The sequence below is a fragment of the Burkholderia sp. Se-20373 genome (assembly GCF_017104705.1).
Classification (GTDB): domain Bacteria; phylum Pseudomonadota; class Gammaproteobacteria; order Burkholderiales; family Burkholderiaceae; genus Burkholderia.
On record NZ_JAAGPH010000026.1, the window covers coordinates 1 to 57,671 of the forward strand.

Annotated in this window: 48 protein-coding genes (1 of these 48 running past the window's edge); 18 read left to right on the top strand and 30 right to left on the bottom strand. The window is 64.8% G+C overall.

Going from position 1 to position 57,671, the window contains the following annotated elements:
- Positions 1-125 precede the first annotated feature (125 nt).
- Positions 126-422 carry a DUF4148 domain-containing protein gene (locus G3N96_RS11720; RefSeq protein ID WP_089426868.1) on the top strand — a complete coding sequence of 99 codons (297 nt, stop codon included), beginning with the start codon at positions 126-128 and terminating at the stop codon, positions 420-422.
- Between the two features lie 199 nt (positions 423-621).
- Here the strand turns inward: G3N96_RS11720 and G3N96_RS11725 are convergent, their stop codons facing one another.
- From G3N96_RS11725 to G3N96_RS11750, 6 genes are all read right to left on the bottom strand, one after another.
- A complete protein-coding gene (locus tag G3N96_RS11725) occupies positions 622-1,818 on the bottom strand; it encodes a TauD/TfdA family dioxygenase (RefSeq protein ID WP_206137318.1) in 1,197 nt (398 codons plus the stop codon).
- 22 nt (positions 1,819-1,840) lie between these two features.
- Positions 1,841-2,797 (bottom strand): alpha/beta hydrolase, encoded by a 957-nt coding sequence (locus G3N96_RS11730; protein ID WP_206137319.1) that lies wholly within the window; start codon positions 2,795-2,797, stop codon positions 1,841-1,843.
- Between the two features lie 33 nt (positions 2,798-2,830).
- Positions 2,831-3,319, bottom strand: a complete 489-nt coding sequence (locus tag G3N96_RS11735; RefSeq protein ID WP_206137320.1) for a thioesterase family protein — start codon at positions 3,317-3,319, stop codon at positions 2,831-2,833.
- A 12-nt stretch (positions 3,320-3,331) separates the two neighbouring features.
- Positions 3,332-4,297 (bottom strand): L-carnitine dehydrogenase, encoded by a 966-nt coding sequence (locus tag G3N96_RS11740; protein ID WP_206137321.1) that lies wholly within the window; start codon positions 4,295-4,297, stop codon positions 3,332-3,334.
- Between the two features lie 87 nt (positions 4,298-4,384).
- Positions 4,385-5,314 carry a 3-keto-5-aminohexanoate cleavage protein gene (locus G3N96_RS11745; RefSeq protein ID WP_039366557.1) on the bottom strand — a complete coding sequence of 310 codons (930 nt, stop codon included), beginning with the start codon at positions 5,312-5,314 and terminating at the stop codon, positions 4,385-4,387.
- A gap of 83 nt (positions 5,315-5,397) precedes the next feature.
- Entirely contained in the window at positions 5,398-6,351 is a 954-nt protein-coding gene (locus tag G3N96_RS11750) for a choline ABC transporter substrate-binding protein (RefSeq protein ID WP_124578529.1), read from the bottom strand.
- Positions 6,352-7,157: 806 nt separating this feature from the next.
- Between G3N96_RS11750 and G3N96_RS11755 the strand changes: the two genes are divergently transcribed.
- The 7 genes from G3N96_RS11755 (at position 7,158) to G3N96_RS11785 (ending at position 18,699) form a co-directional block, all read left to right on the top strand.
- On the top strand, positions 7,158-9,956 hold the full coding sequence (locus tag G3N96_RS11755; RefSeq protein WP_206137322.1) for a PQQ-binding-like beta-propeller repeat protein: 2,799 nt from the start codon (positions 7,158-7,160) through the stop codon (positions 9,954-9,956).
- 99 nt (positions 9,957-10,055) lie between these two features.
- Positions 10,056-10,511: a hypothetical protein gene (locus G3N96_RS11760; protein WP_124578534.1), complete on the top strand. Its 456-nt coding sequence runs from the start codon at positions 10,056-10,058 to the stop codon at positions 10,509-10,511.
- Between the two features lie 165 nt (positions 10,512-10,676).
- Positions 10,677-11,630 carry a CPBP family intramembrane glutamic endopeptidase gene (locus tag G3N96_RS11765; RefSeq protein WP_124578536.1) on the top strand — a complete coding sequence of 318 codons (954 nt, stop codon included), beginning with the start codon at positions 10,677-10,679 and terminating at the stop codon, positions 11,628-11,630.
- Positions 11,631-11,654: 24 nt separating this feature from the next.
- Positions 11,655-12,980, top strand: a complete 1,326-nt coding sequence (locus G3N96_RS11770) for an HlyD family efflux transporter periplasmic adaptor subunit (RefSeq protein WP_124578538.1) — start codon at positions 11,655-11,657, stop codon at positions 12,978-12,980.
- A gap of 33 nt (positions 12,981-13,013) precedes the next feature.
- Complete coding sequence (locus G3N96_RS11775; RefSeq protein ID WP_124578540.1) at positions 13,014-15,107, top strand: peptidase domain-containing ABC transporter; 2,094 nt, start codon at positions 13,014-13,016, stop codon at positions 15,105-15,107.
- Positions 15,104-16,576 (top strand): TolC family protein, encoded by a 1,473-nt coding sequence (locus G3N96_RS11780; protein ID WP_206137323.1) that lies wholly within the window; start codon positions 15,104-15,106, stop codon positions 16,574-16,576. The genes G3N96_RS11775 and G3N96_RS11780 overlap by 4 nt, the downstream gene beginning before the upstream one ends.
- A 539-nt stretch (positions 16,577-17,115) precedes the next feature.
- Positions 17,116-18,699, top strand: coding sequence for an isocitrate lyase (locus tag G3N96_RS11785; protein WP_046548501.1), 1,584 nt, complete (start codon positions 17,116-17,118; stop codon positions 18,697-18,699).
- Between the two features lie 50 nt (positions 18,700-18,749).
- On the opposite strand, the gene G3N96_RS11790 is transcribed toward G3N96_RS11785, so the two are convergent.
- Positions 18,750-19,628 (bottom strand): LysR substrate-binding domain-containing protein, encoded by an 879-nt coding sequence (locus G3N96_RS11790; protein WP_206137324.1) that lies wholly within the window; start codon positions 19,626-19,628, stop codon positions 18,750-18,752.
- Positions 19,629-19,749: 121 nt separating this feature from the next.
- Between G3N96_RS11790 and G3N96_RS11795 the strand changes: the two genes are divergently transcribed.
- A complete protein-coding gene (locus tag G3N96_RS11795; protein WP_206137325.1) occupies positions 19,750-20,199 on the top strand; it encodes a DMT family transporter in 450 nt (149 codons plus the stop codon).
- A 64-nt stretch (positions 20,200-20,263) separates the two neighbouring features.
- Here the strand turns inward: G3N96_RS11795 and G3N96_RS11800 are convergent, their stop codons facing one another.
- Positions 20,264-20,704, bottom strand: a complete 441-nt coding sequence (locus G3N96_RS11800) for a cytochrome c (protein ID WP_241022602.1) — start codon at positions 20,702-20,704, stop codon at positions 20,264-20,266.
- A gap of 92 nt (positions 20,705-20,796) precedes the next feature.
- Entirely contained in the window at positions 20,797-21,288 is a 492-nt protein-coding gene (locus G3N96_RS11805; protein ID WP_206137326.1) for a cytochrome c, read from the bottom strand.
- Between the two features lie 86 nt (positions 21,289-21,374).
- Here G3N96_RS11805 and G3N96_RS11810 point away from each other — a divergent pair, with 86 nt between their 5' ends.
- On the top strand, positions 21,375-22,484 hold the full coding sequence (locus G3N96_RS11810) for a transposase (RefSeq protein WP_241022600.1): 1,110 nt from the start codon (positions 21,375-21,377) through the stop codon (positions 22,482-22,484).
- On the opposite strand, the gene G3N96_RS11815 is transcribed toward G3N96_RS11810, so the two are convergent.
- From G3N96_RS11815 to G3N96_RS11830, 4 genes are read right to left on the bottom strand one after another with little or no spacing between them, the layout of a single operon-like run.
- A complete protein-coding gene (locus G3N96_RS11815) occupies positions 22,439-22,984 on the bottom strand; it encodes a methylamine dehydrogenase light chain (RefSeq protein WP_206137327.1) in 546 nt (181 codons plus the stop codon). The genes G3N96_RS11810 and G3N96_RS11815 overlap by 46 nt on opposite strands.
- A 39-nt stretch (positions 22,985-23,023) precedes the next feature.
- Entirely contained in the window at positions 23,024-23,656 is a 633-nt protein-coding gene (gene mauD, locus G3N96_RS11820; protein ID WP_206137328.1) for a methylamine dehydrogenase accessory protein MauD, read from the bottom strand.
- The gene (locus G3N96_RS11825) at positions 23,653-24,207 is read right to left on the bottom strand and encodes a MauE/DoxX family redox-associated membrane protein (protein WP_206137329.1); all 555 of its coding nucleotides are present in this window, start codon (positions 24,205-24,207) and stop codon (positions 23,653-23,655) included. Before G3N96_RS11825 ends, mauD begins: the two co-directional genes overlap by 4 nt.
- 7 nt (positions 24,208-24,214) lie before the next feature.
- Complete coding sequence (locus G3N96_RS11830) at positions 24,215-25,372, bottom strand: amine dehydrogenase large subunit (protein WP_206137330.1); 1,158 nt, start codon at positions 25,370-25,372, stop codon at positions 24,215-24,217.
- Between the two features lie 244 nt (positions 25,373-25,616).
- Here G3N96_RS11830 and G3N96_RS11835 point away from each other — a divergent pair, with 244 nt between their 5' ends.
- The 5 genes from G3N96_RS11835 to G3N96_RS11855 all read left to right on the top strand — a co-directional run bounded on the left by G3N96_RS11835 (position 25,617) and on the right by G3N96_RS11855 (position 31,670).
- Entirely contained in the window at positions 25,617-26,579 is a 963-nt protein-coding gene (locus G3N96_RS11835) for a helix-turn-helix domain-containing protein (protein WP_206137331.1), read from the top strand.
- Positions 26,580-26,706: 127 nt separating this feature from the next.
- Positions 26,707-27,651, top strand: coding sequence for a GlxA family transcriptional regulator (locus G3N96_RS11840; protein ID WP_206137351.1), 945 nt, complete (start codon positions 26,707-26,709; stop codon positions 27,649-27,651).
- A 477-nt stretch (positions 27,652-28,128) separates the two neighbouring features.
- The gene (locus G3N96_RS11845; RefSeq protein WP_206137332.1) at positions 28,129-29,841 is read left to right on the top strand and encodes a M36 family metallopeptidase; all 1,713 of its coding nucleotides are present in this window, start codon (positions 28,129-28,131) and stop codon (positions 29,839-29,841) included.
- 79 nt (positions 29,842-29,920) lie between these two features.
- On the top strand, positions 29,921-31,174 hold the full coding sequence (locus G3N96_RS11850; RefSeq protein WP_206137333.1) for a M20/M25/M40 family metallo-hydrolase: 1,254 nt from the start codon (positions 29,921-29,923) through the stop codon (positions 31,172-31,174).
- 127 nt (positions 31,175-31,301) lie between these two features.
- Positions 31,302-31,670, top strand: a complete 369-nt coding sequence (locus G3N96_RS11855) for a YbjQ family protein (protein ID WP_069252350.1) — start codon at positions 31,302-31,304, stop codon at positions 31,668-31,670.
- 57 nt (positions 31,671-31,727) lie between these two features.
- Here the strand turns inward: G3N96_RS11855 and G3N96_RS11860 are convergent, their stop codons facing one another.
- From G3N96_RS11860 to betC, 5 genes are all read right to left on the bottom strand, one after another.
- Positions 31,728-32,978, bottom strand: a complete 1,251-nt coding sequence (locus tag G3N96_RS11860; protein WP_124578566.1) for an MFS transporter — start codon at positions 32,976-32,978, stop codon at positions 31,728-31,730.
- Between the two features lie 199 nt (positions 32,979-33,177).
- On the bottom strand, positions 33,178-34,590 hold the full coding sequence (cysS, locus tag G3N96_RS11865; RefSeq protein WP_206137334.1) for a cysteine--tRNA ligase: 1,413 nt from the start codon (positions 34,588-34,590) through the stop codon (positions 33,178-33,180).
- 373 nt (positions 34,591-34,963) lie between these two features.
- Complete coding sequence (locus G3N96_RS11870; protein WP_206137335.1) at positions 34,964-36,103, bottom strand: porin; 1,140 nt, start codon at positions 36,101-36,103, stop codon at positions 34,964-34,966.
- A gap of 258 nt (positions 36,104-36,361) precedes the next feature.
- Entirely contained in the window at positions 36,362-37,330 is a 969-nt protein-coding gene (choX, locus tag G3N96_RS11875) for a choline ABC transporter substrate-binding protein (protein ID WP_206137336.1), read from the bottom strand.
- 45 nt (positions 37,331-37,375) lie between these two features.
- Positions 37,376-38,911, bottom strand: a complete 1,536-nt coding sequence (gene betC, locus G3N96_RS11880) for a choline-sulfatase (RefSeq protein ID WP_124578574.1) — start codon at positions 38,909-38,911, stop codon at positions 37,376-37,378.
- A gap of 274 nt (positions 38,912-39,185) precedes the next feature.
- Between betC and G3N96_RS11885 the strand changes: the two genes are divergently transcribed.
- Positions 39,186-40,091 (top strand): LysR family transcriptional regulator, encoded by a 906-nt coding sequence (locus G3N96_RS11885; protein ID WP_174950624.1) that lies wholly within the window; start codon positions 39,186-39,188, stop codon positions 40,089-40,091.
- Positions 40,092-40,260: 169 nt separating this feature from the next.
- Positions 40,261-41,145, top strand: a complete 885-nt coding sequence (purU, locus tag G3N96_RS11890; protein ID WP_206137337.1) for a formyltetrahydrofolate deformylase — start codon at positions 40,261-40,263, stop codon at positions 41,143-41,145.
- Between the two features lie 151 nt (positions 41,146-41,296).
- On the opposite strand, the gene G3N96_RS11895 is transcribed toward purU, so the two are convergent.
- The 11 genes from G3N96_RS11895 to G3N96_RS11945 all read right to left on the bottom strand — a co-directional run bounded on the left by G3N96_RS11895 (position 41,297) and on the right by G3N96_RS11945 (position 55,584).
- Positions 41,297-42,952, bottom strand: a complete 1,656-nt coding sequence (locus G3N96_RS11895) for an APC family permease (RefSeq protein ID WP_206137338.1) — start codon at positions 42,950-42,952, stop codon at positions 41,297-41,299.
- Between the two features lie 179 nt (positions 42,953-43,131).
- Positions 43,132-43,995, bottom strand: coding sequence for a glycine betaine ABC transporter substrate-binding protein (locus G3N96_RS11900; RefSeq protein ID WP_206137339.1), 864 nt, complete (start codon positions 43,993-43,995; stop codon positions 43,132-43,134).
- A 134-nt stretch (positions 43,996-44,129) separates the two neighbouring features.
- Positions 44,130-45,284: a hybrid-cluster NAD(P)-dependent oxidoreductase gene (locus G3N96_RS11905; protein ID WP_206137340.1), complete on the bottom strand. Its 1,155-nt coding sequence runs from the start codon at positions 45,282-45,284 to the stop codon at positions 44,130-44,132.
- A 29-nt stretch (positions 45,285-45,313) separates the two neighbouring features.
- Entirely contained in the window at positions 45,314-46,555 is a 1,242-nt protein-coding gene (locus tag G3N96_RS11910; protein ID WP_089496350.1) for an aromatic ring-hydroxylating dioxygenase subunit alpha, read from the bottom strand.
- A 52-nt stretch (positions 46,556-46,607) separates the two neighbouring features.
- Complete coding sequence (locus G3N96_RS11915) at positions 46,608-47,393, bottom strand: electron transfer flavoprotein subunit beta/FixA family protein (RefSeq protein WP_206137341.1); 786 nt, start codon at positions 47,391-47,393, stop codon at positions 46,608-46,610.
- Positions 47,390-48,559 carry an electron transfer flavoprotein subunit alpha/FixB family protein gene (locus G3N96_RS11920; protein WP_206137342.1) on the bottom strand — a complete coding sequence of 390 codons (1,170 nt, stop codon included), beginning with the start codon at positions 48,557-48,559 and terminating at the stop codon, positions 47,390-47,392. Before G3N96_RS11920 ends, G3N96_RS11915 begins: the two co-directional genes overlap by 4 nt.
- Positions 48,560-48,563: 4 nt before the next feature.
- Positions 48,564-50,489: a (Fe-S)-binding protein gene (locus tag G3N96_RS11925; RefSeq protein WP_206137343.1), complete on the bottom strand. Its 1,926-nt coding sequence runs from the start codon at positions 50,487-50,489 to the stop codon at positions 48,564-48,566.
- A gap of 3 nt (positions 50,490-50,492) precedes the next feature.
- Positions 50,493-52,556 (bottom strand): NADH:flavin oxidoreductase, encoded by a 2,064-nt coding sequence (locus G3N96_RS11930; protein WP_021160633.1) that lies wholly within the window; start codon positions 52,554-52,556, stop codon positions 50,493-50,495.
- A 76-nt stretch (positions 52,557-52,632) separates the two neighbouring features.
- Positions 52,633-53,166 (bottom strand): DUF5943 domain-containing protein, encoded by a 534-nt coding sequence (locus G3N96_RS11935; RefSeq protein ID WP_124578593.1) that lies wholly within the window; start codon positions 53,164-53,166, stop codon positions 52,633-52,635.
- A 140-nt stretch (positions 53,167-53,306) separates the two neighbouring features.
- A complete protein-coding gene (locus tag G3N96_RS11940) occupies positions 53,307-54,278 on the bottom strand; it encodes a dipeptidase (RefSeq protein ID WP_042588480.1) in 972 nt (323 codons plus the stop codon).
- 31 nt (positions 54,279-54,309) lie between these two features.
- The gene (locus G3N96_RS11945) at positions 54,310-55,584 is read right to left on the bottom strand and encodes a serine hydroxymethyltransferase (RefSeq protein WP_124578595.1); all 1,275 of its coding nucleotides are present in this window, start codon (positions 55,582-55,584) and stop codon (positions 54,310-54,312) included.
- 447 nt (positions 55,585-56,031) lie between these two features.
- Here G3N96_RS11945 and G3N96_RS11950 point away from each other — a divergent pair, with 447 nt between their 5' ends.
- A complete protein-coding gene (locus G3N96_RS11950; protein ID WP_124578597.1) occupies positions 56,032-57,057 on the top strand; it encodes a GlxA family transcriptional regulator in 1,026 nt (341 codons plus the stop codon).
- A gap of 56 nt (positions 57,058-57,113) precedes the next feature.
- Here the strand turns inward: G3N96_RS11950 and G3N96_RS11955 are convergent, their stop codons facing one another.
- On the bottom strand, positions 57,114-57,671 hold the 3' end of the coding sequence (locus G3N96_RS11955; RefSeq protein WP_206137344.1) for a discoidin domain-containing protein. It continues 855 nt past the right edge of the window; the window shows 558 of its 1,413 coding nt (coding positions 856-1,413); its start codon lies off the right edge, out of view; the stop codon is at positions 57,114-57,116.

The window sequence follows — 57,671 nt, forward strand, 5'->3', positions numbered from 1 at the left end:
GCATGTCGTCCATCGAGTCCATGCCGGCCATGCCGGCGTGACCGGCATGCTGCGCCCACGCGGCGCGCGCGAACAGCGACGCGGCCGCGACACCGATGGCGCGCGACAGGAAGGTTCTCCGTATCATGAAATCGCTCGTTTCCGCAGTCGTTGCCGCTGCCGCCCTGTCCGCTTCGTTTGGCGCATTCGCTCAAAGCACCGTGACCCGCGCTCAAGTGCGCAACGAACTGGTCCAGCTCGAACAAGCCGGCTACAAGCCGGGCGTGGCAAGCCCGTACTACCCGAACGACATCCAGAGCGCCGAAGCGCGTGTTCATGGTGCCGACACCAGCGGCTACGGCGCACAACCGGCTCCGGCCGTCCACTCGGGCGCCCCGGCCGCATCGTCGAACGCTCGCGACTCGATCTTCTTCGGCCAGTAAGCCGATGCGCCCTCGGCGGGCGCCGCGCGTCGCGCGATGAAGAAATATCCGGACGAGCCCCCTTGCGGGGCTCGTCCGTTTTTATGAAACGCATACCTCCGCCGCCCGGCAACGGGTGGCTTCGCCCGGGCGCCTGGCGTCCGGGTGTTTTTTCATCTGCGAGGGATGCGTACGAGCAGGACGAAACCGCGCGCGCCCGTCAGCGCGGCGCAGCCGCAACCGGCACCGACCGCGACAGTACGCGCCACCGCGACAGCAGTTCGTCGCGATCGATGTAGCAGCCCTGCAAGTGCCGGCGTCCGGTAGACGGATCGAACTCCGTACGCGCGTGCATCACGCGGCGGTTGTCGAACGCCCACATGTCGCCCGCCCGCAGCCGGCGCTGCACGCGAAAGCGCGGCTCGCGCGCCAGCGCGAGAAACCGCCGGTACGCACGATAGACGGCGGCGACCGAGCCGGCCGGCGCATCGAGCGGCCCGCGCAGGAAGTTCGCGACGCGCACTTCCGTCACATTGCCGCGCGCGTCGAGCCCGATCACCGGCGCCGAGCAGCGGTAGTCGCTGTTCGCACTCTTGTTCCAGAACTCGAACGGCGTCGACGCGAGTTGGTCGAAATCCGCCGGATGCTCGCGCCGCAGCGCATCGGCCAGCGCGAAGCCGTCGAGGAACACGCTGTCGCCGCCAGTCGCGTCGTTCGCGAGGCAATGCAGGAACTGCACGCCCGGCTGCAGCTCGCGGGTCGGCAGGTCGGTGTGCGGCGGCAGGTTCAGCGACGTATACGCATTGCTGTCCGGACGCGGCTTTGATTCGACGTCGAACAGCACACCGAAATTGCTTTCGCGGATCAGGCCGATGCGGCGCGCGATCTCGTCGACGCGGCCGCGCTCGGCCGGCACGCCTTGGACGAGCGTCAGCCCCGTGCGCTGCAACGCGGCGAGCCACACGAGCAATGCGCGGTCGTCCTCCATCACGTCGCGCCACGCGAACACGCCGATGGCCGTCGCGTCGTCACCGGCCCACACGTGCCGCCCGTGCGCGGCCTGCCGCTCCGCGCGCGACGCGTCGTCGTAGGCATGCGCACGCAACCAGCCCGGCGACCACGCGCTGCGATGTCCGTCATTCCACTCGACATGCAGCGCGCCGTCGGTTTCGACGTGCACCGTGAGCGCGGAGAGATCCTCGCGCGCATCGGCGATCTCGAACACCTGTTCACGCGTGACGGCATGCACGCACGCGGAACACGCGCAGTTGTCGCGCAGCCAGTCGAAATGAAACGGCGATCGTCGTGTGTCGCTCCATTCGACGTCCACCGCGCCATCGCCAATCGTCGCCGCCGCAATGGCTGCGTCGCCCGAAAACGTCCGCCAGTCCTCGATACGGTGTTGCGCTGCCTGCATCGTTGCCTCCCGGAAACGCCCGCTACGCGTGTGGTGCGAGCAGAAACCCGCCGACCGTCCGGTGCAGCCGCGCCGCCTGCGGGCTCGTTCCGAGCGCCCGCCAGCAGCCGTGCACCAGCCCCTCTCCCATCCAGTAGTGCGCGGCACCGCCGGCCGCGCGAATCCGTTCGACGTACACGCGCGCGTCGTCGCGCAGCGGATCGTGTTCCGCGCCGATCGCGAGCACCGGCGGCAGGCCGTCGAAACGCGAAGCCGCGAGCGGCACCGATGCGCGCAGCAGCGGGTTGCCGTCTTCCAGCGCATCGAGCAAGCCGCCTTCCCAGTACAGCGCGCGATAGCGATGGACGTCGTCGAGCGTCAGCATCGGCGCGTGCGCTTCCGTTTCGCGCGCGGGCGCTTGCGGTTCGAACCCGAGCATCGGATAGACGAGCGCGATGCCGTCGACACCGCCTTCGCCCGCATCGCGCAACGCGGTGGCCACGCCCGCCGCGAGCATGCCGCCCGCGCTGTCGCCCGCGAGCGTCAGCGGATGCACGCACGGCCCGAATGGCCAGCGTGCGTCGCGCGCCGCACGCGTGACCGCCAGGCAATCTTCGAGCGCGGCCGGCGCGCGATGCTCGGGCGCGAGCCGGTAGTCGACCGCGATCACGTCGAGCCCCGTATCGGCCGCCAGTTGCGCGGTGATCAGCGCATGACTGTCGAGCGAGCCGACGACGAAGCCGCCGCCATGAAAGAACAGCACCGTGCCGCGCGGCGTGCCATGCGCGGACGTGTAACGCCGCAGCGCGATCGCGCGGCCGTCGGCGGCATGCCAGACGGCGTCCTGCTGCACGATGCCGGCCGGCAGCGCGGCCGGCGTCCATTCGGCCGCGAAGCGGTCGTACAGGCGGCGCTGTTCGGCGGGCGAGCGCGCCGCCGCGTCGGCCGGATACCACGCGTCGACGGCGGCAACGAACGTCGCGATTTCCGGTTCGAGCATCGTGTGCGCTCCGGGGTCGAAGGCTTGCGCCGGCTAGCGGCGCGGCGGCAGCCCGATCACGCGGCCCGCATACGCGGGCGCCGCGCCATCGCGCTGCAACGCATGCAGCTCGGCCACGCGTGCAGCCACGTCGTCGTCGAACGGCGCCGATTTCGCGCCGTCGCGCGTATCGACGTGCAGCAGCATCTGCTCGCTCGCCGATACCGCATCGTCGTGCCCGTCAGCGAACAGCTCGAGATACAGGTGCAGCCGCTTCGCGTCGTGCGCGAGCACGCGCGCGTCGACGCGCACCTGTGTGCCCTCCTTGATCTCGTGCAGGTAGTTCACATGTGCTTCGAGCGTGTAGACCGAGCGGCCCCGCTCGCGACGCGCGGCATCATCGAGGCCGATGCGATCCAGCAGCGCATCGGTCGCGAAGCTGAAGATCAGCAGGTAGAACGCATCGCGCAGGTGGCCGTTGTAGTCGACCCATTCGGGCCGCACCACGTCGCGGTAAATCGTCAGCGGGGTATCGCCGGTCATCGTCTGTCGTCCTCAGTCTTCGAATCGCATCCCGTGCCGCGCCTTCACCGCGGCGATCGACTTCAGCACCTCGGTGATGCACTCGTCGCGATAGCGCTCGAGTTCCTTGATGCTGCGCGTGCCCTGCTGTTCGGTCGTGCCTTCGACGACGCTGTCGATCAGCGCATCGGTCAACGTGGGCGCGACCAGCTTCGTCCAAGGCAATTCGAGCGCGGGGCCGAACTGCTGCATGAAGTGTCGCATGCCCGCATCGCCGCCCGCGAGCGTGTAGGTCAGGAACGTGCCCATGAACGACCAGCGGATGCCCGCGCCGAAGCGGATCGCGTCGTCGATCTCGCCGGTCGTCGCGACGCCTTCGTTGACGAGGTGCAGCGCCTCGCGCCACAACGCTTCGAGCAGCCGGTCGGCGATGAAGCCCGGCACTTCCTTGCGCACGTGCAGCGGCCGCATGCCGAGCTTGCGATAGATCGCCATCGCGCCTTCGACCGCCTCCGGCGACGTGCGCGCGCCGCCGAGCACCTCGACGAGCGGCAGCAGGTAGACGGGATTGAACGGATGGCCGACCACGCAGCGCTCCGGATGCGTCGCCCGCGCGTAGAAATCCGTCGGCAGCAGCCCCGACGTCGACGACGCGATGATCGCGTCGGGTTTCGCCGCGCGGCTGATCTGCTCGTGCAGCTCGAGCTTCAGCGCCTCGCGCTCGGGCGCGCTTTCCTGGATGAAATCCGCGTCGGCGACGCAGGCCTCGATCGTCGAGACGAAACGCAGCCGGGCAGGATCGGCGCCCGGCGCGAGGCCGACGCGTTCGAGCGCGGGCCACGCGTTCGCGACGTTCGCGCGCAGCCGCTCCTCCGCGCCCGGCGCCGGGTCCCACACGACCACGTCGAGACCGTGCGCGAGCGCGCGGGAAATCCATCCGCTGCCGATCACGCCGGTGCCGATGGCGGCGAACGTCTTGATGTCGGTCTTCACAGCCATGTCAACGCATCCTTCAAATCAGGGGAAATCGGTGGGCAGCCGCACTGGTGCGCGCCGCCGCGTCGTATCAATCAGTCAGGGAAACACTCACGCGAACTCGGCGATCGCACGGCGTTCGAGCGGACGCTCGCCGCGTGCGGGCAAGCCGAGCTTGCGGCGGCCTTCGGCCGGCGTCAGCACGCGGGCACCGAGGCGCTCGATGATCTCTCTCGCGCGCTCGACGAGCGTGCCGTTGGTCGCATGCACGCCGCGATCGAGCCAGATGTTGTCCTCAAGGCCGACGCGCACGTGGCCACCGAGCAGCATCGCCTGCGCGACCATCGGCATCTGCATGCGGCCGATCCCGAAGCCGGCCCAGTGCGCGCCCGGCGGCAGGTTGTCGACCATCGCCTTCATCGTGCCGGTATCGGCCGGTGCGCCCCACGGAATGCCGAGGCACAGCTGGAACAGCGGCGGATCGTCGAGCAGCCCTTCCTTCAGCAACTGCTTCGCGAACCACAGATGGCCCGTGTCGAAGATCTCCAGCTCAGGCTTCACGCCGAGCTCCTGGATGCGCTTCGCGCCGGCGCGTAGCTGCGCGGGCGTCGATACATAGATGTAGTCGCCGTCACCGAAATTCAGCGTGCCGCAGTCGAGCGTGCAGATCTCGGGCAGCAGATCCTCGACGTGCGCGAGGCGCGTGAGGCCGCCAACGAGATCGGTGCCCTTGCCGAAACGCATCGGGTCCTCGCCGGGGCCGATCTCGAGATCCCCGCCCATGCCGGCCGTCAGGTTGATGATCACGTCGACGTCGGCCGAGCGGATGCGATCGACCACTTCGCGGTACAGGTTCGGGTCGCGGCTGCCGCGCCCCGTCTGCGGATCACGCACGTGGCAGTGCGCCACCGTCGCGCCGGCCTTCGCGGCCTCGATCGCGGCCGCTGCGATCTCCTTCGGCGTGACCGGAATCGCCGGATGCTTGCCGACCGTATCGCCCGCGCCGGTGACGGCGCAGGTGATGATGACTTCGTGGTTCATGCTGGTTGCCTCGCTTGAATCGGGTTGTGTCGCAATGCGGATGTTTCGTCAGGGCGCGCCGCGCGCGGCGCGCGGGCCATCCATCACAGGCCGAGATACGCCTTCACGGCCGGCAGGCCATCCTTGCCGTCGAACGTCTTGACGCCCGCGAGCCACGGATCGAGCACCTGCGGGTTCTTCTTCAGGTACGCCTTCGCGGCGTCGGCCGGCTTCGTCTTGTTCATCACCGACTGCATCAGCTGGTTCTCGAGCTGCGTCGAGAAACGCAGGTTCGTGACGAGCTTGCCGGCGTTCGGGCAGCGGGAAATGAAGTCGGGGGCCGTGAGCGTGTATACGCGCGCTTCGCCGTAGTTCGGCCCGAACGACGCATCGCCGCCGGACAGATAGTTCATGCTGAGCTGGATGTTCATCGGGTGCGGTTCCCAGCCGAGGAACACGACCCACTTCTTCTCGCGGATCGCGCGCTCGACCGTCACCAGCATCCCGGCCTCGCTCGATTCGACGAGCTTGAAGCCGCCGAGCCCGTACTGGTTCGTGTCGATCATCTTCTGGATCGTCGCGTTCGCGCTGCTGCCCGGCTCGATCCCGTAGATCTTGCCGTCGAGTTCCGCGCGGTGCTTCGCGATGTCCTCGAAGGTCTTCAGGCCCGCCTGGTATTCGTAGCTCGGCACCGCGAGCGTCGCCTTCGCGCCCGACAGGTTCGGCGGCTCGACGACGTTGATCGACTTGCTGTCGAGGAACGGCTGGAGCTGCTTCTGCTGCACGGGCCACCAGTAGCCGAGCGATATGTCGAGCTGCTTGCTCTTCAGGCCGGCGAACGAGATCGGCACCGACGCGATCGTCGTGGTCGGCTTGTAGCCGAGCGCCTCGAACACGGTCGACGCGAGCGCCGTGGTCGACGTGATGTCGGTCCAGCCGATATCCGCGAAACGCACGGTGCGGCAGGTCGCGCCTTCGGTTTCGGCCAGCGCCGTATGCGTGAACGCGCCGGTCGCCAGCACGGCCGCGGCAAGCGCGGCGATCTTCGTCGACTTCATGGTTCGGTACCTCCCGGTTGGACTCGCGGCAGCCGGTGCGCGGGGTGTGCCCGGCCTGCATCGTGGGAGTAAAAGTAACGAGCCATATTGGCCGCGAGAAGACCGGCGGCGACCTGTTCTTGACTATTTGCGACTATGAGTGGAAACCACTAGATTTCATGAGAGGCTTGATAGGCGGGGCTTTCATACGTTTTTCCGATGGATTCTGCTTGTCCGCATGCGGCGCGATGCTGGTGGGGGAGGACTGGACAAAACCAAGGAAGGCTGCCCAGCAGCCTTTTCATCCCACGCAGATACAGCGCGAATCTCTCGAACCGGCTTTCCCGCCGGGTCTTTCATTTGGTGCCAGGTTGCCGATCGCGCCCCGTGCACCCGGCACTTTGTCGCTTTTACAAGACAGAGACGCGGGTGTTAGCGGCCCTGTCAGGCCGCTCAGTTTGCGAACACAGGGCGTACGCTCCAAAGTACCGACTCGGTCGATATCGGTTTCAGCGAGAATTTAATTTTGACGACAGCGATGTTTAGTATCGATAAATCGAATATTTCGCTTCTATCACGCCGGAGAAACCCACCTATGTCACCAATAAAAAATAAGCAATTATTTTCACCGTTAAAATATTTCAAAAAATATTTTCGCTTTGTTTCGTATGAGCAATGCAGAATTCGAGCGCCGCGCAATTGACTTTACGCACCAACTGGGGAATGCATTCGTAACCTTTCGTTATTATAAATGAAATTCTTGGCGATCATCAAATCCCACATAGTGGGCGTGGATTGATGCATTCCGCCTGCGCAGGCGAATCGCGATGGAGACACGTAAAGTAATCGACCGACTAAAAAACATGAATGATTTCAGCCTGGACAGGTGGACCGCGTTACGTTATCTAATTGAGTCGAAATGCATATTTCGCGCACCGAGACACAAGCTTGTATCGTCGAGCGGAAAGTCCCTTAAATGGCTGATCGACTTACGGCCAATCCTCCTTTCTACAGAAGGGCTCGATACACTTGCGGATTTATTCTGGAATCGTTATGCGGATCAGTTGCCGTTTCAGGTCGGCGGCATGGAAATGGCCGCCGTCCCGCTCGTGGCTGCGATTCTTATGGCCGGCGCACGAAAAGGGCACAACCTCGGCGGCTTCATCATTCATAAAGAGCGTAAGCGCTACGGCCGGATGAACGCGATCGAAGGCGAGGTTTCGGATGCGCCCATTCTGCTCGTGGATGATATTTTCAACAGCGGCGCGAGCATTGAACAATCACGCGTTGTATTAGCGGAAATTGGTCGCCCGATCTGGAAAGTATGGAGCGTGATCGACTACCAGTCCAATACGGGTGAGGATTGGCAAAAGCGACATGGCGTTACAGTAGAATCTGCATACGTTCTCGGTAATTTCGACCTGAAACTGTCAATTCCGAAGAGCCATTCGACGCAGCTTTCGTTCCTCGTGCGCTGGCTCAGTAAAGCGGCCTCTGCGAATCACCACTATGTCGTACCGAAATCCGCACCGCGCGCGCAAGGCGGCCTGATCTATTTCGGAACCGACAGCGGCGAAATGCGTTGCATCGATGGCGCAAGCGGCGAAACGCGCTGGAATTTCAAGATCGAGGCGGCGCGCTCGAAAGGGATCTGGTCTACGCCGTACGTGACGCCCGAGCGCGTCTTCTTCGGCGGCTACGACGGTAACCTGTACGCGTTGTGTGCCCAAAGCGGCCGGGAAATCTGGCGATACGTCGAACCCGATTGGATTGGCTCTTCACCGGCCTATGCATCCGACCTGAATCTGGTCTTTATCGGCGTTGAATACGCCAGTCCGACGCGAGCCGGCGGCATAGCCGCGATCGACGCTGAAACCGGTCACAAGGTCTGGGAATGCCCGGTCCGTTGCTACGTCCATGGCTCCCCGCTCTATGCCGCTGATGGTTCGCTGGTGCTCTGCGGCACGAACGACGGCGCCCTGCTGGCGCTCGACGCACGTACCGGCGCACTTCGTTGGCAGTTTCAGACGAACGGCGCGGTCAAGCATGCGCCCGCATTCGATCCCGATCGCCGGCAAGTCGTGTTCGGATCGTTCGACGGCGGCATTCGCGGCGTGTGCCTCGATAGCGGCGAACTGAAATTCTGCATCCAGACCGGCAACGCCGTCTACACAACACCGCTGATCGACGGTGCTCGCGCCTACTGCGGCTCTACGGACAAATACCTGTACGTGATCGATTTGGCGACCGGCGAAGGAATCGCCAAGATCGGCGCACACTCGAAGATTTTTTCGTCGCCTGCCCGCATCGGCCCATGGATTTGGTTCGGAAGCACGAACGGGCGCGTACGCGCAATCGATCCTCAAACGTTTGCGCTCGCAGGTGTATTCCAGCTTCCTGATGCCGTGACAACATCCGTCGAATACGACGCGGTCAATCAGATACTCACGGTTGCGACGACGGCTAATCGCCTATACGGCGTGTCTGTGACGCCGCCAGTCATGCGCGAACCAGCACAAGACGCGCGGTCGCCGGTTGACGTGACCGCATTACAGCTTGCACGGCTTGCTGTCGATGCAATTGCGAATCGCTCCGCTCTGCCTGATCCGCGTGGATACAAATTGACCGGAGCACGCCCGCAAGGTGGTGTCTTCGTGAGCCTGCGAAATCGCGCGACCTTGCAGCGCATCGGGCGCGGCGGTCAATGGACGTTCGACCCACGCGACCTATCACCGGAGTTGTCGGTCATCGTGGCGGTGACGAAGGCGTGCGCGAACCTGACCGTCGATTCGCTGCGCGATACCGCCGTTAGCGTGAGCCTGTTCGGACCGCTTGAGCAAGTCACAGTCGACCAGTTGGATCACGAAAAATTCGGAATACTCGTGCGCGCAACGGCAGGCGGCAAGCTCGGCGGGGGGCTGCCGAACTCCCCCGAATATAGCAACGAACACGGCCAATATCTGCACGCGCTGCGCAACGCCAAACTGACGCCCAGCGAAGGGCACACGCTTTACCGCCATACCGTTGAACGACAGACAGATGATATATCGTGGCCGGCCTATGGTGTTCCGCTTCCATACGACGCGACGGCGCTAACGCGCTTCGTGTCGCGGTTGCTCGATCCACGAAAGCAGGACGAGCTGGAAGATTCGTTCTCGGGCGTGGTAGATCGACTTTCTGCTCTGGCCGTCACTCGGTACGTGGATGCAGAGTTCACCACACAGCTTGTGCCGGCGCCCAAGTTGGCGAATTTTCCTGATCTGCAACAGTCACTGTCGGACCAATGTACCGGTGCGTCGCACGTGTTCCTGTCGCTGATATTCAAAGGCCGTCCTGTTGATAACACGCGCTATCGCGGTCACTTCCGTATGGATCGGGATGCGCTGATCTGCCGAAACGGAAATCAGGCCCAAGCTTTCTTGCCTGTATTGACATTGCATCAGTGGACGGACGAAGAGTCGTTCATCGCGGCGCTGCCGGATATTCCGGCCTCAACGTGGGAAGTCGCTCCTTGCCTGACCTGGGCGATAGCGGACAGCGCAAATCCCCTTCCAGTGCGCGGTGCATTCACCGAACAGACGCACACGCAACCGCCGTCGCAAGTGCTGCAACGCTCGGAATCCTGACGCACGACCTTTGTTTCGACAACCGATTGAGAATCAATGGCTGCGCGGGTGCCATTGTGGATGTATACGTCAAGCCCGCTTATTTCAGGAGTGGATCACATGCAAACGATTGATGATCTGGATTTGCTGCGCTACGTGGCCGGTGGTGATGGTGATGGCGGCGGTGACGGCGATGGTGATGGCGGCGGATACGGCGATGGTGATGGGGATGGTGACGGCGACGGTGATTCCGCCGCCGATTCGGCAGTAGGCAGCGACGCGACGTCGTTGGCCGACGCAGGCTTCAACTCCGATGCCAACGATTCCATCGGGCAGGCTGAAAACAACGGCCAACTCGCGGAAGCCACGAAGGGCTTGCAGGACGAATCGATGTCTACGTGGGGCGGCGCGGCCGTTGCCGGATATGACGCCGCGCAACAGGGTCTTTCGTTGGGTCAGGCTGAAACTGCCAACCTCACCTCCTTCCAATCTTCTCCGATCGGTTTCGCCGCAGGATACGCGGTTGGCGCTGCCGCACACGGGCTCGGCATCGGTGGTGGCGGTCACAACCACTAAGCACCGCCCTGATGTACAGGCTATGAACCCAGCCTGATCGATGAATGACAGCGCGCTACTGGTCCCGCGACTGGACGTCTGATCTTCATCGATATGGCACCACACAGCGCACCGCAATTGCGTTGCTAAAAGCAAGCAACCGTTGTTTCACTCGATCAGCATTCCATGAAAACTAAAGACGATATAACGCGTGCGTTTATTGATCTTGCCAAGCTGGGCCGGACTGATTGGCGAGCAACCGCATCGACGATCCTTCTTAGCGCGCTCGTGAGTATCATCGGCACGCTTGGGATCCTGATGTTTTCGGGCTGGACTCTGTATTTCAAGAATTTTGATGCCGCTCGCGCAGCTATCTCGCTGTACACCAATACAGCCAGCACCACGGGCATCATAGGCTTCTGGCTTGCATGCAAGATCGTCTTGCGACGCCCGTACCTCTCCCTGATTTCCGTCGACCTGCGTTTCAGACTTCGGCGTTGCCTGCTCGGCGCGGTTCTTTATCTGCCTGCCTTCGTGATATCGGCCGCAGTCATGTCCATCTATACGTCGATTCGAATTGGCACATGGACGCTTCCGTTCGGGCATCTTCAACCGCTGCAGGACATTCCAGGTTTCGGTCGGATTCTCGGGATGCTCGCCGCGTGGCTCGGCATTCTCGTTCTCGCGTTCGCCGAGGAATTGTTTTTCCGTGGGTGGTTAACGCAAACGCTCGGGCAATATGTGCGTTCCCCGCTCATTGTCGTCGCAATCGTTGCCGCCCTCTTCGCGATCTACCACACACAGTACGACTGGCCCATCAAAACGACATTGTTTTTTTGTTCGCTTGGGTTTTCTGCATTGAGCTTACGCGATCAACGACTGGAACTGTCGATTGGTGCACATACGATGATGAACATCTGCGCAATGATGCTGCCGATCCTGTTCGCCCACGCGCAGCCACATGCGCAAATTTCAACGGCCGGATTCTTAAACAATCGAGGCCTGATAGCTGATGCGGTTGTCTTTGCCATTCTCAAAGGTGTCCTGCCTTTCGCTTTGATGTATTGGCTTTTGAAGAAGACGAACGGCTGGTTTGTGTCTAAAGAAGCCGCAAGCGCCGTCGGTACTCAGCGCGTGTGATCATCCGCTGACCGCAAGATAAGCATGAGCGAGATATCGACCGCCCCCAGCGCAGATCAGCCGGAAGAGGAACAGCCACGGCAAAGTAAGCGTGCGTTGCTGTTCCGCCCCGCTGCGCTCGAATTTCGTCAGCACCAATGGCTCGGCGAGGTCGTGCTGACAGGTTCGGCACGCAGCCTCACGACTAGCATCGTGTTCTTCGCGATCGCGACCGCCGTGGTGTTGTTCCTGATCTTCGGCGAGTACACCCGCAAGGAAGAGGTACAAGGCAGGGTCATGATCGACAACGGCGCGGCAGAAATATTCGCGCCGACGGTCGGCACGGTTATCCGCGTGCTCGTCAACGAAGGGGACGTGGTCAATGTCGGCCAACCTTTGGTCGTCGTGTCCACAGAGCGCACTATCGCGGGCGGCAACTCGCGGCAGCAGATCGGCGTTGAACTGAATGCGCGGCGCTCCAGCCTGGAAAGCGACTCACGGCATATACAAAGCATCTTCGAACAGAACATTGCGATGCTCCGGGCGAAGGCCACCGAACTGAGTGCAGGTATTCAGCACCTGGATACGGAAATCACGACGCTAGAGGCGCGATCGAAGCTTGCCGAAATCGACAGCGCACGGTTCGCACAATTGCGGCGTGACGATGTGGTGTCCCAATCCGAATTCGAGCAACACGAGCAAAGCATGCTGACGAGTCGAGCGCAACTCGAAGACTTGCGAAAGCAACGCACGGCCTCTCACGCGGAACTCGCACAGGTAAAGGCCGATCTTCGAAATGCACCGCTTGATGAACAAAACCAACTAGGCACGATCCACCGGCAGATGCTACAGGTGGACGGTGAAATCGCCGACAACGAATCCAACCGCGAAATCACGATACCGGCGCAAATCGCAGGCACCGTTACGGCGCTGCTCACTCGTCCCGGCCAGTCGGTCAACGGATCAACGCCTTTGATGTCGCTGCTGCCGCAAGGTGGACGCCTCGACGTGAAACTGTTTGCGCCGAGCAAGGCAGTCGGTTTCGTCAAGATCGGCGCGCCCGTCGAATTGCGATACGAAGCGTTTCCGTATCAGAAATTCGGGGCCTACGCGGGCAAGGTCACGCAGATCGCTCGCACCGCCTTGAGCCCGTCGCAATTGCAGACCGCAACCGAAACGGGTGATGCCGACAGATCCGAGAACCTCTATCAGATCACGGTTGCGCTCGATTCACAGACCATCAACGCCTACGGCGAGTCGATTCCCTTGCAGGACGGGATGCGCGTCGACGCAGACGTAGTGCTCGATACGCGCAAGCTGTACGAATGGGTACTGGAACCGCTGTACACGCTCACCCGCCGCTCGCCCTGACCGCAGTTCACGCTTCACCTAACCAAAGCAACCATGACCCGCCAACTTCAATTCGGATTTCGGCGCAGTATTGACGTGCATTTGCAAACCGAAGCAACGGAATGTGGACTAGCCTGCATCAGCATGATCGCAACGTTTCATGGCTACGACACCGATCTGCCAACGTTGCGACGGCGCTTTTCGCCATCACTCAAGGGGCTTACGCTGCTCGATCTTGTCAAGATCGGCGCATCCCTCGATCTTGCCGGGCGCGCGGTTCGGCTGGAACCGGAAGAGCTTCACCTGCTGCGCCTGCCGTGCATTCTGCATTGGGATTTTCGGCATTTTGTCGTCCTCGAACGTGTTGGCCGCGATCATGTGATGTTGGTTGACCCCGCACTCGGCGCGCGGCGCATGTCGCTCAAGGAATTGTCGCTGCATTTCAGCGGCATGGCATTGGAACTCGTGCCGACGCCGGCCTTTCAGCCTCGCCGGGATAAGCAGGAAATCGGTCTGCGGTCCCTGATGGGGCGTGCAAGTGGTGTCGGGCGCGGGTTGCTCAGAGTCTTCTTGCTCGCCCTTGCGCTTGAAGTCTTCACCATTGTTGCGCCCTTCTATCCCGAGTGGGTCACGGACCAAGCCATTACAACTGGCGATCGACACTTGCTTCTGATTTTGGCGCTGGGTTTCGGGTTGGTGCTGGTGATCCATATCGCGACAGAGGCAATGCGATCGTGGGCTGTAACGACGTTCAGCACGGTCGTGAATGTGCAATGGTTGGCGAACGTGTTCCGCCATCTGCTGAATCTGCCGCTCGACTATTTCGGAAAACGCCACATTGGCGATATCGTTTCCCGCTTCGATAGCGTCAATACGATCCAGCAAGCGCTGACGGTCGGCTTCGTTGAATCCGTGCTCGATGGTCTCATGTCGATCGGCACCATCATTATCATGATCGTCTACAACGCCCGGCTATCGCTTATCAGCGTGGTTGCCGTCGTGCTCTACGCGATCTTGCGCGCCTGCATTTATGGTGCGCTGCGCATGTCGAATCAGAAGCAGATCGTTTTCGCAGCACGAGGCAAAAGTCTGCTCATGGAATCGGTCCGGGGCATTCAGAGCGTGCGCCTTTTCGGTAAGGCGGAGGACCGGCTGGCCCGCTGGCTGAACGTGATCGTAAGCGAGAAGAACGCCGACCTGCGAACGCGACGGCTTCAACTGATCGCGATCACAAGCAATCATTTCATATTCGGGCTCGAGGCGATTCTAGTGACCTACTTCGGCGCGCTTGCCGTCATCGACCGGTCGCTCTCGCTCGGGATGCTGTTTGCCTTCCTGTCTTATCGTGGGCAGTTCACCGCACGCTTTACTGCGCTGATCGACAAAGTGTACGAGCTGCGGATTCTCAAACTTCACGCGGCGCGGCTGGCGGATATCGTGCTCACGAAACGGGAGCCGGATGAAGTGATGCGAGCGCCGGACGTGGATGAATTTGTGCCGACGCTCGAAGTCAAGAAATTGTCATACAGCTATTCGAAGAACGGGCCGAGGATCATCGATAACCTGGATCTGCGTGTTGAGGCGGGCGAAGCCGTTGCAATTGTCGGGCCCTCCGGCCAAGGCAAAACCACGTTGCTGAAACTGCTCGCCGGCTTGTTGGCACCTCACTCGGGGGAAATTATCGCGGGCGGCATGCCGATTCGGCAAATGGGTCTTGCGAACTATCGCTCCCTGATCGGCGTCGTGATGCAGGAGGATCGACTATTCGCGGGATCGATTGCCGAGAACATCAGCTTCTTCGATCCAACGCCCGACTTCGCGTGGATCACGCAATGCGCGGAAACGGCTTCCGTCCATGCCGATATTCGTGCGATGCCGATGGGCTACTACACCTACATCGGCGACATGGGGTCTGCCCTGTCCGCAGGTCAGCGGCAACGCGTGATGCTCGCACGCGCCCTTTACCGCCGTCCGAAACTGCTCCTGCTCGATGAGGCGACGAGCCATCTTGACGTGAACAACGAACGCGCCGTGAACGCAGCGATGCGCAAGCTGAATATCACACGGATCATTGTCGCGCACCGTCCTGAAACCATCGCATCTGCTGATCGCGTCATCGAGCTTGGGCATGTGCGGGAAACGGCATGAGAAAGAAGAATGTCGCACTTCGAACGCTTTTATACCGTTGTGCGCTCGTTGTTGCCTGCCTTGCGGTCGCCGGGCTCGTCGTTCCGCTGACGCATGCGCAACTGGATCCATTTTCGACACGAAGAGGACTGGAAGACGTATCGCCCGATTTAAACCGGATGGCACGCACTACAGGCGCCTGTAGTGAGGCGAGCCTTCATTCGCCTGTTTCCCTGTATGACGCAGTCAGTCGCGCTCTGTGCAGCGATCCGACCGTGCGCGAAAGCTGGGCGAACATGGTCTTGAACGCGGCTCAGGTGGGTGTCGCAAAATCTGCGTGGTTGCCGACGCTAGACGCCAGTGGCACACGTTCGCGTACGGTTGAAACTGAAGCCTTATCTGGTCCGACCCTGCCTGAGGCGATGGGCCGCACATCGGATCGTTATGGTGAGTTACGGCTGTCGTGGGTGCTCTTCGATTTCGGAAGGCGTGACGCGAACCTGGCCTATTACAAGGGGCTTCTCGAGCTTTCCAAGGCGAGCCATACCGGAGCACTGCAATCTGTGTTCGAACAGGCTGCAGCAGCGTTCTATGCGGTCTGGACTGCACAAAGCACACTTGATGCGGCGAACAACGCCGAGGCGAATGCCGAACGAAGCTTTCAGATTGCCCGGCACAAACACTTTGCGGGCGCCGGTACATTGAACGATGAATTGCAGGCTAAGGCCGCATGGCAGGAGGCAATTTACACACGCGTAAGCGCGACGGGTGCGCTCAAGGCCGCGCAAGGCACCTTGTGTCTACGCATGGGAATTCCCGTCGATACTGCCATTGAAGTTGATGTGAGCGCGGGGGCTCAACCGGACGTGAATTTTACGTCTTCGATTACTGATCTGCTGGCGCTGGCAAAAGCTGTCAATCCGAAGTTGCTCGAGGCGCAAGCACTGATCGAAGCAGACGAAGCGAACGCGAAACTTGCGCGCAGGGAGGAGTTGCCCACGATTTCCTTGTCGGGCACGTTGAGCAACGACAAGTCATTAGGTGCATTTCCACGCGACACGCGCACGTACAGCAAATATGTAGGAATTCAGATCAGCATCCCCATCTTTTCGGGGTTTGGCCAGGAGTATCACCATCAGGCATCGCAGGCTCAGGTTGATATCGACCGCGCAAGCCTGCATAAAGCCGAGCTGGAAGTCGCGTCGGCAGTATGGCGCAGCTATCAGGACGTGATAACGAAAATGGCAAATCTACAGGTTGCCTCGTCGACACTGGAAAGCGCGCGGGAAGCGTACGACGTAGCGAGCAGACGCTACAGTGCCGGCGTCGGTCCCCTGCTCGATGTCCTGAACGCACAAACCACCCTCGCAACGGCGCAACGTCAGGTGGTGCAATCACAGGCTGATTGGCGTGTGTCGAGGCTCGTGCTGGCCTTTTCGATTGGGACGCTCGACGGTCAGCGTTGGACGCCGCACGCTGAAGCGCCGTGACGATATCTCAGCGCGAAGTGACGGTTTCGATACGCATCCGTTCGCGAGGCGCGGGGCTCACGGCCAGACGTGGACGGTCCCCCTCAATGCGTGCATGGCACGCCCATCGCGACGTGGTCGCGTTACTTGCACTATTCGTCCGTCGCAAAGCCTCGGCGCTATAGGGGTTCAGGGCTCATAAAGCAACAGCTGGTGCGGCTTCCGTTCAGCGCCGCTCGCACCGCCCCGACGAACGGGTGTCACGAGCACGTGTGAAGCTGGCCCGGCCTCCAGCAGCCGAAAGAGCGTTTCGTATTGCGGAATCCACGCCAATTTCCCGCGCCGGCACCTTTTCGTCGCTTGAAAACTTGTTTTGCATTGCAAAAACATCAACGCAATCCATTGAATATAAAGAAAAAATAATGTCTTATGTCTTATATAAGACATCGCCAAAAGCTCAATGGGCGGCGTTACTATTTATCCCATGCAGTCCGCTTCGACAGACGTAGCGGACACGCTCAACCAGTTACTCAAACGCGCTTTGCTCCCAGGAGATTGACATGGCCCAGTATCAAGACGACATCAAGGCAGTTGCCGGTTTGAAAGAAAACCACGGCAGCGCGTGGAATGCGATCAGCCCCGAGTACGCCGCCCGCATGCGCGCCCAGAACAAGTTCAAGACGGGCCTGGACATCGCCAAGTACACCGCGAAGATCATGCGCGCCGACATGGCCGCCTACGACGCCGACCCGGCCAAGTACACGCAGTCGCTGGGTTGCTGGCACGGCTTCATCGGCCAGCAGAAGATGATCTCCATCAAGAAGCACTTCAACAGCACCGAACGCCGCTACCTGTACCTGTCCGGCTGGATGGTCGCTGCGCTGCGTTCCGAGTTCGGCCCGCTGCCGGACCAGTCGATGCACGAGAAGACCTCGGTCAGCGCACTGATCCGCGAGCTGTACACGTTCCTGCGCCAGGCCGACGCCCGTGAGCTCGGCGGCCTGTTCCGCGAGCTCGACGCCGCCAAGGATGCCACCGCGAAGGCCGCAATCCAGGACAAGATCGACAACCACGTCACGCACGTCGTGCCGATCATTGCCGACATCGACGCCGGTTTCGGCAACGCTGAAGCCACGTACCTGCTGGCCAAGCAGTTCATCGAAGCAGGCGCATGCTGCATCCAGATCGAAAACCAGGTGTCCGACGAGAAGCAGTGCGGCCACCAGGACGGCAAGGTCACGGTGCCGCATGAAGACTTCCTCGCGAAGATCCGCGCGATCCGCTACGCGTTCCTGGAACTGGGCGTGGACGACGGCATCATCGTCGCCCGTACCGACTCGCTGGGCGCCGGCCTGACCAAGCAGATCGCCGTGACCAACACGCCGGGCGACCTGGGCGACCAGTACAACGCGTTCCTCGACTGCGAAGAACTGTCGGCCGACCAGCTGGGCAACGGTGACGTCGTCATCAAGCGCGACGGCAAGCTGCTGCGTCCGAAGCGCCTGCCGAGCAACCTGTTCCAGTTCCGCGCCGGCACGGGCGAAGCGCGCTGCGTGCTCGACTGCATCACGTCGCTGCAAAACGGCGCCGACCTGCTGTGGATCGAAACGGAAAAACCGCATATCGCGCAGATCGGCGGCATGGTCAGCGAAATCCGCAAGGTCATCCCGAACGCGAAGCTGGTGTACAACAACAGCCCGTCGTTCAACTGGACGCTGAACTTCCGTCAGCAGGCGTACGACGCGATGAAGGCCGAGGGCAAGGACGTGTCGGCCTACGACCGTGCGCAGCTGATGAGCGTGGAATACGACGAGACGGAACTGGCCAAGCTGGCCGACGAGAAGATCCGTACGTTCCAGGCCGACGCATCGCGTGAAGCCGGCATCTTCCATCACCTGATCACGCTGCCGACGTACCACACCGCCGCGCTGTCGACCGACAACCTGGCCAAGGAATACTTCGGCGACCAGGGCATGCTGGGCTACGTGGCCGGCGTGCAGCGCAAGGAAATCCGCCAGGGTATCGCCTGCGTGAAGCACCAGAACATGTCCGGCTCGGACATCGGTGACGATCACAAGGAATACTTCAGCGGCGAAGCAGCGCTGAAGGCAGCCGGCAAGGACAACACGATGAACCAGTTCTGATACCGGTCATCATCAGGCGAAACGCCAGCCCGTTACGGGCTGGCGTTTTTTTATGCCCCGATCACCCGCACGAACGTGTCCGCCAGCACCGTCGGCGCGACCGGCAACACCAGCGCGCACACCGACCTGGCGTCTTCATCGGAAATCGGCACGAAGACGACCCCGTCGATCCCCAGACTCGCCATCCGTTCCGGCACGATCGCGACGCCCAGCCCGGCCGCGACGAGATTCAGCATCGACGTCTTCGGCGACACGATCCGGGCGGTCGCCGGCACGAAGCCGCGCTTCAGGCAAAGATCGATCACGACGCGCGCGAGCCCGCCCCGCTCCCGATGCACGGCCGATACGAACGGCTCGTGCCGCAGCCGCGAGATCGCCATGCGCTTGCAGCCCGCCAGCGGATGATCGGCCGGCACCGCCGCGCACAAACGCTCGGCCGCGAGCTCGACGAAGCGCACGCGCGGATCGCGGCGCAGCACCGGCAGACGAACGATCCCGATATCGGCGTTGCCGTTCGCGATCTCCAGCACCTGATCCTCGGACGACGCGCGGTCGAGATCGATCCGCGCGCCCGGACACGCGCGCAGGAAGCGCTCGAGCACGGGCATCAGGCTGCCGACGGGAACGGTGCTCGAATGCAGGAGCCGCAAGACGCCCGCTTCGCCGCGCGACAACTGCGCGCCCTCGTCGGCCGCGGCGGTCAGGGTCGCCGGAATCGACGCCACACGTTCGCGATAGCGCGCGCCGGCCGGCGTGAGCCGCACACCGCGCGGCTCCCGGTCGAACAGCGGAAACCCCAGCTCGTCTTCCAGTTGACCGATCTGCCGGCTGAGCGCCGACTGCGCGACGTGGAGCGCGCTCGCGGCCGGCGTGAAGCCGCCGAGATCGGCCACGGTCAGGAAATACTGGATTTGCCTCAGGGATGGCATGCCGAAAAGAGATGGATAAGCGCCCGATTTGATATTTGCGTTATACCGTCGCGCTTTCCAGAATGGAAGCCTGCCGCGCCGGAACCACCGTCACGGCCACTTCGCCGGAGCCTGCCTCGTCGTGACTACTCTCCTGTCCTATCTGCTGGTCGTTGCCGCCGGCGTCAGCGTGGCGTTGCAACAGGTGCTCAACGCCAATCTCCGTGCGCAGCTCGGCTCGCCGTGGTGGGCCGGCTCGGTCAGCTACCTCGTCGGCCTGGCCGCGATGCTCGCCGTTGCGCTGCTGACCCCGCATCCGCGCTCGAGCGGCACCGGCCCCCTCACCGGCGCCGCGTCATGGTTCAGCTGGACCGGCGGGTTCTTCGGCGCGGTGTTCGTCGGCATCGCGATCCTGATGGTGCCGCGGCTGGGCGCCGCGACGACGCTCGCGCTGATCGTCGTCGGGCAGATGACCGGTGCGCTCGTGTTCGACCACTTCGGCGTGCTTGGCATCCAGCAGCATGCGGCCAGCCCGATCCGCCTGGCCGGCGCGGCGTGCCTCATTCTCGGGGTGGTGCTGGTTCGCGCGTGACGCCGTCTCGCGACGACGCCTCGTCACGCGCGGTTCGGCTTCCCCGATGTCCCGAACGGGTCGGTCAGTAGCGATCCGCAACGCCGTCGATCCCGCGTGCCTGCAATGCGCGAACGAGGCCGGCGCGCACGGTCGCGACGTCGGGAAAGGCTGGACGGCGGTGCGCGGCAACTTCGGCGGCTGTATATGGCTTGAAGTCGCGCGGCAGCGCGTCGCGGTTCATGGTCGTGAGTACCCAGTTGAGCACGTCGGCCAGATCCTGGTCCGACAGCGCCGAGTTCGATGCGCCGGGCACGCGCATCACGTATTCGCGCCCGGCCGGCAGATGCGTGAAATAGCCGAGCGAATTCGCAAGCGGCGGTACCTTGCCCGGGATACCGCCGCCCGTCGCCGTGTGGCAGCCCATGCAGTTGAGCACCCAGTGCTGCCGCGCGAGCGCTGCATCGGCGGCGCCGTCGGCATGCGCGGGTGCCGCGGCCAAACCGGCGGCCGCCCCGGCCAGCATCAGCAACGACGCCAGGCGATGCAACAGGCTACCGAGCCACGGCGACACCGCGCTCGACGCGATGTCGCCAACACGGGACGCGCGTGCGAGCGTCACAGGCCGAGCCCCTTGATCACGACTTCGCGTTGCGCATGAACGGCCGTGCCATCCATCGCCTTCGCCCGCGCCGCTCGGATATCGGCCGCCGTGAACGGCTTCGCGTCACCGTGCTGCGCGTTGAGATCGAACACGACGTAGTTGAGCACGTGCGCGATGTCATCGTCGCTCGCTCTCGCAAACGACGGCATCTTGAAGTTGTAATTCTTGTCGCGCACCTTGATCTCGCCGAACATCCCGTGCAGCAGCGTCGCGACCAGTTGTGCACGCCCCGGCTCGGCCGTCACATACTTGCCCGGATACTCGGTCAGCGGCGGCGCAAGGCCGTCCTGCCCCTTGCCGCCCGCCTGATGGCACACCGCGCACTGCGCGTCGAACAGGCTCTTGCCGGCCGGGTAACGCACGGTTTCCTGTGCGCCGGCGGCGGCGGACAGCGTGAAGGCCGTCATGCACGCAAAAACGATCTTTCCAGTTTGGCTTACTTTCATCAGTTACTCCGAGAGACCTCACAATCGGTGGCGCAGGGGAATAGCGTGTCGTTGACAAATGGCACTCAAACATTAGAGTGATCAGCATGATTCTTACCTACCGCTATCGCGCGAAGTCGCTCAACGGACTGCTGAACAAGCAGAGCCGTGCGGTGAACTACGTCTGGAACTTCTGCAACGACACACAGAAGCACGCGCTCAAGTGGCGCAAGAAATGGCCGACGGGTTTCGATCTGAACGTGCTGACGACCGGTAGCAGCAAGGAACTCGGCATCCATTCGGGCACGGTCAACGCAACGTGCGAGCAATACGCCAAGTCGCGCAGTCAGCGCCGACGGCCTTACCTCCGCTATCGCGGGAAAAAATCGCTTGGCTGGGTGCCGCTGAAAGGTCGTGATCTGAAGCGTGAAGGCGATGCATTTCGCTTTGCCGGTAACACCTTTCGTGTGTTCAGAAGCCGGCCACTTCCCGAAGGCAAGATCAAGGATGGAACCAATTTCGCTCAGGACGCGCGCGGCAACTGGTTTCTCAACATCGTGATCGAAGTACCCGATGTTCAGGCTCGCCCGATCCGTTCCGGTGTCGGCATCGATCTCGGCTTGAAAGATTTCGCCACACTTTCGACGGGCGAAAAGCTTCCCAACGACCGGTTTGGTCAGCGTGCGGCCGAAAAGCTGGCGAAAGCCCAACGCGCACGAAAACACAAACGGCATATTGCAAAGTTGCACACCAAGGTAGCGAATGCCCGTGCCGATTTCCAGCACAAGCTCGCGCTCGATCTGGTGCGACGCTTCGACTACATCGCGGTTGGCAACGTGTCGGCCGCAAAACTCGCCAGCACCTGGATGGCGAAGAGCGTCTATGACGCATCCTGGTCGTCCTTTCGAAATAAGCTCCGCTACAAGGCGATGGCGCACGGAGTCACCTTCGAAGAAGTGGATGAAAGCAGTTCCACCCAGTCCTGTTCGGCGTGCGGGTCGAAAGCTAGCACGACGCGGCCGAAAGGTATCGCAGGGCTGCGAATAAGAGAGTGGTCTTGCAGTGAATGTGGTGTCTTGCATGATCGAGATACCAATGCTGCTTTGAACATTCTCCGATGCGGACGTGCATCGCCAGAAGTGGGAATCCCCGCCTTCGGGCGGGGAGGACGTCAATGCTTTGCCGCTCCCAGCAGAACCGAAACCGAACAGTGGTAGTTCGAATTCCCGTTGGCCATGCACCAGTTGATGTCGTTGTTCAGCGACAGCTTGTACAGCGGCTTCTCGCGCTCGTTGCGGTTGCAGAAGCACTTGCCGCACGACGTCTTGCCGCAGCAATCGTTGTACGACACGATGTAGTCCGAACCGTCGTGCGGATTGCGGCAGGTGCCGATCCACGTGATCGGCGAAGGCGTCGTGCCCGGCGGGCAACTGCTCGACGTGCCGCCGCAGCAGCTGCACAGCCAGCCGTCGATCGCGCAGTATTTCCAGTAGTCGCAGCTCATCGGATCGTCGCTTGCCGCCGATGCGGCGCCGCCGGACGCAGCCGACGCGCCCGATGCCGCATCCGCCGCATACGCGGTGCGGTCGACGGGCAGCAGCGGCAGCATCGCCGACCCCACCAGCACCTTGCCGAGCTTCGCCATCGCGCTGCGCCGCGAACTGTGCTGCGCGACGCCGCGCGCCGACCGCTCGAACCATGAATCAAACAGGCCCATGTCGTTGTTCTCCCTTGACGTTGAAAGAGGGGCGCCCGGTCATGCGTGCTGCGCGTGCGCGTCGTGGTCGTGGCCGTGATCGCCGTGCACGAACTGCTGCAGCGATGCGACGCCGCGCTCCTTCGCTTCGAACAGGCTCTCAAGATGCTCACGCGTGTTGACTAGCCCCTTCGCGCGCACCGTGCCGGTTTCGTCGAGCAGCACCGCATACGGCAGCTTGCCGATCTGGTACGCGAGGCCAAGCTCCTGCGACAGCACGTACGGGAAACGCCCGAGGTCGTGCTTGCGCGCGAAGCGCGTGTGTTCGTCGGCATCGCCGTCGCTCGCCAGCACGATGTTCACCGGCGTCGCTTCGCTCGCCTGCAGCGACGGCAGCAGCGGCAGCAACTTCTTGCAGACGGGGCACGTCGGCGACAGGAAGAACAGCAGCGTCGCCTTGCCCGACGCATCGATGCCGCCGACCTTCACCTGCGCGCCGCGAATGTCGGTCAGTTCGAACGTCGGCGCGATCGCGCCGACCGCCGGCCCCTTGTCGATCATCAATGCGCCGGCCGGCATGATGCGTTCGTACAGGATGCCGATCTGGCGCACCAGCGCGAGACAGATCGCGCCGAGCGCGAGGACGGCCACCCACAGCAGGGCGGTGGAAACGGTGAGAGCGGTTTGCATCATGAATTCCTCAGGTGGGAAAGCCGCGGGTCGTTGGCGAGCAGCACGTCGACGGTGAGCAGCGCGCAGACGATCAGCAGCACGGAGAAGAACAGCGTCAGGTAGTCGAACCACACGACCGCGCGCGCGCCCGGCTCGACGAGCGCGGTCGCGGCCAGCGCGCCGAGCAGCAGCGCGCGTCCGACGTGCAGCCAGCCGATGCCGCGTGGCGCATCGGTGCGCGCCGCCGCGAAGCCGGAACAGCCGCAGTCGATGTCGGTGTGGCCGCGCAGGAGATTGATCGCGATCGCGGCGGCGAAAGCCAGCAGCAACGCGATCAGGCCGATCGCGCCGGCCGTGCGCGTATCGGGAAACAGCAGCGCCGCGGCGCCGATCGCTTCCGCGAGCGGAATCGCGAACGCGACGGGCGCGGTCAGCGCGTCGGGCAGCAGCCGATAACCGGCAAGCGCCTGGCTGAACGCGGCGGGCCGCCGCATCTTCGCGAACGCGCCGAGCAGCACGACGACGGCGGCGCCGGCCTGCGCGCTGGTGGCAAGTACGGGATCGAGCGTCATTGCGGCCTCACGGGTTGACGAGCAGCGACGACGTATTGCCGATCTGCTTCTCGACGTGCTGCAGCTTGCCGGTGCGCGCATCCATCACGACGAGGTCGGACGTCGCCGTCAGCCCGTAGAACAGCGGCTTGTCGTCCTCGCTGACCTGGATCGACACGAGCGGATCGATCTTCTGCTGCGCGAGATCCCAGCGCGCGACACGCTGCTTCGACTTCAGGTCAACCACCCACACTTGCGTGCCGGGATCCTTGTGCGAGCCGTCGCCGCCCTTGTGCATCAACACGTAGTAGCGGTTCTGCCTGGCCTGCACGGCCGTCTGCTGCATGCCGCCCGGGCGCCAGCCCTCGGCGCGCTCGGCATCCGTCAGCAGCGGCCATGGCTTGCCGAACGCGGGCTTGTCGCCGCTGAAATCCGCACTGAGTACGTTGCCGCCATACGTCGTGAACAGATAGTCGCCCTTGTAGCGCGACGCATTCACGAACGCCGGATCCTTGTCGACGTCGATGAACGCCTCCGACATCGTGCGCTTCGCTTCCTTGCCGTTCGCATCGAGCGTGACGGTCAGCGCCTTGCCGCTTTCGCACAGTGCGGTGAAGCGGTCGTTGCCCGACGGATAGGCGAGCACGCAAGCGGCCGTATCGATCTCCGACAGCACCTGCTTCGACACGGCATCGATCACCGTCACCGATGCGGCCGGCGTGATGTTCGCGACGTACAGCCGCTTGCCGTCCGCGCTGAACGCGGTGTTGTACGGCGACGGCACATGCTGCGCATGCTTCGCCGGAATCACGATCTCGCCCGCATGATCGAGCGTCGTGTTGTCGGTCATCTCGACGACGTCGGTGCGCGTGCCGTGCGAGCCGCGCGAGAAGTAGGTCGTCGCAACGAAGCTCGTCTTGTGGTCGGGCGAAATCGCGAAGCCGGGGCCGAAGCCGCCGTCGATCTGGCCGAGTAGCTTCTTCGCATCGGCGTCGTATACGTAGATACGCCCGTCGGTCATCGACGGCATCGAGATGTCGACGATATAGACCTCGTGCGGATGCCACGGCGGCATCTTCTGCACGACCAGTTCCTCCGGCTTTTCCGTCGCGTACGCGCTACCGACCCATGCCGCCGCGAACGCCAGCGTCGCCGCGAGCACCGCGGTTCGTCGCCTTGTCCTCATGTCGCCTCCAGTTGGGGAATCACGTGATGTGGGGCGACTGTAGTTCGACAATAAATCCGGTCAGCACCCGGACCGGCACCGCGTGCGTGCCGATTCGGGATATTGGAAAACCGCCTGAAAGCCGCGCCGGCCGGACGCTTCCGACCCCCTGACCCATGCGCTCGAAATAGCGCTCCCCCTTATTGCGCCGACCACGCGGTCGGTTTAATCTTGCGCGGTCCTGATCGATGCACCCGGAGGCGCCGTGTTCGTGTTTCACGAGAGGTTCGACAACGCGGACCGGCATGCCGAGGCGCTGCGCGGCTGGAACCAGCGCTACGACCAGATCGGCTCCGGCGTGTATCGCAGCGCGGTCAAGCATGCGGTGCTGGACGGCGTGCAGTTGTTCCAGGAAGCCGCCAACGTTCGCATCATCCAGCGTGGAAGACTGCCGCACGACCACACGGTGTTCGGCATGCCGCTCACCGGCTCGGGCGCGTTCGCATTCGGCGGCGCACGCATCGAGCGCGGCACGATGGTGATGGCGCGCGGCGGTGCGCCGTTCGAGCTGCATTCGCCCGACGACATGTCGCTGATCGGTGTCGTCGCCGATCGCGAATTGATGCAGCAGGTCGAGGATGCGGCCGGTGTCCACCTCGACGAAGCCGCGTTGCGGCGCGGTGTCGTCGACATGCCCACCGCCGTGCTGATGCGCGCGAGCGTGCAGGTCGCCACGCAAATCGAGCGCGTGCTGTCGGCACCCGATACGTACCTCGACGCACGCGCGCAACGCGAACTGCGTGGCGAGATCGGCAACGTGCTCGTCGATCTCCTCACGTACCGGATTCCCGAGCCTTCGAACCGTCTCACGCACGCCTGCCGCGCCGACATCGTGCGCCGCGTGCACGACTACGTGATCGGCCATCCCGAAGCACCGGTCGACGTGCTGAGCCTGTGCACGCAATTGCGCGTGAGCCGGCGCACGATGCAGAACAGCTTCCAGTCGGTCGTGCAGACCAGCCCGTTGAACTACGTGCGCTCGCTGCGCCTGTCGCAAGTGCGGCGGATGCTGCTCGATACGCGGCAGGCCGACCTGGCGATCAGCGACGCGGCCGCGCGCTGGGGCTTCATTCATCTCGGGCATTTCGCGAACGCGTACAAGGCGCAGTTCGGCGAGTTGCCGTCGACCACCGCGCGCCGGGCCGGGCGCGACGCAAAAACGCGCTGAGCCCGCGCAAAACCCGCGATAATCTCCCGCTGACCGTTCGGCGAGCGCGAACCGGCCGCGGCACCTGCCCGTCCGCCCGCCGCCCCGCACGATGCGCGACGACCACCGGATTCCATCTCCTGCCCCGATGCCCGAGGATTTCCATTTCCTGCTGCTGCCCGGCTTCTCCGCACTCGGCTTCATGTCCGCGGTCGAGCCGCTGCGCGTCGCGAACCGCTTTCGCACCGAGCTCTATCGCTGGCACGTGATCAGCGCCGACGGCGCGCCCGTCGCCGCGAGCAACGGTATTCCGGTTGCCGCCGAAGCCGCGTGCGCGGAGGTCGACAAGGTCGAGACGGTATTCGTTGTCGCGGGTTTCGATCCGCTCGTGTGCTACACCCGCGCGATCGGCGACTGGCTGCGCCGTCAGCACCGTCATGGTGCAACCCTAGGCGGCATCGACACGGGCAGCTTCGTGCTCGCGGAAGCCGGGCTGTTCGACACGTCGCAACCGCTCACGCTGCACTGGGAAGCGCTGGCCGCGTTCCGCGAACGCTACCCCGGGCTGAACGCGACGCAGGAGCTGTTCGAGATCGACGACCGGCGCATCACGTGCGCGGGCGGCACCGCGTCGATCGACATGATGCTCGACCTGATCGGGCGGCGGCACGGCGCCGATCTCGCGGCGGCGATCTCCGAGCAGTTCGTCGTCAGCCGGATCCGGCAGCGCTCCGACAGCCAGCGGCTCGAGATCGCCGCGCGCTACGGCGTGCACAACCGCAAGCTGATCCAGGTGATCGGCACGATGCAGCGGCACATGGAAAACCCGCTCGGCTCCGATGCGCTCGCGCAGGAGGTGTCGATCACGCGGCGCCAGCTCGAACGGCTGTTCAGCGCGACGCTGAACGACACGCCGACGCACTTCTACCTGAACCTGCGCCTCGATCGCGCACGTGAACTGCTGCAGCAGACGGACATGAGCATCACGTCGGTCTGCGTCGCATGCGGGTTCGAATCGCCGTCGCATTTCTCGCGCACGTATCGCACGCGATTCGGGCTGAGCCCGCGCAACGACCGCCGCGCGACGCGCTGATCGTCGCCGGTTTCACGCACAATCCGGCGCTGAATTGCGCGTTCGGGCAGCGATTCCCGCCGCTCGCTGAACAATGCCGGCGATTGATCGACGAACCGAAGCGGTCGTCGAAAATAAATTGGAATGTCGTTGAAAATATTCTGTAACATACCAAAAAAAGTTAGATAGGCAGCCTAACGACATGCATGCCGCATCGCGCCATGCGGGCTGCCACCGATATCGATCCGATCCGAGGGGTATGACATGACGATGCTCGCTTCGCCGTCGCCGCACCTGCCTGCCGTTCGCTTCTTCTCCCGCTTCTCCCCCGCTTCGCCCGCCTGTTTCTTTTCGACCTGACATTTAGGGTTCCTTAGTCAGTCGACGTTCCCAACACCGCTTCGCCGCACTGGCGCCATCGCGCCGGCGCGCGGGCCGTGTCGTGCCTGCGCGCCACGAACGCGCGGGCGTGTCCAACCGTTGAGATGAGGATCACGTATGCAGACATCACGCAAAGCACTGCCGCTCGCCCTGGGTCTCGCGCTCGGTTTCGGCATCGTCGGCGGCACCGCAGCCGATACGAAAGTGTCGAACCCGCAAGCCACGAGCCTGCGCGAAAGCCTGACGCGCGGCGTCGCGCCGCCGGCCGCCAAGGCCGATACGGCCGCCGGGCAGTTTCGCGCGGACGGCGTCGCCGTCACGCTCTACAACCCCGCGTATCGCGCGAAGAAAACCGCCACGACGCCCGCCGCCACCGCGCGCGACTTCGTCGCGTCGCAGGCCACGCAGCTCGGGCTCGACGCGACCGCGCTCGCGAGCCTCGTCGTCACGTCGGAGCGCGCGGATGCCGACTTCACTGTCGTGCGCCTGCAGCAACAGGCGGCCGGATTGCCCGTCTACGGCAGCGATATCGCGGTGACGGTCGCGAAGGACGGCCGCATCCTGTACGTCGCGAGCAACACGATCAACGGCGTGGTCGCGACGTCGCGCAAGTCGCAGGCCGTCGACCAGCAGCAGGCGCTCGACCGCGCCCGCGCGTATCTCGGCGTGAGCGGCTTCACGAACCTGGATGCGCAGCTCGTCGCCTTCGTCGACAAGACCGGCACGCATACCGCGTGGAAAGTGCGCGGCCGCCCGAACGACGGCCCGAAGGGCGACTGGGAGCTGCTGATCGACTCGGGCAGCGGCGAAGTGCTGCGCGCCGAGGACAAGGCGTTCTACGCGACCGACGGCACGGGCTTCGTGTTCCGGCCCGACCCGCTGTCGCCGACCAAGAGCAGCTACGGCAGCACGGGATTCAAGGACAACAACGACGCCGATTCGTCGCAGCTCACCGCCGCACGCGTGCGCGTGACGCTGAAGGATCTCGCGCAGTCGGGCGGACGCTATTCGCTGACGGGCCCGTACGCGTCGTGCATCGATTTCGATGCGCCGCTCGACAAGGCCTGCCCCGTGCAGTCGACGCCCGCGTTCGAGTTCACGCGCGGCAACCTGTATTTCGAGGCCGTGAACGTGTACTACCACATCGACACGTTCCTGCGTTACGTGAACCAGACGCTCGGCATCAAGGCGCTGCCGTACCAGTACACCGGCGGCGTGCAGTACGACCCGCACGGCGAATCGGGCGACGACAACTCGTCGTATTCGTCGAGCAGCGGCCGGCTGACCTTCGGGCAAGGCGGCGTCGACGATGCCGAGGATGCGGACGTCGTGATCCACGAGCTCGGCCACGGCATCCACGACTGGGTGACGAACGGCGGCCTGTCGCAACAGGAAGGGCTGTCGGAAGGCACCGGCGACTATCTCGCCGCCGCGTACAGCCGCGACTTCAACCAGTGGAGCCCGTCGGATGCGCAATACCACTGGGTCTACAACTGGGACGGCCACAACGAGTTCTGGGGCGGCCGCGTGACCAACTGGAACGTCGGGCGCACCTACGCGCAGGCACGCGGCGCGGAGATCCATACGGCCGGCCAGTACTGGGCGTCGTGCAACCTCGTCGCACGCGATGCGATCGGTGCGCAGGCGATGGACAAGGCATTCCTGAAAGGGTTGTCGATGACCAACAGCTCGACCAACCAGAAGGCCGCCGCGCAGGCCGTGCTGACGGCAGCGTCCGCGCTCGGCTACAGCAGCGCGCAGCTGACCGCGATCGGCAATGCGTACAACCAGAGTTGCACGTACGGCGTGACCGTACCGAAGAAGTCGTAATTCCGCAGCAGGCGTGGGCGCCTCGCACGACCTGCGGCGCGCCCGCTTCCTCGACATCGCCATCCTCACGAGATCGAACATGCCTACTCTGAAACTGACCCGCCTGAGCGCCGCGCTGGGCGGCATGCTGCTGACCGCCGCCGCGCATGCGACGCCGGTGTGGATCACACTCGGCGACGCGGCGTTCCGCCAGTTGCAACGCATCGACGCCGGCGCCACCGCGCAGTACAGCACGACCCTCGACGCGGGCAAGACGGCCGACGGCGCCGCGCGCCGCGAAACCGTTCACGTCGTCGAGATCGACGATTCACGGCTCGGCGACCTGGCCCATGCCGTCCACCATACGCGCGGCCACGGGCCCGGCTATGTCGTGCACGACTCGTTCGACGACGCGCGCCAGGCACTGCAGCCGTTGCCGCCGACGCTCGCGAAACAGGCCGCCGCCTCCGTGTACAAGGTATCGAACGCGCCGCAGATCGGCACGTGGATCCAGCAGCTGCAGGCGAGCAACATCGTCGGCACGATCACGTCGCTGTCCGGCTTCACGAACCGCTACTACACGACGTCGCACGGCGTCGCCGCATCGGACTGGCTCGCACTGCAGTGGAAGCAGCTGGCGGGCTCGCGCGCCGACATCACCGTCGAACAGTTCGCGCACACCGGCTTTCCGCAGAAATCCGTGATCCTGACGATCCGCGGCAGCGATCCGGCCGCGGGCACCGTCGTGCTGGGCGGCCACCTCGACTCGACGGTCGGCCGCACGACGGAGAACACGCGCTCGCCCGGCGCGGACGACGATGCATCGGGCATCGCCAGCCTCACCGAAGCGCTGCGCGTGCTGCTCGCGAACAACTACAAGCCGAAGCGCACGATCAAGTTCGTCGGGTACGCAGCCGAGGAAGCCGGCCTGCTCGGCTCGAAAGCGATCGCGAAGCAGTTCCGCGCGCAGAATGCGAACGTGGTCGGCGTGCTGCAGCTCGACATGACGAACTACAAGGGCGATCCGAAGGATATCTACCTGATCACCGACTACACGAACGCGTCGCAGAACACCTACCTGACGAATCTGGCGAAGACCTACCTGCCGGAACTCGCGATCGGCACGTCGCAGTGCGGGTATGCATGCTCGGATCATGCGTCGTGGAATGCGCAAGGGTATCCGGCGTCGTTTCCGTTCGAAGCCGACCAGAACGACAGCCCGTATATCCATACCGTGAACGACACGCTGGAGAATTCGGATCGCCAGGCGAATCATGCGCTGAAGTTCGGCAAGCTGGCGCTGGCCTACGCGGTCGATCTCGGCGGGAACGGCAGCGCGACCGTCAAGCGCTGACCCGGCGACGGCCGGTGGCGGTGGAACGGGCGCGTGATGCGGGCGCGCCCGTTCGAACCCGGCCGAACGCGTTAGCCGTTCCGGATAGAATCGTCATTCGCTCACTTCAGCAACACGGTGCAATGCCATGACCGATATCTCCCGCTCGTTCGACGATCTCACGCCCGAACGCGTCACGACCGCATTCGACCTGCCCGGCCACACGACCGTCCGCTCGCTCGGCGTCGCACAGGGGATCATCGTGCGCTCGCGCTCGATCGTCGGCTCGTTCGGCGCGTCGCTGCAAACCCTCTTCGGCGGCAATATCACGCTGTATACGTCGCTGTGCGAGAAGGCGCGCCAGCAAGCGTTCGACAAGATGCTTGGCGACGCGCGCAAACTCGGCGCGAATGCGATCGTCGCAATGCGCTACGACTCGACCGAGATCGGGGCGGGCGTCACGGAAGTCATCTGCTACGGCACGGCCGTGCGGGTCGCGCGCGACGCCGGCGCCTGACCGCCAATCGTGCGCGCCGGCCGCCCACACGATCGCAGAAATGGCGTCGGTATTGCCTCAGCGCTCGCGTTCCAGCGAAGTCATGTTCCGCAGTTGCGGAAACAACCGCATCCACGTGAGCGCGACCAGAATCGTCGCGGCGCCACCCACGACGATCGCCGCCGGCGCGCCCCACCATGCGGCCGTCACGCCCGACTCGAATTCGCCGAGCTGGTTCGACGTCCCGATGAACAGCGAATTGACCGCGCTCACGCGCCCGAGCATGTCGTCGGGCGTGCGCAGTTGCACGAGCGACAGCCGCACGACGACGCTGACGACGTCCGACGCGCCGAGCGCGGCCAGCGCCACGAGCGACAGCGCGAAGTGCCGCGACAAGCCGAACACGATCGTCGCGATGCCGAATGCGATCACGCCGCCGAACATCGCGCGGCCCGGCCGCCCCTTCAGCGGGAACCGCGTGAGCCACAGCGTGCCCGCGAGCGCACCGACCGCGGGCGCCGCGCGCAGCGCACCGAGCCCCCACGGGCCGACCTGCAGGATGTCGCGCGCGTAGATCGGCAGCAACGCGGTCGCGCCGCCGAACAGCACCGCGAACAGGTCGAGCGACAGCGCGCCGAGAATCGCCGGCTCGCGCCGGATGAACGCGATCCCCGAAAACACCGAGCGCAGCGTGACCGGTTCGCGCGCGGGCGGCGCACTGCGCAGCGGAATCGTGCCGCTCAGCACCGCCGCGATCGCGAATGCAACGACGCTCGTGCCGAATGCCGCGGGCGCACCGACGCCATACAGCAGCCCGCCGAACGCGGGCCCGAGGATCTGCGCGGCCTGGTTCGCGGACGTCGACAGCGCGGTCGCGCGCGGCAGGTCGGTGCGCGGCACGACGGCCGGCAATAGCGACGACACCGACGGCGACTCGAACGCGCGGGCCGTGCCGACGATCGCCGCGAGCGCGTACACGGCCGGTGCGGCCAGCCACCCTTGCGTGGCGCCGAGCAGGAACACCCCGGCGGCCAGCGCCTCGACGCCCTGGCAGATCGTCGCGATGCGCCGGCGATCGTAGCGGTCGGCCACCTGCCCGACGACGAGCGTCAGTGCGAACATCGGCACGAACTGCGCGAGGCCGACGAGACCGAGCGCGAACGCGCTGTGCGTGAGCGCGTAGACGTACCAGCCGATGGCGACCGACAGGATCTGGAAAGCCAGGGAAGACATGACGCGCGTGCCCCAGAAACGCTGGAACGGGACATGGCGGAACAGGTTGGCGGGTAACGCGGATAAAGGACTGGGGTCGGGCACGGAGTCGGTCATCGAAGTCTCGGCAGGCGGCGCTGCGCGCCGGTACCGTTCGGGGAAACGACGGTGCCGACGCGGCGAAATCGCGATGATATGCCAACCGCGGAAAACGGGCCGCAGGCGTGGGTGCCGACGATTCCGGCGGCCACGTCGAGCGTGGCCGCCGGGTGGATGTCCGGCGACAGGATGTTCCGATGCAGGCGGCCCGCGCGCTTTACCGCGGCGGGCCGCCTGCATCGCTCGAACCCATCGCGATGCCGAACAGGCGTTGCCCTTCCGGCGTGTCCTCGACTCTCCAGCCCTCTGCGCTCAACGCTGCCCGGATCCGGTCGGCTTGGGCCCAGTCCCTGTCGGCCCTCGCGCGCTCACGCTCGCCGAGCAACACGCGGACATGGTCCGGAACGTCGAACGCAACCGGCCGCCATTCGCGCAAGCCGAGACCGAGCACGTCGTCGAAGCTGTCGACGGTCGCTTTCAGGGTGGCAGGCGGCAGGTTGCTCCTGACCAGGTCCCACAGCACCGCGAGCGCCCTCGGCAGATTCAGGTCCTCGTTCACTTCGGCATCGAATCGCGCGGCGAAATCCGCGTCGACGCGCCCGCCGTCCGGCCAGCCGGCATGGAGGTGCCGAAGCCGATTCAGCGCGGTGTGCGCCGCGTCGAGCGACGCCCATGTGAAATGCAGCTTGCTTCGATAGTGGGCCGTCAGGCACAGGTAGCGGTACGCGAGCGAATCGACACCCCGGCTCTGCAAGGTCTGCAGGCGAACGAACTCGCCGCTCGACTTCGACATCTTCGCATCGGCATCGAGCGTCAGGAAGTGCCCGTGCATCCAGTAATTCGCGAGTTGCGTGCCGTAGGCCGCCCGCGTCTGCGCGATCTCGTTGCTGTGATGCACGGCGATATGATCCTCGCCGCCGCAATGGATATCGAACAACGTCCCGAGATACTTCGCCGACATCGCCGAGCATTCGATATGCCAGCCCGGAAAACCGCGCCCCCACGGGCTGTCCCATTCCATTTGCCGCTTGACGTCGGCCGGGCTGAACTTCCACAACGCGAAATCCGTGATGCTCCGCTTTCCGCCCAGCGCCACCCGCTTGCCCGCCTGCAACCCCGCGCGGTCCAGCCGCGCGAGATAACCGTAGTCGTCCTGACGACTGGTGTCGAAGTAGAGCCCGTCGTCCGTCCGGTAGACGTAGCCGCCCCGGTCGAGCGTTTCGATGAACGCGATCTGTTCGGCGATGTGATCGGTGGCACGGCACCACACCGTCGGCTCGAGCAGGTTGAGCGCGCGCCAGTCGCGGACGAACGCCTCGGTGTAGCGCCGGGCGATGGCCCATGCCGATTCGCCGGTCCGACGGCTGCCCTTCTCCATCTTGTCTTCGCCTTCGTCCGCATCCGACGTCAGGTGGCCGACGTCGGTGATGTTGACGACGTGCCGGACCGCGTAGCCGTTGCGCGCCAGTACACGACGCAGGAGGTCCTCGAACACGTAGGTTCTCAGGTTGCCGATGTGGGCATCGTCGTAAACCGTCGGGCCGCAGCAATACATGCCGACCTGCCCGGCCCGGATAGGCGTGAAGGGGCGCACGGTACGCGACCAGGTGTCATACAGCGCAAGCGGCATCGAGTTTCTCCGTCCCGAAGGGGTGGGCCCAAAAACAAAAAGGCCGCCTGTCTTGCATCACAGGCGGCCGGAAGGCGATTGCTTGAATGTTTAGCGAATGCGCTAGACGCAACTTCCCCCTGGCATGTTTTGACAACATGCACGGATGAACGAGGAGGAGGAAATGGCGCGATTCAGCATGTGGACGATGCTAGCGCCTATAGACGGCAATGGTCAATACCATCCGACCGCTGTTCCCCGGGCGGCGGCCAGGCTGCCGGCACGGGCCGGACGGCCTTCATGCCCGCTCACGCCCGGCAAAAAAAGCGCGAACCGAGGTTCGCGCCAAAGAGAGACCGCTCGCTGAAGACGTCGCTGCCCCACCCCATCCCACTCAGAACGAATGCCGCATCCCGATCCGCACGTCGGCCTGCGTCTGCGTCGTCGACGGCGTGAAGCTGTAGCCGACCACCGCATCGACGCCTTGCGACGCGCGCAGGTAATCGCCGGAGATGTAGATGTCGGTGCGCTTCGACAGCAGGTAGTGCAGGCCGGCCGTGCCCTGGTTCCAGTGGTGGCCTTCGAAGCGCGTGTGCTGGTAGCCCGCGATGAGGCTCAGCGCCGGCGTGAACTGGTACAGGCCGCCGCCTTCGTACACCTGCATGTGCGACGACTGGCCGAAGCCCTTGATCGTCGTATACGAGTAGTTGGCGTCGAGCGTCAGCTTGCCGATCGTGTAGCTGGTTCCGATGCCGAACGTGCCCTGGCTGTCGACGTCCATCGCGGTGTTCGCGAACAGGTCGGTGCGTGCGCCGGTCGCCGGATCGACGGTGACGGTCTGCTGGCCGAGGAACGTGTGCGTGCCGATCATCGCGTACGGGTCGAACGCATAGATGCCGTTCGGGTTGTTCAGGCGCGTGTATGCGGCGCCGATCGAGAAGTCGCCCTTCGTGAAGCTCGCGCCCGCACTCCAGGCGCTGTTGCGATGGAAGTTGCCCGCGACGTTGCCGAACGAGTACATCGCGCCGAACTTGAAGCCGCTCAGGTCGTTGGACAGGAACTTCACCGAGTTCGGCAGGCGGTCGCCGTTGAAGCGGTCGAAGTCGCCCTGGTGGATCGCGTAGCCGCTGCCCCACGCGGAGATGTTGTAGATCGATACGAGCTCGTTCGTGATGTCGAGCTGGTTGCCGAACGACAGCGTGCCCCAGTCGTTCTGCAGGCCGACATACGCCTGGCGGCCGAATTCCGCGCCGCCGAAGCCGAGCTGCCCGTTGCCGAGGCGGAAGCCGCTCTCGAGGGTGAACACGGCCTTCAGGCCGCCGCCGAGATCTTCCGTGCCCTTGAGGCCGAAGCGGTTCCCGTACGCGACGCCGTCGTCGAACTTGACCACGTGCGAGCCGCCCGTGTTGTTCACGTACGTGATGCCGGCGTCGAGAATCCCGTACAGCGTCACACTGCTCTGCGCATGCCCGATGGCGGGTACACAGGCCGCGCATGCAAGCGCGGCGGCTACGGCAACTTTCGTATGCTTCATTATCGACCACCCTCCCTGAACCGTTCGATGGATAGAATCTCGTCCCGGCGCGTGCCGCGATGCGCCGGTGGATTCGAATTCGGTACGCCCGCTGGCTTCGGTATTTCGTTTTCCGCAATAACGCAGCCATTGGCGAAAAATACAAACCCATATTTCGGGTCACCCGTCTGAAGGCGACACTAAATGGTCACGATGCGACGGATCGGGAAAACACGTAGACAGGCGGCACGGTAAAACCGGCCGCCGAAAGGGTGGGAATCAGCGCCCGTCGAGGGCCGCGCGCACGGCCGGCAAGCCCGGTGCGCCGGCCGCCGTCGTCACGCCGTCGAGCCAGCCGGCGACCAGCGCGGGCTCGGCCTTCAGCGCATGCTGCGCCGCGAGCGCGGGCGACGTCTTGCGGTCGAGCATGTCGGCGATCATCCGGTTCTCGACGTCGACGGAGAACGTCATCTGCCGGAACAGCCGCGCGAGGTTCGCGCACTGGCCGGCGAACCCGGCACGCGTGACCGTGTTGACCGTCGCGCCGCCGTAGTTCGGGCCGAAGTACGCATCGCCGCCCGACAGATACGTCAGATGGAACTTCGTGTTCATCAGGTGCGGCTCCCACGCGAGAAACACGATCCAGCGCTTGTCGCGCACCGCGCGCTCGACCTGCGTGAGCATGCCCGTCTCGCTCGATTCGACCAGCGACCAGTTCGCCGCGCCGAGCGCACGGTCGGACAGCATCCGCTTGATGTTCTGGTTCGCGGGCGCGCCGGGCTCGATCCCGTAGATCTTGCCGCCGAAGCGGTCCGCATAGCGCGCGAGATCGGCGAACGTATGCACGCCGGCGGCCGCCACGTAGTCGGGCACCGCGAGCGTGAACTTCGCGCCGCTCAGGTTCGCGTGCAGCACGTCGATCGATTTCTCGTCGACGAACGGCTTCACGAGCGGCGCCTGCGCGGGCATCCAGTTGCCGAGGAACACGTCGACCTGCCCTTTCTTGAGCCCCTGATACGTGATCGGCACCGACAGGTTCGCCACGTCCTGCCGATAGCCGAGCGCCTTCAGCACGACGCCCGCCATCGCGTTCGTCGCGTCGATGTCGGTCCAGCCGGGCGCCGCCATCTTCACGTCGCTGCACGTCTGCGGGTCGGCCGCGTGCGCGGCCTGCGTCGTCATCAGGCACGCGGCCGCGGCGAGCGCCGCGCCGATCCTTCGGATTGCTGCATTGCGTTGCCGTTTCATGGTTCGATTCCTCCGTCGTTCTTCAATGATCGCGATGCGGTACGCTTAGCGCCCGACTCGCGGAAACCGCGCCATTGCCTCGAGCGTGTCGAGCTCGATATGGTTGCGCATGTAGCGCTGGCTCGCGTCGGTGAACGGCTGCCAGTCCCACGCCTGGATGCGGCCCTGCGTCGTGGCCGCGTAATGGAAGCGCCGGCGCCGCTGGCTCGCGCGCACCTGCCGGTCCAGCTCGGGCAGGTTCCAGCGCTGCGCGGCTTGCGCGCGGAACGCGGCAAGCACGTCGGCCGCTTCCGGCGCGCCGGCCAGGTTCGTCAGCTCGCGCGGGTCGTCCGACAGGTTGTACAGCTGGTCGGGATCGAGCGGGCAATGCACGTACTTCCAGTCGCCGCTGCGGATCATCACGACCGGCGCGACCGCGCCTTCCGCCAGGTATTCGCCGAGCGCGACGTCGTGCGCCGGCGTGCCGTGCAGGTGCGGCACCAGGCTCGCGCCATCGACCGGGTCGGGCCAGCCGCCGGCCGGTGCCGCGCCGGCGAGGTCGACGAGCGTCGGCAGCAGGTCGACGTGCGACACGGGCCCGCGCACGCGGGCGGCGTCGAAGCGGCCCGGCGCATGCACGATCAGCGGCACGCGGCAGCCGCCTTCGAAGAACGTCATCTTGTACCAGAGCCCGCGTTCGCCAAGCATGTCGCCGTGGTCGGACGTGACGATCACGATCGTATCGTCGGCGAATCCGCACTGTTCGAGCGCGGCCAGCACGCTGCCGAACTGCGTGTCGACGTAGGACGTCGCGCCGTAATAGGCGCGGCGCGCGGCGCGGATCTGCGCGTCGGTGGGCGGCGTGCGGTCGTTCTCGCAGACGAAGCGCAGCCGCTGCGAATGCGGATCGCTTTCCGCTGCATCGAGGTGCACGGCCGGCATGTCGATGTCGTCGTCGCTGTACAGATCCCAGTAGTCGCGCGTGATCGCATACGGGTCGTGCGGATGGGTCAGCGACACGACCATGCAGAACGGCCGCGCATCGTGCCCGGCCGCGCGCTCGCGCGCGACGTCGTACAGCTTCTGCTTCGCCGCGAACGTGACTTCGTCGTCGAAATCGAGCTGATTGGTACGCACGCACGGGCCGGCCTCCAGCACCGAACTCATGTTGTGGTACCAGCTCGGCCGCTCGGTCGGGCTGTCCCAGTCGGGCACCCAACCGAAATCGGCCGGATAGATGTCGGTCGTGAGGCGCTCCTCGAAGCCGTGCAGTTGGTCGGGCCCGCAGAAATGCATCTTGCCGGACAGCATCGTCCGGTAGCCGCCCGCGCGCAGGTAGTGCGCGAAGGTCAGCGTTTGCGCCGGCAATTCGGCGGCGTTATCGTAGGCGCCGATCCCCGACGGCAGCTTGCCCGTCAGCAGCGAGAAGCGCGACGGCGCGCACAGCGGGCTCGCGCAGTACGCGGCGTCGAACACCACGCCTTGCGCGGCGAGACGGTCCAGCGTCGGCGTGCGCGCGACGCGATTGCCGTAGGCCGGCAGCGCGAACGGCGTGAGCTGGTCGGCCATCAGGATCAGGATGTTGGGTGTCGGGTTCGTCATCGGCTGTCGTGGGGAAAACGGTGTTCGAATGGAGCGGCGCGCCGCTCGCGCAGCGGGACGTCCGGCATGACGGAGGCGGCTCGGCGAAAGTGCCGCACGGGCGGGCCGCGCTGGCTAGAATCGCGGAATGCGTGGCGCGGTGCCCGTGAAGCGGGCTTGAAGCGGGCTTTGAAGCAGGCCGCGAAGCGCAGGTACCGCACCGTCCGAAGCACTATCCCCCACCCGAATTCGCGCGGGTAGGCGTCCGGCCCTTATGGGGCCATTAGAGAGACTTATGTCGAAATCCGAACCGTTACCGTCGATGCAGGCGCTGCGCGCGTTCGAATCGGCCGCCCGGCTCGCGAGCTTCACGGCCGCCGCGCGCGAGCTCGGCTCCACCCAGCCGGCCGTGAGCCAGCAGGTGTTCCAGCTCGAGGCCGAACTGGGCGTGCCGCTGTTCGAGCGCAGCCCGCGCGGCGTCACGCTGACGGCCGACGGCGAGTGCCTGTACGAAGCCGTGCGGCTGAGCCTCGACACGCTGCGCGGCGCGACCGCGACCCTGCGCGCGCGCCGCGAGCACGGCGCGCTCACGATCGTCACCGACTTCGGCTTCGCGACCTACTGGCTGATGCCGCGCCTGGCCGGGCTGAAGCGCGTGATGCCGGATGTCGACGTGCGTGTCGTCACGTCACAGGATTACGACGCGCAGCGCGACCATGGCGACATCGCGATCCTGTTCGGCGACGGCCATTGGCCGTCGTGCACCGCCGCACGCCTCTTTCCGGAATCGGTCACGCCCGTCTGCTCGCCCGCGTTCCGCGACGCGCACCCGCACGTCGCGCGGGCCGAGCACCTACCGGCCCTGCCGCTGCTGCACGTGCAGCCGACGCGCCCCGAGCGCTGGCTGTCGTGGTCCGGCTGGTTCGACGCGCACGGCCTCGATACGGCCGCCGCCGCGCGCGGCGTGACCTTCAACAGCTACGCGCTCGTGATCCATGCGGCGCTGCTCGGCGAAGGTGTCGCGCTGGGCTGGTCGCCGCTCGTCGACGAACTCGTCGCGTCGGGGCAGCTCGTGAAGCTCGTCGACGCGCCGGTCGTCACGTCGCGCGGCTACTTCCTGGTGCGGCCGCCGCAGCGGCCCGAGCCCGACGCGACCCACGTGTTCCGGCGCTGGCTGCTCGACGCGTGCGCGAGCGCGTGACGGGCGCACCGCGCCTCCGCGCGCTGGCGCGCCGATACCAGCCACACGGCGCGTTGGTTCTATCCGCCCCGAAATCGTCCTGATTTACTTGAGCCTCCCGCTACCCGCGCGGCGCGGCGCTGTCATGCGCCGCCGCACGGCCGTGCGCCCATGCCATCCGAGGAGTCTCATGACCGCCGAGCACCGCCCCGATCAATTCGTCCTGACACTGTCGTGCCCGAGCGCGGCCGGCCAGGTCGCCGCCGTCGTCGGCTTTCTCGATCGCCATCGCTGCTATGTCGATGCGCTGAACGTGTTCGACGACGATCTCAGCAACCGCTTCTTCGTGCGCTGCGTCTTTCATCCGACGGATGAAACGCTGCAGATCGATGCACTGCGTCACGAATTCGCACCGATCGCGACCGGGCTCGGCGGCCAGCAGGGCGACATGCAGTGGGCGATCCACGACGTGAACGCGCGGCCCAAGGTGCTGATCATGGTGTCGAAGCTCGAGCACTGCCTCGCGGACCTGCTGTTCCGCTGGCGGATGGGCGAGCTGAAGATGGACATCGTCGGCATCGTGTCGAACCATCCGGATTTCGAGCCGCTCGCCGCGCAGCACGGGCTGCCGTTCCGCCACTTCCCGATCACGGCCGAGACGAAGGCGCAGCAGGAAGCGCAGTGGCTCGACTTCTTCGAATCGAGCGGCGCCGAACTCGTGATCCTCGCGCGCTACATGCAGGTGCTGTCGCAGGAGACGAGCGCGAAGCTCGCGAACCGCGCGATCAACATCCATCATTCGTTCCTGCCCGGCTTCAAGGGTGCGAAGCCGTATCACCAGGCGCATGCGCGCGGCGTGAAGCTGATCGGCGCGACCGCGCACTTCGTCACCGACGATCTCGACGAAGGCCCGATCATCGAACAGGTCGTCGAGCGGGTCGATCATGCGCTGCGGCCGGAGCAGTTGCTCGCGGTGGGACGCGATGTCGAATCGCTCACGCTCGCGCGCGCGGTGAAAGCGTTCATCGAGCGGCGCGTGTTCCTGAACGGGGATCGGACGGTGGTGTTTTCGTAAGCGAAAAGGCGTCGCGCTCGACACGCGCCGGAAACGAGAAAGGCTCGACGGTAGGTACCGGTCGAGCCTTTTTTGTCTTCGCGCTGCGCCACGCGACGCTCCGTGTGCGGTTTCCGGAGCCGCCGCGCGCCGCAGCGCATGCGCTACCGCTTCACTTCACCCACGCAAAGTAATACGACAGCCAGATCGTGAGCCCCGCGCCAATCAACGCAACGTAAGGCATCAGATTCAACCACATCGCGCGCTTCGGCACCTCGAGTTCCATGTCGCGCTGCATCTGCGCCGGGAACCGGCCGCGATCCTGCCAGTAGTGGCGGAACAGGAACACCGGCACGATCAGCAGCATCGCGATCAGCCCGTTGCGCAGCGTGCCCTCGCCCTGCAGGTTCGCGCCCGCGCCGACATACACCAGGTTCGCATACCCGCAGATCGCACCGCCGACGAGCAGCCACGTCGGGCAGCGGAACGGCCGATCCCAGTTGCCGCGATCCATCCGGTGGATCCAGCCCGACTGAAGATTCAGGAATACGAACAGCATGTAGCAGACGTTCGAGATCGACAGCACCGTCATGTAGTCCGACATCATCAGCAACACGAGGTTGAAGCCGAGATCGGTCCACATCGCACGCGTGGGCGAGCCGTGCTCGTTTACGTGCGACAGGTACTTGGGCAGCCAGCCGTCGACCGATGCCTGGTACAGCGTGCGCGACGAGCCCATCATCGACGTCATCACGATCAGCAGGATCGACAGCATCAGCATCACGACGACCGCATTCGCGACCCATGCACCGCCGCCGACGATCTTCGCCATCGCGGCCGCGACGCCGGTGCCGTCGCCGATCGACGGATCGAGCATCGCCTGCGTACCGAGTGCGCCCTGGAACGCCATCGGCACGAGCGTCATCACGACGAGGCACAGCGCGCCCGACCAGAAGATCGCCTTGGCGGTATCACGACGCGGGTCACGGAATTCACGCGTGTAGCAGACGGCCGTCTCGAAGCCGTACGACGCCCAGCCGGCCATGAACATCGCACCGAGCGCCATCGTGACGCCCTGCCCGTTCCACGAGCCGAACGTCGCGGCCGTGAGATTGCCGTTCGCGTCGTGACCGAGCGGCAGCAGCGGGAGCAGGTTCGACATCGGCACGTCGCCCGTGACGAACGGCACGATGCCGACGATCAACAGCGGCGTGAGCGACGCGATGCCGAGAATGCGCTGCGTGCGCGCAGCCTTCGACGCACCGCTGTGCTGAAGCTTGAACGTAATGAGAAGCAGGATCGTCGCGATGATGAACGTCGCATTGATCCGCAGGGACAGACCCGGCTTGATGAACCCGAGATCCGCAACCTTGAGCTGCCAGTGCAGCACCGCCGCGTCGGCGGGAAAGAGACTCGTGAGCGCATAGCTCGCCGCGAGGCCGCAGCCGAGCGCAAGCATCGGCGACCACGCGAGCCAGTTGCACCACACGGAAACCGGGGCAATCAGCTTGCTGTAACGAACCCAGCCGATCGCGCCATACACGGACGCGCCGCCCGATTTATGGGGAAATAGCCCCGATATTTCCGCATAAGTCGCGCTTTGAACCAGCCCCATCGTGATCGCGGCGATCCAGATCGCCCACGCGGGCTGGCCGATCGTCGCGCATACGCCGCCGATCGTGAACAGCACGCCTGCCGGCACGCCGCTCGTTACCCAAAAAGCGTCTTTCCAGGTCAGGCCACGATGCAGCGTGTGGCCCGTCGAATCATGTGAGATGGTTGCCTCAACATCACTGGTGCGATTCGCACGCAGTCCTGCTTGACTCATCCAATTCCTCCTGTGATGACTCCGCACAAGGGCGCTAGTGTAACAACTTACGCACTTTTCTGCAGAATCAAAAAAATAATTCCGGGATAAGGTCGCGTCGCAGTGCGATTATTTCGCATTCCTTCCGACCTTTCCCGGACTGTCTCTTCATCTGGTTATTGCGGCGAATCGCCGCGGTCTTACTGTGCGCCTTCAGTCCACGCATTCACGCGGTCGGCATGGGCCGCGATCCACGCATCGGCTGCCGCTTCGGGCTTCGAACCGTTCTGGATCGCCAGCATCACGCTGTCGATTTCACCCGGCTTCCACTGGAATTTCTTCAGGAACGCGACCACCGGCTTCGCCTTCGCTTCGAGCTCCGGATTCACGACGCTGTCGACGTGCTCCGCGCCGCCGTACACCTTCTTCGGATCCTCGAGGAAGCGCAGCTTCCACTTCGCGAACATCCAGTGCGGCGCCCAGCCCGTCACGATGACCGGCTTGTTCGCGCTGACCGAACGCGACAGCTCGGCCGTCATCGCACTGCCCGAGCTCGGCATCAGCGTGTAGTTCAGCCCGTAGCTCTTGATCGCGTCGTCGGTCTTGCGCATCACGCCGGCACCGGCATCGATGCCGACGATCCGGCCGCCGAAGCTGCCCTTCTCCGCGTTCAGGTCGTCGATGCTCTTCGCCTTCACGTAGGCAGGCACGATCAGGCCGATCTTTGCATCCGGGAAATTCGCACCGAGGTCGACGACCTTGGCCTTGTATTCATCCCAGTACGAGCCGTGCGTGACCGGCAGCCACGCGGACAGCGTCGCATCGAGATCGCCGCGCGCGACACCCTGCCACATGATCCCGGCCGCGACCGGCACGAGCTTCACTTCGTAGCCGAGCTTCTTCTCGATCACGCGTGCCGCGACGTTCGACGTCGCCACGCTGTCGTCCCAGCCTTCGACGTAGCCGATTTTCAGCGTCGGCTTCGTATCGGCGAGCGCCGACGCGCTCAATGCCACCATTGCCGACAGGGCGCCGGTCCACAACAGCTTTCCGAACAGTTTCATGGTCGATCTCCTTGAAATGCGCACCGTGCGCGTGGTCTCTCTAGGTTCTTCAACCACAAATCCGCGGTATCGTTGTTTTCCGACGGATGCTTGTCCGGACGCGACGCGCCCGGACAGCCGATGGCGTGTTGCGACTACTTGTCGATCACGAGATCCGACAGCGGCTTGCTGCAGCACAGCAGCACCATCCCCTGGTCGATCTCGCGCTGGCGGATACCGCCGTTGTGCTTCATTTCCACCTGCCCCGACACGAGCTTCACCTTGCAGGTGCCGCACATGCCCTGCGTGCACGAGGCCGGCAGCCGCACGCCCGACTGGCGCGCCGCATCCAGCACGTGCTGCTCCGAGCCGCACGAAATCTCGCGATTGCTCTTGGCGAAGCTGACCGTGTACTGCTTCGTGTCGGTGCCGGTGTCGGCGCCGTCGGCCAGTGGCGCGAGATCGGCGAGCAGTTCGTCGCTTGCGGTTTCGGCAAGCGTTTCGAACGAGAAGCTTTCCTCGTGATACTGCTTGCGATCGAAGCCGGCTTCGTCGAGCAGGTCGCGCACGGCCTTCATGTACGGCGCGGGGCCGCACGTGAAGATTTCGCGCTCCATGAAATCCGGTGCGATCAGCTTCAGCAGCGGCAGCGTCAGGAAGCCCGTGACGCCCGGCCAGTTGGTGCGGGCGCCGACGCGCTCGACGACGAACGACGTGCGGAAGTTCGTGTGGTTCGACGCGATCAGGTCGAGCTCGCGCGCGAAGATGATGTCGTCCGGCGTACGCGCGCTGTGCACGAACAGGATGTCGCGATCCTCGGCGAGATCATGGTGCGCGCGGCTCATCGACATCAGCGGCGTGACGCCCGAGCCGGCCGACAGGAACAGGTACTTGCGCGCCGGATGCCGTGCGCACGTGAATTCGCCGGCCGGGCCGAGCACGCGCACCGGCATGCCCGGCTGCAGGTTGTCGTGCAGCCAGTTCGACACCTTGCCGCCCGGCACGCGCTTCACCGTGATCGATACCGTGTGCGGCCGCGCGGGCGACGACGAGATCGTGTAGCAGCGGTTGATCGTTTCGCCGTCGATGTCGAGCTCGAGCGTGAGGAACTGCCCGGGCTCGAACGAGAACGAGCGGCCTTGCGGCGAACGGAAGAAGAAACTCTTCACGTCGTGCGTTTCCTGCCGCACGTGGCAGCACACCAGCGTTTCCTCGACGTCGCTCGTCCAGCGCTCGGGAAGGGCGTTCCAGAACGCCGGGCGCGTCACCCGGCTGTCCGTCGGCTCGAAGTTGGCCGCATCTCGCATCATGTCTGACTCCGCTTTACGCTGCTAGGTGCTTATTCGCCGGTTTTTTCGGCGAGCCGGCCGATGTACCAGGCCGAGAATTTTTCGACGAGACCTTCCGTGAACGGCGAATACGGGCCCGGCTCGTACGCGCTGCTGGTCGCGCCGCGCTGCGAGAATTCGACGAGCGCGCGATCCTGGTCGTTGGTCGCGTTCCACACGGCCGTGAGATTCTTCACGTCGTAGTCGATACCTTCCTTCGCGTCCTTGTGCACGAGCCACTTCGTGCGCACGAGCGTCTTGCCGGCCGACAGCGGGATCACCGAGAACGTCACGATGTGATCGCTCATGAAGTGGTGCCACGAGTTCGGCTGCGTCCAGAACGACAGCCCGCCGAGGTCGGCCTTGTCGAAGCCGCCGAGCAGCTTCTTCGATGCGACCTTCGCATCGAGCGTCTGCGATTCGCCGTGGCGATCAAGCGGCAGGCGCTGCGTGCGGAAACCCGTCACGTCGAGCAGCTTCTCGATCTCTTCGGACGGCAGGCCCATCTCGGCCCACTCCTTGCCGCGCCGCACGCAGGTTTCCGCGAACGCGTCCATGCCTTCGGCGTTCGCGTCGGAGCGCTGGTAGCCGAAGCCGTATTCGTACAGCGAGATGGTGAGCTCCGGATGGTTCGCGACGCAGTGATAGCACTCGCGGTTGTTCTCCATCGTGAGCTTCCAGTTGCCTTCCTCGATGATGTCGACCTGCGCGGCGATCTTCGTGTTCGGCAGATCGTGCGGCAGCAGGTACGGCTCCATCTCGGCGCGCAGCTGCGCGAAGTCGGCGGGCGGCTCGTCGGCGAGGCAGACGAAGATCAGGCCCGCGAGGTTCTCGACGTGCACCGACTTCAGGCTGTGCTTGCAGCGGTCGAACTTCTCGCCCATGTGCTCGGCGAACATCAGCTGGCCCGTCAGGTTGTAGGTCCAGCTGTGGTACGGGCACACGATGTTGCCGACCGAGCCCTTGTCCTCGTTGCACAGGCGCGCGCCGCGGTGACGGCACACGTTGTGGAACGCGCGGATCGCCATGTCGTCGTCGCGCACGATCAGGATCGAATCGCTCCCCAGTTCCACGGTCACGTAGTCGCCCGGCTCCGGAATGTCCGGCTCGACCGCCACCTGGATCCAGTGCTGGCGGAAAATCGCCTCCATGTCGAGCGCGAAGATGTCCTCGCTCGTGTAGAACGGCGCTTCGAGGCTGTGCCCTTCCTTGCGCCGCTCGATCAATGCACGAATGTCTGCCGATACTTTCATCGTTTGCTCCGGATTCCTTGCATCCCTGGGTTCTTGCCGACAGGCATCAAAATCAGTAGTCGATGAGCTGATGCTCGCGCAAATACGCGAGGATCACTTGTGCTTTTTCGACCGAACTCCCTTCATTTACGACGTTGCCGCCACGGCTTTCGGTCGTCGTCGCGGACAGCATCCGGGCATGCCCGGAACGCTTCTCGGCGGCGACCAGCTTTACGGGTTTACGCTCGATCGGGCCGACCTTCCACGCGGCCGCGTCGGCGTCCGCGCCGGGCGCCGCGAGCGCCGGCCGGATCGCGCCGGCGCGCAGCCGTGCATACGCGTAGCGCGGCTCGGCATTGGCGAGCGGATGGACGGCGACGACGGCCGGCAGCACCGCATCGACGCGCCGCCGCAGCCCTTTCGGCAAAAATTGCCGGACGGCCACGCGACCGCCGTCGACCGTCACGTCGACGGCCGAACCGACCAGCGGATAGCCGAGCGCCGCGGCGACGCGATACGGCAGCATGCCGGTGTCGTACGCGCCCTCGGCGCGCGTGCCGGTCAGCACGAGGTCGTAGTCCTCGACGCGCGCGGCGAGCGCATGCACGGCGTCGTCGCCGTCGCGGCAGGCCAGCACCTCGACCTCCCGCGCGCCGAGCGCGAGATATTCGGCAAGCGCCGCATTCGCGGGGTCGCCCGCATGGATCACGTCGAGCTTCGCGCGATGCCGCTCCGCGAGCTGGCGGCCGGTTTCGAGCGCGGCCGCGTCGTTGCGGCTGTAGCGCGCGACGCCGCTGACCGGATGGCGGCCGACGGACACGAGCACCGCGATGCGTTGCAAGGGGCGGGGGGCGTTCATGCGGCGACTCCTTCCGGTTCACGGGTGCCGACCGCGGCCGGCGATTCGCCACGCGCGGCGCGCGCGGCCTGCACCTGTTCGATCAGTGCGGCAATCGTGCCCTGCGCGTCGCCGACCACCGTCAGGTTCGCGCGCTTCGCGATCGGCGCGCTGCCGTCGAGGTTCACCGCGATCACGTGGCGGCAGTCCTTGATCCCCTGCAGGTGCTGCACCGCGCCCGAGATGCCGAACGCGATGTACACGCTCGCCTCGACCGTCTTGCCGGTCGCACCGACCTGCTTGTCGCGCGTGAAGTGACCGTTGTCGACCGCGACGCGGCTCGCGCCGATCGCCGCGCCGAATGCACCGGCCAGCCGCTCGAACGCGCCGATGTCGGACACGCCGTTGCCGGCCGACACGATGAAATCGGCTTCCTCGAGCGCGACCTGGGCAGCGTCGATTTCGTCGAGGCCGAGATCGCGGTACGGCTGCGCGGCGTCGTGCGCCGGCCGGATGAAGTCGGCGGCCAGGCGTTCGCCCGCACCGACGAACGGCAGCTTTGCGTCGACCGCGTTCTGCGCGAGCAGGATCACGTCGGGCAGCGCACGGGTGGCAAACGCGCGCCCGGCCTGCGCATACGCGCCGACATGCTTCGCGTCGATCTCGACGACGTGCGCCGCGACGCTCGCGCCCGCGGCCGCCGCGTAACGCCGGCCGAGATCGCCGTCGCCCGTCGCGTTGTCGGGCACGAACACGTGTTTCGGCGCAAGCGCCGCCACGCACGCCTGCAGTGCTTGCAATTCGCTTTCAGGATCGAACGCGCGGCGATCGAAGCCGGCGAGTTCAAGCAGCTTGTCGACGCCCAGTTCGGCCACGTCGTCCTTCAGTTCACCGAACGCCAGCAACGCGACTTCGGTCTGCGCATCGGCGAGCAATGCGGCGGCGGCGATGGCCTGCCGCGAATGATCGTCGAGCGCGCCACGTTCACTGTGCGCGACCACCAGCATCACGTGCTTCGGATCCTGCACCGCGCGGCGCGGCTTCGCGGCCGCCGCGCCATGACCGTGCGCGAACCCGTGCACGGCGTTCGCATCGGCGCTGCCTTCCTCGCCGAGCGTGATGCGCTTCAGGCCGGCGGCCGTGATGATGAACGGCCGGCGCGGATCGATTCGTTTGATCGTGTTCATCGATTCACTCCAGCGAGGCGGCAACGAGTTCGGCCACGTCGAGCACGTCGGGGCGCGGGCCCACGACACCTTCGAGCATCGCCGTGCAGTTCGGGCAGGCAACCGCGACCACGTCCGCGCCGATCGTGCGGGCGTCGGCGATGCGGATGTCGGGAATGCGCTGCTTGCCGGGGATGTCGGTCAGCGGCGCACCGCCGCCGCCGCCGCAGCAGCGGCCGCGCATGCCGTTGCGCTCCATCTCGACGACCTGGATGCCGATCGTCTTCAGCAGCTTGCGCGGCGCTTCCGTCTCGCCGTTGTAGCGGCCGAGGTAGCACGGATCGTGATACGTGGTGCGCTTGTCCTGCAGCGCTTCGACGGCCTTCGGCGCGATCTTGCCGCTGTCGGCCAGCTCCGCGAGGAAGGTCGTGTGATGCTTGACCGTCACGCGCAGCCCGAGCGCACGGTATTCGTTGCGCAGGCTGTGCATCACGTGCGGGTCGGCCGTCACGATCTGCTGGTACGACAGCGTGCCGAGCGTGCCGATCAGGCGCTTCGCCATCTGCTGGAAGGTCGCTTCGTCGCCGAGCCGGCGGGCGACGTCGCCCGTGTCGGTTTCCGTTGCGCCGAGCACCGCATAGTCGACGCCCGCCTTGTTCAGCACCGTGACGAACGCGCGCAGCGTGCGCTGGTAGCGCATGTCGAACGCGCCTTCACCCGCGACGAACAGCACGTCGACCGGCTTGCCGGGTTGCGCGACCGGCGCGCTCAGGTCGACCGACCAGTCGTAGCGCGCGGCCGTGTCGTAGCCGCCCATCGTGCCCGTCTCGCGCAGGTTCGCGAGCACTTCCTGGCCCTTGCCCGGCACCGTGCCGTGCACGAGCGTGCGGTTGCGGCGCATGTCGACGATCGCGTCGACATGCTCGATCAGCATCGGGCATTCCTGCACGCACGCGCGGCAGGTGGTGCACGACCACAGCGTCTGTTCCTCAATCAGGCCCGACACGATCGGGCCGTTCGGCTCGCCGCGATGCTGGCCGACCGCGAGGCCCGGCGACGGGCTGCCCGCGTAGGCCGCATCGGTGCCGCCCGCCATCCCGACGACCAGATCCTGGATCAGCTTCTTCGGGTTCAGCGGCTGGCCCGACGCGAACGCGGGGCACGCGGCTTCGCACTTGCCGCACTGCACGCACGCGTCGAAGCTCAGCAACTGGTTCCAGCGGAATTCGACCGGCTTCTCGACGCCGTACTCCTGATGCTCGATGTCCGGCAGCTTCAGCGCGGTCGGCGGCGTGGCCGTGCCGTTGCCGGTGAACGATTCACGGGTGGCCGCGAAACGCTCCTGGCGCGGGTGGAAAGCGAGGTGCAGGAGACCTGCGATCGCATGCTTCATCGGGCCGCCCTGCGCGGCACCGACCGTCATCGTGAAGGCGCCGACACCGATCAGCACGGCGCAGAGCACCGCGAACGCACCCGACATCGCGCCGGTCGGCACCAGCATGAACAGCACGAGGCCGAGCGCGAACGAGCCGAGCAGCCAGGGCAGCGTATTCCACGGGCCGCGCGACAGGCGGGCCGGCACGTCCCTGGCCGCACGCCGGCGCCACACGAACACCGCGCCGACCAGCATCGCGAGCGCCGCGAGGAAGATCAGCTTGTCGAGCCACGGCGAGTAGATCGCGAGGCCGTAGTTGATGAACACCAGCGCGAGCGCGCCGATCGCGCCGCCGGCCGTCGCGACGTGCGTCTTCGCGATGTACGGATCACGGGCGACCACGTGGTGCAGGTCGACGAAATAGCGCTTCGGGATCGCGAACAGGTTCGCGACGCCGAACGAGCCGGGCGCGGTGGCCCGGCCGAGACGCCAGTAGGACGAGCGCTTCGCGACCGCGAACGCGAGCCCCGCCACCGACAGCCACAACAGGGCGGTAATGAGGAAGGACGGGTTCATCGTTTAGAAATCCTTCACGAGACGCAGCGAGTCGTAGATCGCCCCGTGGACGTTGTGCATCGAGATGCAATCGCCGACACGGAACAGCAGGAAACGGCCGTTGCCGAGTTCTTCCGACAGGCACGGCTGCGGCTCGGCCGCGAACAGCGTGTGCGGATCGATCTGGCCGCGGTTCACCGATTCCGGCTTGAGCTTCCAGTACAGCTCGTCGTTCGGCGACGAGCCGTTCTCGATCACCACCTGATCGACCGCGCGCTCCTCCAGTTCTTCCGTGTACTCGTTGCGCAGCACGGCGATCAGCTTGCCGTCCTCTTCGTAGACGCGATCGAGCATCGTGTTCGGCGTCGGGATCACGCCGAATGCATACAGGCGGCGATAGAAGATCGGGAACGTCGTGCCGCCGCAATCGTCGGCCACCTTCACGTCCGGCGTGACGACCTCGACCTTCGAGCCGCGGCTCGCCATGAAGTCGGCCACGCCGGCGCCCGCATGCGTGCTCACGCCGTCGAACAGCAGCACGTTCTGCTTCGGCTCGACCTTGCCGGTCAGGATGTCCCACGAGCTGACGGCCAGACCCTCGGCCACGCCCCAGCCCGGCACCTGCCACGTGAAGCTCGACCCGCCCGTCGCGAGCACGACGATGTCCGGCTTCTCGGCCATGATCATCTTCTCGTCGGCGGCCACGCCGAGGCGCCGGTCGACGCCCAAACGCTTCGTTTCCATGTCGAACCAGCGGATGATCCCCGACATCTGTTCGCGCTGCGGCGCCTTCGCGGCGATCATCACCTGGCCGCCCACTTCGGCATTCTTCTCGAACAGCACGACGTCGTGGCCGCGCAGCTTCGCGACACGCGCGGCCTCGAGCCCAGCGGGGCCCGCGCCGACCACCACGACCTTGCGCTTCGGGCCGCGCGATTTCTCGATGATGTGCGGCATCGTCGCTTCGCGCGACGTCGCCGCGTTCTGGATGCACAGCACGTCGAGGCCGTTGTACTGGCGGTCGATGCAGTAGTTCGCGCCGACGCACTGCTTGATTTCGTCTTCGCGGCCGTCGCGGATCTTGATCACCATGTGCGGATCGGCGATCTGCGCGCGCGTCATGCCGACCAGGTCGATCATGCCGGTCGCGAGCAGGCGCTCGGCCTGGCCCGCATCGCGGATGCTCTGCGCGTGCATCACCGGAATCTTCACGACCGACTTGATGCCGGCCGCGAGGTGCACGAACGGCTCCGGCGGCAGCGCCATCGGCGGCATGCAGTTGGCGATCGTGTTGTGCGTGTCGCCGCCCGAGCCGACCACGCTCAGGTAGTCGATCAGGCCCGTCTCCGACATCGCCTGCGCGATTTCCTTCAGCGCTTCGTGATCGAGGCCGTCCTCGTGGAATTCGTCGCCGCACATGCGCAGGCCGACGCAGAAATCCTTGCCCACCGCCTCGCGCACGGCCGTCAGCACCTCGATGCCGAAGCGCAGGCGGTTCTCCAGGCTGCCGCCCCATTCGTCGGTGCGGTGGTTCGAACGCTTGCTCCAGAACTGGTCGATCAGGTGCTGGTGGGCGGCCGAGATTTCGATGCCGTCCATGCCGGCCGCCTTCACGCGCTTCGCGGCGGCCGCGAAGTCACCGATGATGCGGCGGATTTCCTCGATCTCGATGATCTTCGCGTTGCCGCGGTGCACGGGTTCGCGCACGCCCGACGGCGACATCAGGTGTGGCCAGTGCTCGCCATGGAACGACGAGCGGCGGCCCATGTGCGTCGCCTGGATCATGATCTTCGCGCCGTGCTTGTGCATCGTGTCGGCGAGGCGCGTGAGCGGATCGATGATCTTGTCGGTCGACAGGTTCACCGATTTCCACCAGCCCTGCGGGCTGTCGATCGACACCGGGCTCGACCCGCCGCAGATCGCGAGGCCCACGCCGCCCTTCGCCTTTTCTTCGTAGTAGCGGATATAGCGGTCGCCCGGCAGGCCGCCCGGCTCGGCATACACCTCCGCATGCGCGGTGCTGACGATCCGGTTGCGCAGCGTCAGCTGGTTCAGCTGCATGGGTTTGAACAGGTGGGGATAACGCATCGCTGGCGACCTCTGGCGTTCGAATGTCTCGTGTTGCGGGTGTTGTCGTGTTTCGGTGAATCAGTGCGTCAGGGCTTCAGTGCGCGACCGGCGACACTTCGAAGACGCAGTGGTCGTGATGCTCGGCCGCGCACTGCACTTCCAGCGATCGCGCACGCGGCGCGCCCTTGCCTTCCGGCGTCGTGTCGTTGACCCAGTCCATCGCGCCGGCGAACCAGCCCGCGAACATGTAGCAGAGCTTGCCTTCCTTGCCCGGCTGCTGGAGCACGAACGACGAGTGGCGCAGCTCGATCTTGGCGCGCGCGCTGGCCGGGTCGGCTTCGATGATCGAGAACAGCCCCCAGCCGCGCTGCGACAGCCGCTTCAGGTAGTGCTCGAACACGGCCATGCCGGTCAGGCCGTGCAGCTTCGCTTCCTTGTCGCACCAGTGGTAGGCGGACTTGTAGCCGGCCTTGTAGAGGATCTCGGCATACGCTTCGACGCCGAGCGCTTCCTCGACGGCGACGTGGTTGTTCGTGAAGAAGTGGCGCGGCACGTACAGCATCGGCAGCGCGTCGGTGGTCCAGACGCCGGTATCGGGATCGACGTTGATCGGCAGTTGCGGTTGCATCGTGGTGACTCCGTGAGGAAATTGGCCGCGCGGCTCGGTGCCCAGGCGCGACATCGTCCGCGCGCCCGTGCGGCTTGCACGGGCACGTCCCGATTTCTTTTAATGTTGAATCGCTGAAGGCGGTTCGGCGTTCGCGGCGCTTATGCGCCCCACACGTCCTTGAACACGCGCACCCAGTTCTCGCCCATGATCTTGCGGATACGCGACTCCTTCCAGCCGTGGCGTTCCATCGCCGCCGTGAGGTTCGGGAATTCGCCGATCGTGCGGATGCCGTCCGGGTTGATCACCTTGCCGAAGTTCGTCAGCTGGCGATAGCGGCCCTTGTCATGCGTCAGCATGTCGAAGAATTCCTTCGCGTAATCCTGCGTGAAGTCCGTGCCGATGCCGACCGCATCCTCGCCGATCAGGTTCACGACGTAGTCGATCGCCTCGATGTAGTCGTCGATGTTCGCTTCGATCCCGCGCTTGAGGAACGGCGCGAACATCGTCACGCCGACGAAGCCGCCCGCATCGGCGATCTCCTTCAGCTGCTCGTCGCTCTTGTTGCGCGGATGTTCCTTCAGGCCCGACGGCAGGCAGTGCGAGTAGCACACCGGCTTCTTCGAGAACGCGATCGCTTCCGACGACGTATTGCCGCCCACGTGCGACAGGTCGACCATGATGCCGACGCGGTTCATCTCGGTGATCACTTCGCGGCCGAAGTCCGACAGGCCGCCGTCACGTTCGTAGCAACCGGTGCCGACCAAGTTCTGCGTGTTGTAGCAGAGCTGCACGACGCGCACGCCCATGTCGGCGAACGCTTCGATGTAGCCGATGTTGTCCTCGAACGCATGCGCGTTCTGGAAGCCGAGGATCACGCCGGTCTTGTCTTCCTTCTTCGCGCGGAAGATGTCTTCCGTCGTGCGCACCAGCGTCAGCAGCTCGCTGTTGTCGCGGATCTTCTTCTTCATCACGCCGATGTTGTCGACGGTCTTGGTGAAGTTCTCCCATACCGACACCGTGCAGTTCGCGGCCGTGATGCCACCCTTGCGCATGTCTTCGAACACCGGCTTCTCGAACTTCGAAATGTTCAGCCCGTCGATGATGATGCTGTCTTGATGCAGCGTGCTCATGTGTTGCTCCAGTATTGTCGGGTCGGTGGGATCAATAGATCGGGAAGCGTTCGCACAACGCGAAGATCTCGCGGCGCACGCGCTGTTCGGTCGCGTGGTCGCCTTCCGGGTTCGCGCGCAGCGCGTCGAACACTTCCAGGATCAGGCGGCCCACCTCGCGGAATTCCGCGACGCCGAAGCCGCGCGTCGTGCCGGCCGGCGTGCCGAGGCGGATGCCCGACGTGACGGTCGGCTTCTCGGTGTCGAACGGAATGCCGTTCTTGTTGCAGGTGATGCCCGCGCGCTCCAGCGCCTGCTCGACCGGCGCGCCCTTCAGGCCCTTCGGGCGCAGGTCGACCAGCAGCAGGTGGTTGTCGGTGCCGCCCGTGACGAGATCGACGCCGCCCGCCTTCAGCACTTCGCCGAGCGCCTGCGCGTTCGCGAGCACGTTGTCGATGTAGGTCTTGAAGTCCGCATGCAGCACTTCGCCGAACGCGACGGCCTTGCCGGCGATCACGTGCATCAGCGGGCCGCCCTGCAGGCCGGGGAACACGGCCGAGTTGATCTTCTTCGCGATCTCCTCGTCGTTGGTCAGCACGAAGCCGCCGCGCGGGCCACGCAGCGTCTTGTGGGTGGTCGACGTGACGACGTGCGCATGCTCGACCGGGTTCGCGTGGCGGCCCGCGGCGATCACGCCGGCGATGTGCGCCATGTCGACCATCAGCTTCGCGCCGACGCTGTCGGCGATCGCACGGAAGCGCGCGAAGTCGAGCGCACGCGGGTAGGCCGAGAAACCGGCGATGATCAGGTTCGGCTTGTGCTCGTGCGCGAGCGCCTCGACCTGGTCGTAGTCGATCCGCATCGTGTCGCGGTTCACGCCGTACTGCACGGCGTTGAACCACTTGCCCGACAGCGCCGGCTTCGCGCCGTGCGTCAGGTGGCCGCCCGCGTCGAGCGACATGCCGAGCACCGTGTCGCCCGGCTTGGCCAGCGCGAGCATCACCGAGCCGTTCGCCTGCGCGCCCGAGTGCGGCTGCACGTTCGCATAGCCGGCATTGAAGATCTGCTTGACGCGCTCGATTGCCAGCGCCTCGACTTCATCCGCGAATTCGCAGCCGCCGTAATAGCGCTTGCCGGGATAGCCCTCCGCGTACTTGTTGGTCAGTACCGAGCCCTGCGCCTCGAGCACGGCGCGCGACACGATGTTTTCCGACGCGATCAGCTCGACCTGCGACTGCTGACGCTCGAGTTCCTTCAGGATGGCGCTGCGCACCGGTGCGTCGCGCTCGGCGAGGGACTGCGAGAAGAAAGGCTGGGTGTTCGACATAGTGCGTCCGTGACGAAGAATAAGGGGCTGAAACCGAAGCTCAAGGCCCGCCCTGCCTGGGTTTCCCGCTCGTCCCGTACAAGGCTGCCGACGGCTCTATTCTTGTCGTTCGGATTTTCGGCGGATTGATGAATTTAGACGCGTTCTTTGCCTTTTCCGCCATCCGCGTCCGTTTTATACAAGTAACCGGTCGTGCTTTTTCGGATGACCAACAGAAATGGTCGAGGCAGTTCACCTATGAACAGGCACGCCGGCGGTGCGATTGCCGCCCGGTCGGGGTGCAGCCCGTCACGAATACGGTGCAGTGCAGCATGCCGCTTTCAGCCAGACAACGTAGGGATCTAGGGTTTAGCCGTATGGCACGCTTGTTGCGCTGGCTCACACAATATCGCAGCCCGATCGGTGCCCCCGGGCGTAAAGCTATTAGAGATTCTAGGAACGCTCCCCATGTCGCCCGACCGCACAGCGTCGCTGTCCCACTTCGCGTTCATGCCGTTACCGAACTTCACGATGATCGCGTTCACCAATGCGATCGAGGTGCTTCGGATGGCGAACTACCTGAGCGGCCAGCCGCTCTACCGCTGGTCGGTCATCAGCCCGGACGGCGGCCCGGTCACCGCGAGCAACGGCCTGACGGTCGACACCGGCCCGGCCGAATGCGTGGGGCAGCCCGACATCGTGTTCGTGTGCGGCGGCGTCGACGTGCAGCGCGCGACCACGCCCGCCCATCTGTCGACACTGCGCCGCTTCGCGCGCTCGGGCATCCCGCTCGGCAGCCTGTGCACGGGCACCTATGCACTCGCGAAGTCGGGGCTGCTCGCGGGCTACGCGTGCGCGATCCACTGGGAGAACATGTCGGCGCTGAAGGAAGAGTTTCCGGACACGCGCTTCCTGAAGGAACTGTTCGTGATCGACCGCGACCGCATCACGTGCACGGGCGGCGTCGCGCCGCTCGACATGATGCTGAACCTGATCGCCGCGCGCGTGGGCACCGCGCGCGTCACGCAGATCGCCGAGCAGTTCATCGTCGAACACGTGCGCGACACGAGCGCGCAGCAACGCATGCCGCTCGTCGCGCGCCTCGGCTCCGCGAACAAGTCGCTGTTCGAAGTGATCTCGCTGATGGAGAACAACATCGAGGAGCCGCTGTCGCGCGAGGAGCTCGCGCGGCTCGCGAACATGTCGCAGCGGCAACTGCAGCGCCTGTTCCGCGAACACCTCGGCATGACGCCGACGCACTACTACCTGACGCTGCGGCTGCGCCGCGCACGCGAACTGCTGCTGCAGACCGACATGTCGATCATGCACATCACGATGGCGTGCGGCTTCCAGTCGGCGTGCCATTTCAGCAAGAGCTATCGCGACGCGTTCGGCGTCGCGCCGACCCGCGAGCGCCGCAAGCAGGTGGCGCCGCTTGCGCAGGGTGCGGTGAGCGCCGGCCCCGCCTTTCCGGCGCATGTGCTGCATGCGTGATCCGCGCCGCGCTCGACGAAAAAAAGCGACCTCGAAGGTCGCTTTTTTCTTTCCGCTTACGATCCCCACACCTGCATTTCGTCGAGCGAATACCCCCACGGCGTCGCGCGCTTCGTGCCGAGCATCCGCACGTAGCGGCCATGCCCGTTCAGGCTCGGCAGCGTCACGTGGCCGTACGACACGCCGTTGTTCGTCGAGTAGATCGTCGTCCAGTTCGCGTTGTCGTTCGACGTCTGGATCTGGTACACGAGCGCGCCCGCATCCCAGTAGAGATCGATGCTGCTGATCGTCTTCGTCGCACCGAGATCCACCGAGATCCATTGCGGATCGACGCCCGCGCCTTCCGGCGAATCCCAGCGCGTGCTCGTGGTGTTGCCGTCGAACGCCTTGTCGGGCGTGAGCGATGCGTTGTAGCTCGCCGAGGCGGCAGCCGGACGCCCCTGCGACAGCAGCGTCGGCTGCGCGGCGGCCGGGCCGCCGTAGTAGCTCGACCCGAGCTTGGCCTTGGTCGTGTCGGCGTTCACGCCGAACGGCGACAGGCTCCAGCGCTGGCCGGTCGTCACGTCACCGACGTAGAGCTGGTAGCCGCCCGCCGTCGTCGACGAGAAGAACAC

Bases quoted from the DNA above. Each gene is read 5' to 3' on its own strand.
- G3N96_RS11720 (WP_089426868.1), top strand. From the start codon at position 126: ATGAAATCGCTCGTTTCCGCAGTCGTTGCCGCTGCCGCCCTGTCCGCT.
- G3N96_RS11725 (WP_206137318.1), bottom strand. From the start codon at position 1,818: ATGCAGGCAGCGCAACACCGTATCGAGGACTGGCGGACGTTTTCGGGC.
- G3N96_RS11730 (WP_206137319.1), bottom strand. From the start codon at position 2,797: ATGCTCGAACCGGAAATCGCGACGTTCGTTGCCGCCGTCGACGCGTGG.
- G3N96_RS11735 (WP_206137320.1), bottom strand. From the start codon at position 3,319: ATGACCGGCGATACCCCGCTGACGATTTACCGCGACGTGGTGCGGCCC.
- G3N96_RS11740 (WP_206137321.1), bottom strand. From the start codon at position 4,297: ATGGCTGTGAAGACCGACATCAAGACGTTCGCCGCCATCGGCACCGGC.
- G3N96_RS11745 (WP_039366557.1), bottom strand. From the start codon at position 5,314: ATGAACCACGAAGTCATCATCACCTGCGCCGTCACCGGCGCGGGCGAT.
- G3N96_RS11750 (WP_124578529.1), bottom strand. From the start codon at position 6,351: ATGAAGTCGACGAAGATCGCCGCGCTTGCCGCGGCCGTGCTGGCGACC.
- G3N96_RS11755 (WP_206137322.1), top strand. From the start codon at position 7,158: ATGGAGACACGTAAAGTAATCGACCGACTAAAAAACATGAATGATTTC.
- G3N96_RS11760 (WP_124578534.1), top strand. From the start codon at position 10,056: ATGCAAACGATTGATGATCTGGATTTGCTGCGCTACGTGGCCGGTGGT.
- G3N96_RS11765 (WP_124578536.1), top strand. From the start codon at position 10,677: ATGAAAACTAAAGACGATATAACGCGTGCGTTTATTGATCTTGCCAAG.
- G3N96_RS11770 (WP_124578538.1), top strand. From the start codon at position 11,655: ATGAGCGAGATATCGACCGCCCCCAGCGCAGATCAGCCGGAAGAGGAA.
- G3N96_RS11775 (WP_124578540.1), top strand. From the start codon at position 13,014: ATGACCCGCCAACTTCAATTCGGATTTCGGCGCAGTATTGACGTGCAT.
- G3N96_RS11780 (WP_206137323.1), top strand. From the start codon at position 15,104: ATGAGAAAGAAGAATGTCGCACTTCGAACGCTTTTATACCGTTGTGCG.
- G3N96_RS11785 (WP_046548501.1), top strand. From the start codon at position 17,116: ATGGCCCAGTATCAAGACGACATCAAGGCAGTTGCCGGTTTGAAAGAA.
- G3N96_RS11790 (WP_206137324.1), bottom strand. From the start codon at position 19,628: ATGCCATCCCTGAGGCAAATCCAGTATTTCCTGACCGTGGCCGATCTC.
- G3N96_RS11800 (WP_241022602.1), bottom strand. From the start codon at position 20,704: ATGCTGGCCGGGGCGGCCGCCGGTTTGGCCGCGGCACCCGCGCATGCC.
- G3N96_RS11805 (WP_206137326.1), bottom strand. From the start codon at position 21,288: ATGAAAGTAAGCCAAACTGGAAAGATCGTTTTTGCGTGCATGACGGCC.
- G3N96_RS11810 (WP_241022600.1), top strand. From the start codon at position 21,375: ATGATTCTTACCTACCGCTATCGCGCGAAGTCGCTCAACGGACTGCTG.
- G3N96_RS11815 (WP_206137327.1), bottom strand. From the start codon at position 22,984: ATGGGCCTGTTTGATTCATGGTTCGAGCGGTCGGCGCGCGGCGTCGCG.
- mauD (WP_206137328.1), bottom strand. From the start codon at position 23,656: ATGATGCAAACCGCTCTCACCGTTTCCACCGCCCTGCTGTGGGTGGCC.
- G3N96_RS11825 (WP_206137329.1), bottom strand. From the start codon at position 24,207: ATGACGCTCGATCCCGTACTTGCCACCAGCGCGCAGGCCGGCGCCGCC.
- G3N96_RS11830 (WP_206137330.1), bottom strand. From the start codon at position 25,372: ATGAGGACAAGGCGACGAACCGCGGTGCTCGCGGCGACGCTGGCGTTC.
- G3N96_RS11840 (WP_206137351.1), top strand. From the start codon at position 26,707: ATGCCCGAGGATTTCCATTTCCTGCTGCTGCCCGGCTTCTCCGCACTC.
- G3N96_RS11845 (WP_206137332.1), top strand. From the start codon at position 28,129: ATGCAGACATCACGCAAAGCACTGCCGCTCGCCCTGGGTCTCGCGCTC.
- G3N96_RS11850 (WP_206137333.1), top strand. From the start codon at position 29,921: ATGCCTACTCTGAAACTGACCCGCCTGAGCGCCGCGCTGGGCGGCATG.
- G3N96_RS11855 (WP_069252350.1), top strand. From the start codon at position 31,302: ATGACCGATATCTCCCGCTCGTTCGACGATCTCACGCCCGAACGCGTC.
- G3N96_RS11860 (WP_124578566.1), bottom strand. From the start codon at position 32,978: ATGACCGACTCCGTGCCCGACCCCAGTCCTTTATCCGCGTTACCCGCC.
- cysS (WP_206137334.1), bottom strand. From the start codon at position 34,590: ATGCCGCTTGCGCTGTATGACACCTGGTCGCGTACCGTGCGCCCCTTC.
- G3N96_RS11870 (WP_206137335.1), bottom strand. From the start codon at position 36,103: ATGAAGCATACGAAAGTTGCCGTAGCCGCCGCGCTTGCATGCGCGGCC.
- choX (WP_206137336.1), bottom strand. From the start codon at position 37,330: ATGAAACGGCAACGCAATGCAGCAATCCGAAGGATCGGCGCGGCGCTC.
- betC (WP_124578574.1), bottom strand. From the start codon at position 38,911: ATGACGAACCCGACACCCAACATCCTGATCCTGATGGCCGACCAGCTC.
- G3N96_RS11885 (WP_174950624.1), top strand. From the start codon at position 39,186: ATGTCGAAATCCGAACCGTTACCGTCGATGCAGGCGCTGCGCGCGTTC.
- purU (WP_206137337.1), top strand. From the start codon at position 40,261: ATGACCGCCGAGCACCGCCCCGATCAATTCGTCCTGACACTGTCGTGC.
- G3N96_RS11895 (WP_206137338.1), bottom strand. From the start codon at position 42,952: ATGAGTCAAGCAGGACTGCGTGCGAATCGCACCAGTGATGTTGAGGCA.
- G3N96_RS11900 (WP_206137339.1), bottom strand. From the start codon at position 43,995: ATGAAACTGTTCGGAAAGCTGTTGTGGACCGGCGCCCTGTCGGCAATG.
- G3N96_RS11905 (WP_206137340.1), bottom strand. From the start codon at position 45,284: ATGATGCGAGATGCGGCCAACTTCGAGCCGACGGACAGCCGGGTGACG.
- G3N96_RS11910 (WP_089496350.1), bottom strand. From the start codon at position 46,555: ATGAAAGTATCGGCAGACATTCGTGCATTGATCGAGCGGCGCAAGGAA.
- G3N96_RS11915 (WP_206137341.1), bottom strand. From the start codon at position 47,393: ATGAACGCCCCCCGCCCCTTGCAACGCATCGCGGTGCTCGTGTCCGTC.
- G3N96_RS11920 (WP_206137342.1), bottom strand. From the start codon at position 48,559: ATGAACACGATCAAACGAATCGATCCGCGCCGGCCGTTCATCATCACG.
- G3N96_RS11925 (WP_206137343.1), bottom strand. From the start codon at position 50,489: ATGAACCCGTCCTTCCTCATTACCGCCCTGTTGTGGCTGTCGGTGGCG.
- G3N96_RS11930 (WP_021160633.1), bottom strand. From the start codon at position 52,556: ATGCGTTATCCCCACCTGTTCAAACCCATGCAGCTGAACCAGCTGACG.
- G3N96_RS11935 (WP_124578593.1), bottom strand. From the start codon at position 53,166: ATGCAACCGCAACTGCCGATCAACGTCGATCCCGATACCGGCGTCTGG.
- G3N96_RS11940 (WP_042588480.1), bottom strand. From the start codon at position 54,278: ATGAGCACGCTGCATCAAGACAGCATCATCATCGACGGGCTGAACATT.
- G3N96_RS11945 (WP_124578595.1), bottom strand. From the start codon at position 55,584: ATGTCGAACACCCAGCCTTTCTTCTCGCAGTCCCTCGCCGAGCGCGAC.
- G3N96_RS11950 (WP_124578597.1), top strand. From the start codon at position 56,032: ATGTCGCCCGACCGCACAGCGTCGCTGTCCCACTTCGCGTTCATGCCG.